Here is a 57,671-nt window from a genome sequence, read left to right on the forward strand (position 1 = left end):
AAATCACTCATTCGTTCTGATGCTAATACATGTTCTGTCTGGTCTGCTGCGTAAATCGCACCTTGCTTAACAAGTAAAGTTTGTGTGAAACAAGGCAAAATTTCTTCTATGTGATGAGTGACATATACTAATGTAGGTGCATTTTCAGTATTCACAATTGATGAAATCATATGTAGTAATTGTTCTCTAGCAAAAATATCTAACCCTGTACACGGTTCATCCAATATGAGCAATTTAGGATCATTCATCAATGCTCGTGCTATTAATACTCGTTGACGCTCCCCTTGCGAGAGTGTATCGTATGTACGCTGTTTCAGGTGACTACAACCTAATCTGTTCATCAAAGCATCAGCTTTATTCCAATCATTATCATCATAAGGATCATAAATACCAATCGTTGCATGTTTGCCACTAACAACTATTTCTAGAGCCTTATCACTTCCATGCAGCTTTTGCTGAAGAGAAGTGCTTACCCACCCAATGTTTTTACGAAGTAAACGTAAGTCATATTCGCCAAACTTATGTCCAAGAACATTAATTTGCCCAGCTGTTGGCCAAATATATCCATTGATTAAATTTAGTAAGGTTGTTTTGCCTGAACCATTAAGTCCTAATAAGCACCAATGCTCATGTTCTTTAACCGACCAATTAATGTCTTTCAGAATCGTATCGTCTCCGCGTTCCCAAGATACATGCGATAACTCAATAATCATCATTTTCCTCCCACCTGAATAATGAAGTGTCTACTTATCGATACTTAGCATTCTATTCTATCATATACAATAGCCATTGTAATCGAAAGCATCACATGAATAAGTTCCTCCCCTTGTTAGAGGAGGAACTTATTCAACGATTTACGTTAATGCATAGTATAACGGTACAATGATAACGTTAAGTGCAACAGCGATTAATCCAATTGTTATCGCCCATCCACCAAGTCCTTGTGATCCTTGACGATAAGCCAAATAACCAAGAACAGCCGCGGTAGCCCCCATTAATACTGGCCAAATAAACCATGAGGCGATAGCAAATATAAGTGATACATAACCTAAAGTACTGCTACTCGTATTTACATCGACATCTTCAACTACATCATAAGACCGGTTATCTACTCGAACTGAATTTGGTGATGGAACTGGTAGTCCGTGGGCAAAGTCAGCTCCCACTTCCTCGTTAACATTATCCAACTGATTCGGAAAACCGCTATTGGTAGCTGGAAACGTTTTTTCGTAATCCTTTTTGTGAGTGCGTTTTACTTGTTCATCGTTTCGATGATTAATCTCGTTCATTCGGACATCACTCCTTCGGTTTAAAGGTGTGGCAGCAAGTGGCAGCAGATTGCAAAGCTTGATCTTGGTGAAATAAACCAAGTTCATCACCTGCAAATTCTTCATGAAACGAATGGGATGAGTGCTGATCGATGTCGATAGTTATTTCATTTGCACCACAGTTGTTGCCTTCTTTCCAAAAAGTACAATTAGCGACACTACAAGATACGCCTTGTGGCATAAAAAAATCACCTCCGCTACTCAGTGTCCCTCGAGCGGAGGTGATTCATTCTGCCTTATTTTTGTCCTTGCATACGACGTGCAGTCATATAGTCGCTTTCATAATAGGAAAGATCATCACGTAGTTCTTCGTAAATTTTCGATATTCCAAGAATGACGTTACGTGCTTCACGAATCGGTTTGTATCTGAAACGTATAGCATCTTGTCCAGTGTAAGCATAACGGCCATCTTCAGAATAACATTCATTTTTAGGATAGAAAAAGGCATTTACTGAATGGTGATACACTTCATATAATACACGCTCGCCCTGTTCGATATCGAAATTAGGTCTTCTAAGTAGGACACCCAATTTTTCACCGGTAACTTCAGAATATACCAACAAATGCCGTAGATCAGACAACAAGCCTTTGTAGAAGAGCTCCGCACCTTCTCCTCCATCTTCTCCGGTCAGTTGGGGTAATGCAAAATTATTCAAAAATGGTTCAATCTGAGCAATAGCCCCTTTAAGCTTTTCTCTCGTCGATTCAGTTAGAGCTTTGACATTAGTAGATGGCATGGTGATGAATCCCCTTTCCTAATTCCAAACAAAAAACTATAAACACCAATATCGTACCACATTTTCCATAGAAACGGTACTGGCGTTTATTGATTTGTCCGCATAATTTCATCCCATCATTCGGAATCTATAGAGAAGAAGGTCCGATAAATCATTCCGTACTGGGGGAGAAGCCAAATGCGCAAATCATGGTTAACAGCTGGCGCCATTGTTGCCGCAGCAGCACTACTAATACCTGTCGCTTTAATGTTCACACCATCGCCAAAAAAGGAGCAACTCCAACCTTTATCTCACTCAGCAAGCAAAGAACAGAAACTTAAGCTTGCCACACTACAAAGCGATATGAATAACACCTCATTACTAATTACGTCTGAAACTAAAAAAGATTTCCGTAACATTATGCGAAGCAGTGCAAATTCATCCAAAAAAGCTTCTGATGTCATTCAAGCTTTAATGAACGAACATTCTCATCTAAGTTACGTTAGCTGGGTAGGAACTAATCAAAAAGCTCAACATGGACAACTACCAGCTTCCAAATCGAAAGTAGCTAAAAAGTATGTAACAGAAGCATCAGCAAAGGTAGTTAAAGGCTCTTCATACGAGTCTCCATCCTTTGAAGGTGCCGATGGAAGTCGATATGTTGTCATTGGTGAACCTGGCATTCAAACCAAGGGAACAGGTGTCATCGGAGTCATTAAACAAGACATACTAAAGGCCGTTGAGCTTCATCAAAAAAGAAATTTGCGATTAATTCCGTACCCTTCAGAAGGTAACTATAAAATTGAATCTGTTTTACCAAACTCAACAATTGATACAACCGTTCGTACAGGTGAGGACAACGGCAATGCAAGTCATTATCATAATCGCGATGCTGTTGTACATGTAAGAAAACAACTTAATAAACAAGACTTGGATAGAATACGAAAAGACATAAATATGGAGTCGGTTCAACAAATGGGCGACACCTATGTTTTCCGCTCAAAAACGTTAGAAGCGAAAGTATTGATGGAATATTTCAAGCAAAATTGGAATCCTGAATATGTAGAACCACACTATCTATACCTTACAAATGAAAATCATAATGAAGCAAATAAAGTTACTCCAAACGACGAGCTTTATTCTAAATATCAATGGAATTTACCTTCTATTAAAGCTGAAAGTGGCTGGACTGTTTCTACAGGCGACGAAGGAGTAGTAATCGCTGTCTTAGATACCGGAGTACAAAGTAATCATCCAGACTTGAAAGATCGACTTGTTAAAGGTATGAATATCGTGAGCAAGGATGCTGCTCCCAATGATGATGTTGGTCATGGTACTCACGTTGCTGGTATTATTGGCGCAGCAGTCAATAACGGAGAAGGAGTTGCAGGGGTTTCTTGGTATAACAAAATTATGCCCGTTAAGGTACTGGACAGCAGTGGAGCCGGTTCTACCTACTCTGTCGCACAAGGCATCATATGGGCAGTTGATCATGGCGCTAAAGTCATTAACATGAGTTTAGGCAACTATGCTCAAGCTGATTTCTTGCATGACGCGATCAAATATGCTTATGAACGAGACGTCGTATTAATCGCTGCCAGTGGTAACGATAATACAGAACGTCCTGGTTTTCCAGCTGCTTATCCAGAAGTATTCGCAGTAGCGGCAACCAATAGTAAGAAAGAAAAAGCTTCTTTTTCAAACTTTGGTAATTATATTGATGTAGCAGCACCTGGGGATAGTATTGCAAGCACTTATCCTGGTAGCCAATATGCGGCGCTGTCAGGTACATCTATGGCTAGCCCACATGTTGCTGCACTGGCTGGATTGATTCGATCAGTGAATCCCGATTTAACAAATGTAGAAGTTATGGAAATTATGCGTGTCTCCGCCAGAGATCTTGGGGCAAGTGGTAAAGATATTTATTTCGGCTATGGTGAAATAGATGTGGACAAGGCGCTTCATGCTGCATCGACTTATAGTGGTGCGTTGCAAACATTTCCGCAGCAAGTGAAACGTAAACTCGCACGTCTAACCAAATAATCAAGTTAATTAAGTTAACAACACAAAGGGCGCCATTTCATCTTATTGATGAAAGGCGCCCTCTATTTGTGTAATGATTAGTTATTTAGGTCGTGCGGAAAGTTTGCCGTAAGCCGGGTTCTGTACTTCTAGTGGTCATAACGGGAACGACCCTCCCACTGTAAAGCGACAATCATCTATCTAGGCCGTACATTGCTGCACGGCTCCAGCAACCAACCCGGACGCGCCTCGGGCTAAAGCTGCAGCTTAGGGGCTGCTGCGTCCTCTCGGTCTTGCTCCAGATGGGGTTTACCAGGAACGTAGTCACCTAAATTCCTCGTGGTCTCTTACACCACGGTTCCACCCTTGCCTGTGCCGCTTGCGCGGCCATCGGCGGTCCATTTCTGTGGCACTATCCTTCAACTCGCGCTGACTGGACGTTATCCAGCATCCTGCCCTGTGGAGCCCGGACTTTCCTCTCGCAGCAACAAGGCTGCCAGCGATTGTCTGTCAAACTTTCCGTAGAAAACTAAGTATACAAGGTTTGAACAGAAAGCTCAACCCCGATTCGTAATAAGATTTTTAGTTTTTTTACAACATCGCACCTTATTAACTAGATAAAGGTAAATGGTTCTGTGTTTAACTTAGAGAAAACGACGTTAGTGTCATATTTCCCTTCTACAAGCTTATCAGTTAACCATTCAGCAACTTTAACTTTCATTACTTTTTCAATGTTATGACCAGCATCGATAATGGAAATGCCTGCAGCCAATGCATCATGTGCCGTATGATAATCAATATCTCCTGTTATAAGGACATCAGCACCTGCAAATGTGGCATGCCTTACATATCTTGCACCAGAGCCGCCTAATACCGCAGCTTTACGCACAACTCGATCGAGTGGACCTACAACACGTAGCATTGGTACATCAAACGATTGTTTTAATAATTCAGCAAGTTCACCAAGTGTAGTGGATTGTTTAAGTTTTCCTGCTCTTCCTAAACCAAAAGTTCTACCCTTAAGATCTACAGGATACAAATCGTAAGCTACTTCCTCATACGGATGTGCTTTAAGCATCGCATTTACTGTTTTGCGATGTAAGCTATACGGAACAATTGTTTCAATTCGAACCTCGTCTACTTTTTCAAGCTCACCTTGCTTACCAATAAAAGGCTTTGTTCCATCACCCGGCTTAAAGGTTCCTGTCCCCTTGATGTTAAAGCTACAGCTATCGTAGTTGCCTATCTCACCTGCACCTGTTCGCCAGATTGACTCTAAGACAACTTCATGATGACTTTCAGGAACAAACACGACTAGCTTATAAAGCTTATCCGTATGAACCTCTTCCAAACATGACCTGCCTTTTTCTTCAATACCTGCTTGATCGGCTAACCAATCGTTGATGCCACCATCAGCCACATCTAAATTTGTATGTGAAATATAAACTGCGATATCATTTTTAATTAGCTTTTCATAAAGCTTACCGGCAGGAGTTGAAGTATCAAGCTTAGCTAACGGTCTAAAAATAATCGCATGATGCGCAATGATTAGATTTGCACCTTCAGCAATAGCTTCATTAACAACCTCATCAGTAACGTCCAATGCGATCATCACTTTAGAAATAGGCTTGCTGAGAGTTCCAAGTTGTAATCCAATTCGATCATTTTCTACAGCATAGTGTTTCGGAGCAAGCTGCTCCATGTATTGGATTACTGTTTGTCCATTTGCAAACAATTCAGCACCTCCTGGATGGATTTCATTTCTGCTTGGAATTGTTTCCGTTTCAATGCTGACTCTGGAAGATCTGAACTGCTAAGTTTATCGCATATCCACTCAATTTTATTTATTTCATTCTTCCACTTTTTAATCAGAGCAGGATGAGGATTTCGAAGTAAATAAGGACCCATACGAATCAAATACGATGTTAAAGTTGGTTTGTCCCAATCTATTTGCAGGAATGAACCATCATACATTTTCTCATTATGCTCAGCCGCATCAGTAGATTTACTTGCATGAAGTACTTCATAAATTTTACCATCCTCTTCAAGAATGGTTTCATCATTTAATTTCCAGCCTCTATTCAAAAGCCAAATACGAACGGCATCTTCGCCCACATTAGGCTGAAGTACCAATTCACTTACACCATCTAGCTTGCCAGCAATATAACCCGCTTCAAGAATTTCACTCATAAGACTTCCACCCATACCTGCGATCGTAACTGTATCCACCTCTCCGGCTTCCAAAACAGCCAAGCCGTTACCTTGACGAACGTTCAGGCGATTTGTTAAACCAGCATCAGCCGCTTGCTTCTTAGCCGCTAGCATAGGGCCATAGTTAAGTTCACCCGCTATTGCCGATGGGCATTTCCCGCTTTGCAATAAATAAACCGGCAATAAAGCATGATCCGATCCAATATCTGCAACCCGATTATTAATAGTAATATAATCTGCAATCCTTTGCAGTCTTTTTGATAATTTGATCATTATACAACCCACACCATCCATTGCTTCCGCAACGTGAAGAGAAGTCCTCCACCAATTGCGATTTTTATTAATAACTGCAGTTCCAACCATATTGATTGTTTCACTATAACTAACGTATACAATTCCGGCATAAACCATGCCAGCGCACAAGTAACGAATAAAATAGCGGACACCGGCTTAGTCCAACGATGTACAAACCAACTGCTCCATCCAAACAATATCGCAAGCGGGAGCCAATACAATTGAATTTCATAAAAGTTAGGTGTATTTGTAAACTTGGATAGCAGCCAACCGTAAACAAGTAACCCTGTTAACCAGCCACATAGATGTAAAACGGGTATACGTGTCATAATACCATATATAATCCAAAACAATGAACTTAAGACGAGAAGCCCTGTTGTCCATCCCCAATGATCAAGCTCATGCAGATCCTGTATATGTAAGCCGCCACCTAAAAATAACAACATGCCTATCCCGGTTAACGTAAGACCAACCGCTTCACTACGGCTTCGGAGCCGGTTACCGATCCATAAAAAACCGAATACAGCAGCCGCTAATACTGCTATTTGCAATGCGGGATGAAAACGGCTAAAATAAAGCACAACGAAGGAAATTAAGGTAAAAGTTCCAAAAGTAAGCAACCATTGTTTACCAGTCGCTCTTTGCACAGCAGCTATAGCTTTACCAACCGTATGTAAAGGTGGTCCTGGGTCTCTTTGCTCTTCTGGATCTGCATATAAATTAAGCAGAAAATCACAATATTGGTCTGGTAGCAACTTGCTTCTACGCCAATGATCAATCTCTCTAACAATAATTTGCCTACGTTCCTGATTCATATCGTCGGTGTCCTTTCAGATCGTTTCATTCCCTGATTGGAAAAAAGACCTCGCTGCAAGAGCAGAAAGGTCGTTGTCATATCTATTTAATTATTCAAGAAAGTCTTTCAATCGTTTACTGCGGCTCGGATGACGCAATTTCCGAAGTGCTTTAGCTTCAATCTGTCTAATCCGCTCACGAGTAACGCCGAATACTTTACCTACTTCTTCCAATGTTCTCGTACGACCATCATCAAGTCCGAAACGTAAACGCAATACGTTTTCTTCTCTTTCAGTCAATGTATCGAGTACATCTTCCAGCTGTTCTTTCAAAAGTTCGTACGCAGCTGCATCAGCTGGCGCAAGCGCTTCTTGGTCTTCAATAAAGTCACCTAGATGCGAATCATCTTCTTCACCTATTGGTGTCTCTAATGATACAGGTTCTTGAGCAATCTTCATTATTTCACGAACTTTTTCTGTGCTGAGTTCCATCTCAACTGCAATTTCTTCCGGTGTCGGTTCGCGCCCAAGTTCTTGTAGCAACTGACGAGAAACACGGATTAGTTTGTTGATCGTCTCAACCATATGAACAGGAATCCTAATCGTACGCGCCTGATCGGCAATCGCACGTGTAATGGCTTGACGGATCCACCAAGTTGCATAAGTACTGAATTTAAATCCCTTTTGGTGATCGAACTTTTCGACTGCTTTAATTAGACCCATGTTACCTTCTTGAATGAGATCTAGGAACAACATTCCTCTACCTACGTAACGTTTCGCAATACTTACGACTAGACGAAGGTTAGCCTCAGCTAGTCTACGTTTTGCTTCCTCATCACCATTTTCAATCCGGATAGCAAGTTCAATCTCATCATCAGCCGAAAGAAGTGGCACACGTCCAATTTCTTTCAAGTACATTCTGACAGGGTCATTGATTTTAATCCCCGGTGGCAAAGCCAGATCATCATCGAAGTTGAAGTCGTCCCCTTCACGTTCTTGCTCTTCTCCAGAAGCAGCCCGAAGTGGATTTTCTTCTTCATTTTCGTTTAGCACCTCAATACCTAAATCATCAAGTTGCTCGAAAAATTCATCAATCTGTTCTGGATCTTGGTCAAAAGGAGATAACTTCTCAATAATTTCTTTGTACGTTAAAGAGGATCTCTTTTTCCCGTGTTCAATTAAACTATCTTTAACCTGGTCTAACTTTTGTTCGGCATCTAATTCAGTATGTTGATCGTTCGCCATGTTCCGACTCCCTCCTCCCTAGAACATTCATGAAGTCAACTTTTCAGCTGTCTCTCTAGGGTTATAATCTCAAGTCCTAATTGTGCAGCCTTTAAGGCTTCACCAGCACGTTCAGCACGCACCAATTCTTCTCGCTTGTGTTCAATATCCCGAAGCAATGGTACCTTCTGGATCGTTCCTATATAAGCATCCATTACCGTCTCGTCAAACGGGAAATCGCCGTCCATCATTAAAATGGATGACGCCGTCTCTTCAAGACGATCATCTTGCAAGGATTCAATAAACCGAGCGGCATCCGGTTCATAACCACCTGCATAATAGGCGTATAAATAAGCAGCAAGCGCTACATGATCCTCTACATTAAACGAATCGCCAATCCGCTGATGAACAGCCTCAGCTACGTCGTGATCCCGCATCATTACATGCAGTAATCTCCGCTCCGCGTACGTATAAGCTGGTAGAAGCTTGGGCGCTCCAGACGTACGGCGCTTTTCATTCCTACCATTATTCCACGAATTGTCGTTATTATCCCTTTGCGGTCTTTTTTTTAGCAGTTCTGCACGGATACCATGGCAGTCCTGCTTGAGGGAATCAAGTGAAATGTCAAACTCACGAGATAAATCCTTCAAATAAACTTCACGCTCAGTAGAGGAATCAAGCTCTGCTACAATTTCTACCGCTTCCAAAAGATAGTTTTTTCGGCCTTCTTCTTTTAGCAGTATATGGTTTTTCCTAGAATATATAAGCTTAAATTTTGTAACTGACACGGGTTCATCAATAACATCTCGAAGAAATGAGTCCGGACCGTTTTCACTTATATAATCATCGGGGTCTTTCCCTTTAGGTAGCATTGCAATCATTACTTTGAGTCCTACAGCTTCAAGCATCGGAATAGACTTGAAAACTGCGGCTTGTCCAGCATCATCACCATCAAAACAGAGCAATACTTCTTCGGCATGCCGCTTCAAAATAGAGCAATGCTCATCCGTTAGCGCCGTCCCCATCGTAGCTACTCCATTTAATACACCAGCGCTCCATGATTTGATTACATCCATGTAGCCTTCGAACAATACTATCCCTTTGCTTTTCCTAACGGCTGATTTCGCGTTGTGCAGATTATATAATGTTCTGCTCTTCGTGAATAACATCGTCTCGGGAGAATTTAAATATTTCGGCTGTCCATCCGTAATGATTCTTCCTCCGAATGCAGACGCCTTGCCGCTACTATCCCATAATGGAAACATAATGCGACTTCGGAAACGATCTACATATCCGCTACCATCATTTTTGGCTGACAATAAACCGCCCTTCTCCAGCAAAACGGGATCGAACCCTCTACTTGTCAGAAATCGTGCCAATACATCCCACTCATCAGGAGCGTATCCAATCATAAAATGATCGATCAAACGATCGCTTAATCCCCGTTCACGCAAATAACGTTTGGCTCCATCTCCTTGCTTCGTATTGTTTAGCAAGTAATGATAAAACTTAAAAGCCAATTCATGAGCTTCAATGAGTTTTTGACGATTAGGATCCTGAACTGGAGCATTTCCGCCATCTTGCGACACCCAAGTAACCGGGATACCACTTTCCTCTGCCAAAACTTTTACAGCCTCAGGAAAAGAATAGCTCTCCATCTCCGCAACGAAACGAATAACATTGCCGCTTTTTCCACAACCGTAACAATGGAAGATCTGAAGCTCCGGTGTTACGGTAAACGAAGGGGTTTTTTCAGAATGAAATGGACATAACCCCTTCATATATTTTCCCTGCTTCGTAAGATGAACGTACTTCCCGACCGTTTCTACAATGTCATGACGTTTGCGAACAGCGTCAATGACGTCCTCCGGTATTTTACCGTATGTCATCGTACATCACCTTCATCCTAGTCACACATACGCTTACGGTTCTGAATAAGGGTTTCTACTTATTCAGACACGATTAACGATGAATCTAAGTCAAAGCAGGAGAGAGAACATAAAGTTATTTTGATTTTGTATATTATTCGCTAAACGTCATGTTTCTCCTGCTCGTTTTGCAAAACTTTTGTCAACTTTTGTTGAAAAGCTATCCGATCGCTCGTTGTCATTGCTTTCGGACCTCTTGTTCTGCCACCATTTCGCCTTATTCTAGCGCCTTCATGCCGACGTTCCATCAAATAGTCAATATTTTCATCGGTGTATTGTTCACCTCTTGGTGAAAGTACGATAGCACCTTTTGCTAACGAAATACAGGCTAGTCCAAAGTCCTGTGTCACTACGATATCTCTTTTGGAAATATGATTGACAATATAAAGATCGACGGATTGATCGCTTCGATCCACTTGCACGATCTGTACGCCATCTTGTGGGCTCATTCGATGATCATGTGAGGCGACCATACATACAGCAACACCAAATGTTCGTGCAGTCTCTGCGATCTCTGTTTTGACCGGACAAGCGTCCGCATCCACTACAATGGTTTGCTTAAGTGCAGTCATTCCTGATCACCGCTTATTATGAAATTTTGTTCCCTTATTATTATATACGGCAGTTCTACAAAAAAATCCTGCAAGTACATTACTGAAGTCGAACATATTCCATGATAAGACTTGCCGTTTCCTCAACAGCCTTATGTGAAACGTCAATAACGACGCAGTCAAGTTGCCTCATAATACCCTCTGCATAATGTAATTCCTTTTCGATTCGATCGGTAGTTGCATATGCAGCAGTATTTGGCAATCCTAACGCCTTAAGTCTTTCCTTGCGAATGACATTCAAATAAGAAGTATCAATTGTAAGTCCAATAATCTTCTTCTTTGGAAGTTTAAATAATTCTTCCGGTGGCTTTAGCTCAGGTACTAATGGCACATTGGCTACTTTGAACTTCTGATGAGCCAAATACATCGAAAGTGGTGTTTTCGATGTACGTGATACGCCTACAAGTACAATATCAGCTTTAAGTACACCCGATGTATCTCTTGCATCATCGTATTTAACCGCGAACTCGACTGCTTCTACTTTTCGGAAATAATCAGCGTCAAGAACATGGTTTAATCCAGGTTCTTGACGTGACTTTTTGCCTGTTTTCTGCTCTAGTGTTTCAACTAGCGGACCTAACAGATCGATTGCATTAATACCACAAGCTTCAGTCAACATCTTCATACTGTCACGGAGATGAGGCATAACAAGCGTATAAAGTACAATAGCTTGAGATATCTTAGCCTGCTCCACTACTCGCGCCAGCGTTCCTTCATCTGTAATAAAGGGTGTTCTAATTATTTCTGCTTGTATGGGGTGAAATTGTGCGATTGCCGCACGAACGACAAGTTCGCCTGTATCACCAGCTGCATCGGACACTACGTATACGATTACTTCTGGTTTACTATTTACGTTTGGCATGACACATCACCTCCTTTTGTTCGTGTTACTAAATTACCAGACAAGCTTAGAGAAATCTGCAACTTGTGCAATATCACTTGCAATGGCTGACAAAGTAGCTAAACGATTATTTTTAACATTTTCTTCTGGAGCCATTACCATTACACTGTCAAAATATGCGACGATTTCTGGCTTAAGACTAGCTAATGTTACAACTGCTGCGTTCATATCGCGACGTTCAATTGCTTCATTGAATACATCTCTTTGAGCAAGCCATGCTTCGTACAGTTTAGCTTCTGCAGGCTCAGCGAATAGGGACGTATCAACTGTTGTGCTCGTAGCTTTAGATGCCAAATTACTAACTCGGTTGAACGCTTCAACCGTAAGTTTGAATTCTGCTTTCGCATCATCAGATGTGTTTGCTTGCACTGCTGCAGCACGGCTTTCAATGAAAGCTGGACGATTAAAACCAACTGTCATAACCGCATCAATTACATCATAACGATACGATTTTTCAGACAGCCAATTTTTCACACGCAATGCAAAGAAATCATTTAGATCTTTACGCACGTCATCAGCAGAACGTTTCAAACCTCTTTGCTCATGAACAGTGATAGCAATATCATATAATTCGTCTAAACCAAGATCTAAGTCGAACGAAAGGAGAATTGAAACGATACCTGCTGCTTGTCTGCGAAGTGCATACGGATCTTGAGAGCCAGTCGGAACGATGCCGATAGAGAAACAGCCCACAATCGTATCGACTTTATCTGCAAGACTAACTACTGCTCCAGTTAACTCAGATGGTACGCTATCTCCCGAGAACCTAGGTTTATAATGTTCATTTACTGCCTTAGCAACTGAATCATTTTCACCAAGTTTGCGCGCATAGTCTTCACCCATAACACCTTGAAGCTCTGGAAATTCATTTACCATCAAGGAAACGAGATCGAATTTACAAATTGCTGCTGCACGTGAAATATTTTGCACTTCTACTTCTTTCACTTGAAGCTTATTAGCAATGGCTTCCGCGATCGTAGTTGTACGACGCACTTTATCAGCTACCGTTCCAAGAGCTTCGTGATAAACGATCGTTTCAAGTTTTGTAACTGCATGTTCAATCGTTAGCTTATGATCCTCTTGGAAGAAAAACTTCGCATCGGACAATCTTGCACGAAGTACTTTTTCATTTCCTTTTGCAACTACGTCAATGGAGCGAAGATCACCATTACGTACAGTTACGAAGAACGGCAGCAGCTTGCCAGCTTGATCAAGCACTGGGAAGTATCGTTGATGTTCTCTCATCGAAGTAATGAGAACTTCTTGTGGAATGTCCAGGAATGACGGATCAAATGAACCAAATAAAGCGTTAGGGTATTCAACTAAGAAGAGTACTTCTTCAATCAAATCTTCTTTAATCGCAATAACCCAGTTCTTTTCTTTCATAAGATCGTTAATTCCTTTAAGAATAAGCGCTTCACGCTCTGTAACGTCAACGATAACGTTTTGCTCACGAAGACGCTCCTTATAAAGTGAAGGTTCTGCAATTATTGCATCTTCACCTAGGAAACGATGGCCACGAGACACATTGCCCGTCGAAACACCCGTAATTTCAAATGGAATAACGTCTTGACCGAACAATGCCACCATCCAACGAATTGGACGAATATAACGAAGTTCATGACTACCCCAACGCATATTTTTCGGAAATGACATCGATGTAATTAGATGGCTAAGTCCATCTGCCAAAAGATCCGCTGTAGCAATACCAATGTTACTTTTTTTAGCGTAAACATATTCAACACCAGCTAACTCTTGAAAGTACAACTGCTCAGGATCTACACCTTGACTACGTGCGAAACCTAAAGCGGCTTTACTCCAGTTACCCGACTCGTCTTGAGCAATTTTGCGAGAAGGGCCCTTCGCTTCCTCGTTACTATCTGCTTGTTTCTCAGCAACACCGTTTACAAGGACAGCGAGACGTCTAGGAGTTGCAAAAGCTTCTACAGAACTAAATGTTATGCGAGACTCAGTCAACCATTTTTCTATTTTATCTTTTAATTGGTTCATTGCTGCACGTACGAATCTAGCTGGTACTTCCTCAAGACCAATTTCCAGCAATAAATCTTTAGTCATGCTGCTCAGCTCCTTTCTTAAGCAATGGGAATCCAAGACGTTCTCTCTCTTCCAAGAACGTAGCTGCAATTTGTCGTGCCAAGTTTCTTACTCTCGTAATGTATCCTGTTCTTTCCGTCACGCTAATTGCTCCACGAGCATCAAGCAAGTTAAATGTATGTGAACATTTCAAAACGTAATCGTAAGCTGGGAAAACTAGGTTATGTCCCATCGTTTTTTGCGCTTCCTCTTCATACATCGAGAACAACGTAAACAACATAGCTGTATCGGACGTTTCAAATGTATATTTGGAATGTTCATATTCAGGTTGCAAGAACACATCTCCGTACGTAATGCCTTCTACCCATTCAAGGTCAAACACATTTTCCTTTTGTTGGATATATGAAGCTAGACGCTCCAAACCATACGTTATTTCAACTGCAACTGGACTAGCGTCAATGCCTCCAACTTGTTGGAAGTACGTAAATTGCGTAATTTCCATACCATCAAGCCATACTTCCCAGCCAAGACCCCATGCGCCTAGTGTAGGAGCTTCCCAGTTATCTTCAACAAAGCGTATATCATGATCTTTAGCATCGATACCAAGACGCTTTAAGCTCTCTAAATATATTTCTTGAATATTATCTGGAGATGGCTTCAATATAACCTGGAATTGATGATGCTGATAAAGCCTGTTTGGATTTTCACCGTAACGACCATCTACAGGACGACGAGAAGGTTCCACATACGCTACGTTCCATGGCTCAGGTCCAATGGAACGAAGAAATGTCATCGGATTCATCGTTCCTGCACCCTTCTCAACATCGTAAGGCTGTACAAGAATACAATTTTGTTCTGCCCAAAATTGTTGAAGCGTCAAAATCATGTTTTGAAAATTCATTTAGCTCGACTCCTTTGTCTACATTAATTTGTCTATAAGAGACAATCGATCTGGAGCAAACATTGTTTCGGCACACAAAAAACTCTCGCCTCTACGTCTGCTCCCAGACGTAGGGACGAGAGTTATATTCCCGCGGTTCCACCCTACTTGGTCATCTTGTTCGCAAGATAACCCTCTTTTAATTTCAAGACTCCAGAGCGCCTTTCGTTATAATTGTCCCATCGGGCTTTCACCTTCCCCGATTCGCTAACGTTGTCGACAAGTCATAACTACTTTCTCCATCATTGTCCAATATACATAATTCCTTATTTTAAGCGGATCACGCACTAAAGTCAAACTAATTTATCTAGTTGATCAAGAAAATTTCTTGATTTGAGCACAATACCTAACTGTGTGTCCATCAAACTGCGCATACATCGTTTTAGCTCAACCTTTGTTTCATCCTTAAGTGTTATCGAGCCAAGCCTTCGCATATCCATCCCACGGAACAATCGAAGCAGTTTATGTACACCTTCACTTAATGGCAAAGAACTTGAATCTCGATGCGTACATCTTGAACACAATATGCCACCAGCATTCGCCGAAAGTCGGAATGGGCCTACTCTATTTCCACAAGCTACACATTCTTCAAGTTCAGGCGCATAACCAGACAAGTCAAGAATCCGCATCTCAAATAAGTGTGAAACAATTTGAGCGTCCTTACCTTCCTTCAAAGCAGTAAAGCAAGCTCTCAACTGTTCAAAATGGAAGCCAGTGGGCTCCTCATCTTGAATAGTTCGATCCGTAAGTTCTGCAGCATACGATGCATATGCAGAAAGATCAAGCTGGGAACGCAAATCATGGTGAGATTCAATAATCTCACCATGATTAAGTGTTCCGAGTCCAGTTCCTCGGAAATATTGAAACTCACCGTATGTGAATGGTTGAGCTAGTGACGCATGTCTGCTCTTTACTTTTTTGGCTCCTCGTATAAGAACGCCTGCTTTTCCATTCGTTTTCGTTAATAACGTAACGATTTTGTTATTTTCCCCGTAATCCATGCTTCGAATTACTATACCTTCCACACGATACAACATCCCGGTGTCTCCCCCATGAAACAACCCTTACACAATGTGCAAGTTCATACAACATCACTTACTCCAGATCGTCCAGCATAACATGCTCATCGTCCTGTTTATCTAACGCATCAGTAGAGGGTGTTAGCCCACTTTGATCCATTTCCTTGTAGAGCATGAAGGATTCGACATCCCCGGTCAACGTAAAATACTTCCACGAAAAATCTCGCATACGTATTCATCCCTTTCCGCCTCGGAAATGTTGCTCCAGACATTAATAGGATGCGATAAAAGATGCTCGGGTATGCTTAGTAAATTACGTCAGTCGTGACGGAAGCCAAGATCTTTTAGAACTCGCTCCTGATTACGCCAATCCTTCTTCACTTTGACCCATAACTCTAAGTAAGTTTTTGAGCCTAGAAGTGCCTCAATGTCTTTACGCGCTTGCTTTCCAACCTCTTTAAGAAGCTCGCCTCGTTTGCCAATAATAATTCCCTTCTGGGAATCCCGCTCTACGTATATAACAGCACCGATGTAAACAACGCCGTTTTCTTGTACACGCATATCTTCGATTGCAACCGCAATGGAATGGGGTATTTCTTCACGAGTCATATGCAAAATTTTCTCACGAACTAGCTCTGCACATACAAATTGCTCTGGGTGATCCGTAATTTGATCTGCAGGATAATATTGAGGTCCTTCAGGCAAATAACGAGTAATCTGCTCCAGCAATGTATTTACATTATTCCCTTGGAGCGCAGAGATCGGAATAATCTCAGCAAATTCGTGAAGCTGATTATACTGGGTAATCATTGGCAGAAGCTGCTCTGGCGTTACTTTGTCAATTTTGTTCATAACGAGAAACACAGGTGTTTTTACCTGTTTAAGTTGCTCGATAATAAACCGATCACCGCCACCTAATCCTTCGGATGCATCAATAAGGAAAAGTGCCGCTTCGACTTCCTTCAGTGCGCTTTGTGCTGTTTGCATCATATAATTGCCAAGCTTTGATAACGGTTTGTGTATGCCCGGCGTGTCCAAAAATACGATTTGGATATCGTCGTTCGTATAAACGCCATGGATTTTATTACGCGTCGTTTGAGGTTTATCCGACATAATGGCGATTTTTTGTCCAATTAAGTGATTCATAAGTGTGGATTTACCCACGTTTGGTCTTCCGATGATTGCAACAAATCCAGAACGGAACTTCTTTCCGCCTGATTTATTTGTAGGTGTTTGACTCATTATTATGCTTGCTCCTCCTTGTGTAAAGACGACGGCGTAAATGCGCCCGGTAGCAGATCACCTACCGTTGTAATTTCCCAATCTCCTTTAAGGTTACCCATAATAACTGGCATGTCCAGTTCACATAGTTCCACCAACACTTGTCTACAAACACCACAAGGTGTAATAGGACCATCTGTATCTCCCATAACAGCAATTGCTTTAAATGTTCTAGCTTCTTTGCCATCAGCTATTGCTCTAAACAATGCTGTCCGCTCCGCGCAGTTGGTTGGACCGTAAGCAGCATTCTCGACATTGCATCCATAATGGATGTTTCCATCTTTGTCTAAGAGCGCTGCGCCAACTTGAAAGTTTGAATAAGGTACGTACGCACGTTTCATAGCTTCTTTTGAAGCCTCTAATAAAGTGTTATATAACTCCGAAAGATTGTTGTTTTCCATAATAAATTCTCCTCACTGTTCATCCTGTTATGTTTAAAAGACTAGATGCCACAAGGGCGGCCCAATAATGAGCAGCCCGACAATAATTGAACCAAATACTGCTGCAAGAACTGCACCTGCTGCAACATCTTTGGCTATTTTTGCGATTGGATGACGTTCTGGACTCGCCAAATTAACTGCCTGCTCTATTGCAGTATTAACTAGCTCAGCACTAATTACAAGTGTAATTGCAAAACAAATGATCGCCCACTCCACTATATTAAGGGATACAAGTGTACCTAGTGAGATCACAATAACTGCAGCAACACAATGAAACTGCATATGTCGTTCCGTGCGAATAGCGAATACGATTCCAGACAATGCAAGCCAAGCACTGCGCACAAATCTTAGCATTAACGAGTCAATCCCGCTTTCTGTAAAACAGATTCTTGCTTCTCAGTCATGATTGCTTCCGACGCATCATCTTGATGATCATAACCGATCAAATGAAGGAAACCATGTACGAATAAAAAGGCAACTTCCCTCTCTAGCGAATGACCATATTCTTCACTTTGCGCTACTGCACGCTCTACTGAGATAATGATATCACCGAGCATACCAGAGATTGGGTCTACTTCATCTTCGCTTTCCACTTCAAAAATAATATTCAATTCATCAACGCCATCATCCTGCATAGCAAATGACAATACATCGGTTGGACGATCAATATTGCGATATTCAAGATTTAATGCATGAATTCCTGCATCATCGATAAAGGTAAGGGCAACATCACCGTCTTCCATACCTTCTGCTTCGCCTGCTAACTGTAACAACTCCGTCAATTTCTCTATCCAGCTGTCCGGTATTTCTACCTTGTTTTGTTCGTTGCTCCAATCCAATTGCAAGCTCATTCTAATTTATTCTCTCCTTCGTCTTTACATCTTCCGGGTATTCAATACGTGAATGGAAAATACCTATTATACTCTCCTTTAACGATTGAGCAATCTTATCTAGCTCTTTTAGCGTTAAATCACATTCATTGTATTGATTGTCATCGAGCCTGCTTTTAATAATTTTGTTAATCATCGCTTCGACTTGTTCAACTGTAGGATTACGCAAACTTCGAACTGCAGCTTCCACACAATCAGCAATTCCTACTACTGCCGCTTCCTTTGATTGCGCCTTAGGCCCAGGGTAACGGAAGTTATCCTCCGTGAAAGTATGCTGCACACCTTGCTCCTCAGCTTGCTTTATCGCTTTATGATAAAAAAACTTAAGCGAGGTTGTCCCATGATGTTGCTCTGCGATATCACGAATCGGCTTCGGAATGTTATGCGCTTTAAGCATGTCCACTCCATCTCTAGCATGTGCTACAATAATCGATTTACTAAGCTTCGGGTCAATCGAATCATGCGGGTTTTCGATATTCGATTGGTTTTCAATAAAATAATTGGGTCTCTTTGTCTTTCCAATATCATGATAGAACGAACCTACCCGACATAACAACCCATCTGCTCCAATAGACTCGGCGGCAGCTTCAGACAAGTTGCCAACCATTACACTGTGGTGATAAGTACCTGGTGTTTCTGTTAAAAGCTTACGCAAGAGCGGATGGTTAGGATTGGATAACTCAACTAACTTAAGCGCTGATAAAATACCGAATGTAATTTCGAAAAACGGCATTAAGCCGATAACAAGAACAGCCGTCAATAATCCACTCGCAAATGCAAATGCAACTGAATAAATAAATGGCATTCGCTCTAATTGCTCTGACATCATAAGCATAGCCATCACAGATAAGGAACCAAACAGGCTGACCATTATACCGGCTTTTAAAATCGTCGAGCGCTGACTTGCCTTATGGATTGAGAAGATAGCAGCCAGTGAAACAACAATAATAAAAAATCCGTATTTGAAATCGAATATTTGATTGGAGTTTGTATTTAGAATTATGCTTCCTAATATCGTAAAAACAAAAGAGCTGATTATAGCTAAATGCATATCTAGCAATAACGTAATAAGCATCACACCTAATGCTGCCGGAGCAAGATAGCCCGCATACGATGCTGTATCTGTTTGTGTTAGAGCGATAATCTCAATCGTAATAATATTAATTAGAAAGATAAGCCACAACATTAATAACTGTGCGTTGTTATACTTCGGTTTTAAGCCATTAATGCCACCAGACTGATGTAAGTACGCGTACAATACGATAATTAACATCAGCGACAATATGAGCAGTCCAGCGTGTGGCCAATAGCTTTTTTTATCATGAAGCAAATTAGAATCCGAAAGGATCTTGTATGTTTCTGGCGTTATGATTTCGCCACGTTTTACAAGTATATCTCCCTCTTTAATTATAACAGGCGGCGTGTTTTGCTTCGCTAGTACTCTCGCCTCATCAGTTAATTCCTTATCAAAAAACTTGTTCGGCATAATTGCGAATCTCGCAAGTTCCTGAACAATTTCTCTCTCCGTACGATTAGATAACGAACTAGCGTTTACAAGTTCTGCCACTTGCGTCCGTGCCGTTTCAGCTTCTCTTAATTGTTCGCCCATTAGCTTGCGGACGATTTTGATTGCAACAGTACGCATTTCAGATAATTGCTCAGATGTAAGCTGAGGCATTTTATAGAACGCTTCATCAGGAATTGTATATTGCTGTTCCTTAGCCACTGCCGACATTTCCGCGAGCAAGGAATCATTGTATGTACCATTTCCTAAATTGTTTTTGACGAAAGCATCAATATGTGTACTATATCTACCTGGAATATCTTTTAAATAAATATCAATCTTTTCTTGTTTGGTCACTTGGTCGTCTTCATTAAGTTGCTCAATGCGTTGCAGGATTGAATCAACTAACGATTCATTGCGAGTATAAACAATACTATAGGTATCGTCGATCCGATTCGCAGCTTCTTCCTCAGCCAGTCGGGTAGCTTTCTCATCCCTGATCTGAAATGGAGCTTTTATATCCTTATCAGATGGAGAGCCCTCCGAAATATTATACGTTTCTGGAATGACATGCGGCGATAAGCTGAAATAGAACAATAGCACGAACATAGCCATCAGCATCCAACTAACAGCGGGACTTTGTCTCCAGCCTTTCGCAATTACGGGCTTAACGCTCCCTTGTTTGCTCGTACCGTTTTGGCCCATGCGAAAATCATTCCTTTCTAGGCATTATTTTCGGAGTCCCAATTATAAGCCGTAATTATTTTTTGTACTAACGAGTGACGGACAACATCTTGTTCTGTAAAGTAAATCAAACCAATTTCTTCGATAGCTTTTAAAATACGCTGTGCCTCGATTAGACCTGACTTTTTACCCCGCGGCAAGTCAATCTGGGTAACGTCTCCTGTTATAACCATCTTTGAACCAAATCCAAGCCTAGTCAAAAACATTTTCATTTGTTCTGGCGTCGTATTTTGTGCTTCATCCAAAATAATAAAGGAGTCATCTAATGTACGACCCCTCATATAGGCTAGTGGTGCTATTTCTATTAATCCACGTTCCATCGCTTTTACGGTTTGATCTGGGCCTAACACATCGTGTAATGCATCATATAGCGGCCTTAAATAAGGATCTACCTTTTCTTGCAAATCACCTGGCAAAAATCCTAAGTTCTCTCCAGCTTCAACCGCAGGTCTCGTCAAGACGATCCGTTTCACAGAACCTTCTTTTAGTGCAGCTACTGCAAGAACAACTGCCAAATAAGTTTTACCTGTACCGGCAGGTCCAATTCCGAACACGATATCCCGTTTTTTAATGGTTTTTACATAATGTCTCTGGCCGATCGTTTTAACTAATATCTTCTTACCTCGGAAAGTAGTTGCTATCTCCTTTTTAAACAGGTCTAACAGCTCTTCTGCTTGCATATTACGTGCTAATTCAAGTGCATATGCAACATCCCGCTCAGAAGGCGTGTAGCCCCCGCGTACGAGCTGTAAGAGAACCGAATACAATTGTTCCAACGAATCAACTTCTTGAACGGGACCTGAAATGACAATTTCTGCTTCACGAGAAGAGATTGATGACTCTACTTGTTCTTCAACCATTCTCAAATACTTATCCTGAGGCCCGAATACTGCTAAGCCTTCTGCTCCGTTTTCGAGCGAAATCTTTATCATTTTCGTTTCAATTTGCAACAATTCTCAATCTCCTTGCATCTGGACTAATGGCAATTCCTCAATGATAGATTGTTCCACTTCAAAAAGAACTTTCATATAAACTTTACCATTGTCCGCCTTTTCATGCAAAACAATTTCATCTAAAACGACAGCATCCGTGCCTGCATTTTCTGTTAATTCAGCTTTTGCTTGCATTATTCCGATGCTCTTCGCATCATCCTGTGTCAACTCCCGTTCCTGCATCTCTGATTCCATAATTGTTTCCTTCATTCTGCCGATAGGGAGCGACCATTTTCTCCAAGATACCTTCTCCTCATGTTGGATCGTCTCAGAGTTAGAATATGAAGCACTGCCAAACCCACTAATTTGCAATGCACGTGAACCGATAACTGCATGCCATTTCGTTTTTTTCTCACCTGTGTACACTTTAATTTTCTGAATCATCGGAGCTTCAATATTAAATTCATACCAGACGAGACCACGCACCACGCCTTTAGCCACTACCGTTCGCGAATAATTTTCCGAACCAATGAGTCCAGATATAAGTGTTTGTCCCTTTTTTACTCGCGCATTTTTTCTTACAACTGGTTTACCTACTTCGGCAACAATTTGCGTTACCACTGCATCAGTTGATGCAATAAGATGTCTCGGATTTTGAAGGGCAACCTGATCAGGCGTCGTCATTTCTACGACCTGAATTTTCACCTTCGTCCCTTTCTTCTCAACACCAACCCATGTCGTACCCGGCAATATGCTTACAAGTTGTCTAGAGATCACGTCTGTATCCTTTAGACGAAAAGACCATTGCAAAGGATATATACCTTCTGACTTTGCCGCTTGTAAAATTTGATCTTCAGTTAATTTCACATTACCGTCAACTTCAACACGCCACACGAGGGAAGAGAGCATAAACACAATAGCAAAAAATAAAAAGATACCGCCTGCGAACCAAATCCTACTCTCTGCTCTTACAAGCCAAAATGGAAGCCCTCGCCGCTCTACCACATGAACACGACAGCCTGTCTCTTTTAAATACGGCCGAAGACGAAAAAAGTCACTAACCGATATTTCAAATCGCATAAGTCCGCTGCTTGTCCAGCGAATAGCAGACAGTGCTAAGCCGCCAGCAAGAGCCTTATTTACCAATTCTGCTGGCTCACCACCTCTTGCATGAACGACTACGATGCCCTTTATCCATAACACACTTTGTCCCCTCAATCCATTCCCCTCCTAAGCTCATTATGAGAGCAGTTGAATGCTGGTTATTACACCTTCAATAAAAACTTCTTCTGTCCAAATCGTTCGTATGACAAGTGAACTCCCATTCACTTCTAACTGCCCCTTGCTTAATGCAAGCCTTAGACACTCACTCGAGAAATGAACAACACCACGATGATTTTCGATATATAGTTGTCGATCCCCAATCATCGTAAGTCTAGGTAAATCAAATACAACATCTTGAGGCAAATCTAATAGCTCAGCCGTCATCTTATGAAATTTCCGTTTCAAATGTCGCATTGACGTTTCGTTGCCTCCTCGCTGTTTACATAACAAAACCAATTCTTGAATGTTAAACTCTGTTAGCAGAGTTATGGACTATAAACATGTGCTATACCAAATTATGCTAATGAACCTTTAAATATGAGATCGTTTATAAATATCACAAGCTATAGCTCAATTTACAAATTATTCTTCCTATAGACACAAAAAAAGCTCTCGCTCCACACAAGGTGGAACAAGAGCTTAATTTCTATTTACGATATGACCGCTTGGCTCTAGGTGAACCAAGCACTTCAGACCATACGAACGCTTGACGCAACTGTGCTTTAGTTAATCCCGATTTCGGATTTACTGATACTTCTAACTTTTCACGATTATTAGTAGGTGAGCCTCCACCTAAACTTGAGAAAGAAGGTCTCGATGGCTTTAGCGCGCCTGATGCCCCAATGCTATCGATTGAGTTTCTGTTGTATTCCGACCAACTCTGACTTGCTTCCGCCATTTCATGCGAAATACCTTCATCACTTCGCTCAGTCTGTAACTGAGATCGATATACGGACTGAGCATTTCTTTGATCATCCGATTGATGGTGATTTAAGACCGATGCTTGCTCTTCACGATCAAGAGAATGCGTATCGTTAGACATACGTTTCAAAGTTGAAGGTTCAGGATCTAATTGGCCTGGCATTTCACGATCAAAGGTAGGCATACCTGACGGCTTCCCTTTGTTGTCCGACTTGTTCAGCAACTTATAGAGAAAAAACACTATTCCGATTACTACATAAAAGTTTTGAAACAAAAATTCGATCAAATCCATCTTGCGTTCACCTCCAAGGAACAGCCGTTAATACCGGTTACCCAATCGGACTGTCGGCTGCTACAATTAGCGACCTTCCTTGTCATCGATCCCACCATCTTGCTGACCGATTGAGGATCTCATCTTTGTGTCAGCTTCAATGTTCTTTAAATTCATGTAGTCCATAACACCAAGTTTCCCGCTTCTTAATGCTTCTGCCATTGCAAGTGGAACTTGAGACTCAGATTCAACAACTCTTGCTTCCATTTCTACAACTTTAGCTTTATTTTCTTGTTCCTGTGCAACTGCCATTGCACGACGTTCTTCGGCTTTAGCTTGAGCAATTTTTTTGTCCGCTTCTGCTTGTTCTGTCTGCAAATGAGCACCGATGTTTTTACCTACATCTACATCCGCAATATCAATCGATAAGATTTCAAAAGCTGTTCCTGCATCTAGACCTTTCCCAAGGACAGTTCTTGATATCAAATCAGGATTTTCCAATACATCTTTATGTGAGTTCGAGGAACCTACTGTCGTTACAATACCTTCACCTACACGAGCTATTATCGTTTCTTCACCAGCACCACCGACTAAACGATCAATGTTAGCACGTACAGTTACACGCGCTTTAACTTTTACTTCGATTCCGTCTTTAGCAACTGCAGCTACAATTGGCGTTTCAATTACACGTGGGTTAACGCTCATTTGTACAGCAAGTAATACATCGCGACCTGCAAGATCGATCGCTGCTGCACGCTCAAACGGCAATGGAATATTTGCGCGTTGTGCTGCAATCAATGCGTTCACAACTCTGTCAACGTTACCGCCTGCTAGAAAGTGACTTTCTAGTTGGTTAATATTAAGACCTAATCCCGCTTTAGTCGCTTTAATCAACGGATTAACAATACGACTAGGTACAACTCTCCGCAATCTCATCGCAACTAGTGTAATAATACTTATACGAACACCTGACGCAAGAGCGGAAATCCATAGCATAATTGGGAAAAAGCTTAAAAATACGGATAGCACAATTATCGCCAGTACAACAATAATTACTAATGTAACACCTGGTTCTAAACCAAATAAAGTCATAGATAAACCCCTATCTTCTCTCACATCGGAGAGCCGTTGTATTTTTAAAAACTTACGTATACATCTCATTTACATCTACTTATTCAGTTCCTTTACAAACACCCATGTACCTTCAGCTTTCACAACTTGGACTGGTTTATTGACATCAATAAACTCGCCTTCAGTTACTACATCAACACGTTCTTCACCAATCAGCGCAATTCCTGACGGTCTTAGTGTCGTTAGAGAGACACCTTGTTGCCCGATTAATGAAGTTTTTAAATCTGCAGATAAAAAACCATTTTCAGTCGAGAGCTGCTCTCGCAATATAAATTTATTCCAAACACCACGACCCTTATTTGACTTTGCAAAAAGGATCACTGGAACAGTTGCAACAACTACCGCAACTAATAGTGATATTAAACCTGATGTCGGAGTTGGAGCAGCAATAACAACTCCTGTAACGAGTGATGCACTTCCTAGCAAACCCAATATACCAAAGCTTGGAATAAAGAACTCTAAGACGAGCAAAATGATACCAATGATGAAGAGAACGACTGACTCCATTCCTGCAAACCCTGCAATATAAGAACCGAAGAAATATAATCCGAATGACAACAGTCCTATAATGCCTGGTGCCCCATAACCTGGTACAAGCATCTCAATTGCAATTCCTGCGATACCAAGTATTAAAAGAATCGTTGCTACAATTGGATTAACTAGAAACCTTGCAACTTTTTCAGCAATGGAAGGTTCGATTTCGATTATGGTTCGATTTTCTAGTTGTAACCAAGTAACGACTTCTTCTACGGATTCGGCTGTATGCTCGGAATAGCCAACTTTCTCGGCGTCAGATGCAGATAAGGATAATATTTCTCCAGCTTTTTTATCCCTACCGATCAAATTACTGAGCTTGACAGTAACATTTGTGTCTACCATAGCTGCTGCAATAGCAGCATCTCTACCATTTAGTTTAGCCGCCGCACTCATCTTTCCTACCCAATACGATATCGTCTTTGGATCTTCTATCAACTTACCGTCCCCATTAACGACCGCTGCTGATCCGATTATACTTCCTGGCTGCATGACGATGTTATTGGCGTTCAATGCGATATAGGTTCCTGCTGATACAGCTTTCCCTTCTACAAATGCTGTAGTCGGAATTTTACTAGATCTAATGAGTTCGCCAATTTCACTTGCGCTGTCCACTCTTCCACCTAGTGTGTTCACAACTAAGATGATATGCTCAGCATTCGCTTCTTCCGCTTCCTTAAATGCTCTCTCCAAGAAAGATTGTAGACCTTGTTCAACCGTATGTTTAATCGGAATGACAATTACCGCTGTTCCAACCTCTTTAGACTTACTTGTGTCATCTCCGTTAGCATAGGCAGAAGGTACTACGACCATTCCAAGCGTAAAGCAAACGATTGCAAAGAGCATTAGTGGAAAGAATATCATCTTTCTCAACCAACTACTTTCACCCAAGTCAGGCCCTCCTCTTTTTTAATACTATTCCCTAATACGTCTAAAAGCCTACTTTGTTTCATTTTTCTCATAATTCATCTAGTTACATACGCAAGTGAACGAAAAAAACACCCCTTAAAAGGGGTGTTTTGCGAGCTTCTACGTTTGCTATTGCAGAAATTGCTGTACAGCTTGATTTACTAGTTTACCGTCAGCGCGACCCTTAGTTTTTGGCATAAGGGCGCTCATGACTTTCCCCATATCGGCTTTGGAAGAAGCACCGAGTTCATGGATGGTCTGCCTTACTATCTCTTGAATCTCTTCTTCAGTTAGCTGCTCGGGAAGGTAATGACTAATAATTTCGATTTCTGCTTCAAGACCCGTAACCAGATCCTCGCGGCCGGCTTTCTTAAAATCTTGGAGGGAATCTTTACGTTGTTTGATCTCACGACTTAATATATCAAGCACTTCATTATCGTCCAAAGGACGTTTGAGATCAATCTCCAAGTTTTTAACCGATGCACGCATCATTCGAATTGTGCTTAGCTTAAACTTTTCCTGACTCTTCATGGCTTGCTTCATATCGTCGGTCAATCGTTCGCTCAGGTTCATTATGCAAGGCTCCTCCTAGAACTTTCTCTTACGCGCAGCCTCAGACTTCTTCTTGCGCTTAACACTTGGCTTTTCATAATGCTTGCGTTTTTTCACCTCAGCCAAAACACCGTCTTTTGCGATGGAACGTTTAAAGCGGCGAAGCGCAGCATCAATAGTTTCGTTTTTGCGAACTTTAGTTTCAGACACCAGTTTTCCCTCCCTCCGAAACAGACCGTCCAGAGCTTTAACACGGTTTATCAAATTTCATTATAAGGTAAACTAAAAGCATGTGTCAACTTTCGTTAGTTTGCCAATAATGTGCTAAGCTTCTGGCCGCCCAGCAGATGGATATGCAAGTGGTAGACTACCTGTCCTCCATCGCTGTTTACGTTGTTGATAAGCCGGTACCCAGCGTCCGCAATCCCTTGTTCCTTCGCAATTTCTCGAGCTGCGGCAAACAGCTCAGCGATCAGATCAGCATCCTCATTCGTGACATCGTTCATCGTAGGTATATGTTTCTTAGGGATGATCAATATGTGAACAGGAGCGGCTGGCTGAATGTCTTTGAAGGCTAAAACTCGTTCATTCTCAAAAACTTTTGTTGATGGAATCGAGCCTTCGATGATTTTGCAAAAAATGCAGTCCATTGTATTTCTACCTCCTTACGAATCCTTAATTACTATAATAACGAAAATATCGACGCTCGTCCAATAAATAAGCGTCGGAGAGCAGGCAAAGCCTGATTTCCGACGCAAAAGAACTAATTAATAGTAATAATATGGTAGTAATGATAAAGCTAGGAGTGATGCAAGAGGGAATGATCTCCGATAAAAACGTCTTGGGAAAAATCCTCCTCCAAAACCCCCACCGAATCCTCCTCCAAAACCATGACCAAAACCATGACCAAAACCATGACCACCATGAAATGGTCTGCTGCCATAATCAAATCTACCATATTCATTAGGACAATAAGGCACAGCTATACAAACCATCTCATCGTCTACATGCTCAACGATTCCGTCACAGCATACTCCATCAATCGTCTGTACCATAACATAACGATGCATATGCTGTTCACAATGTTTCTTTTTATTCGTTGATTCCAGTGCTTTATTTTCCAAAACAATCATCCTCCTATTGCAACATCTTATGTGGCAATAGGCATTTGGCTACAACTAAAGTATTTAAAAAGTTATTACCATGCCCTTTGTGTAGCTCAAAATCGTTTTGTGCAGTGCATCTGCAATATCTAGCCAATCATGTCCACCAGAAAGTCGAATGAGTGCATTTTTGTTACCTTCAATTGCAAAATGAAACTTTGAAATACTGTTAGACAAATCCGTAATTACGGACTTTATCTCTTCTATGCTTTGCAACTCTTCTTGCTTGAGTGCTCCGCTTCCTTCACCGATGCTTAGTAGTTTTTGATGCATTTGATTACGGAGAAAAGCATAACCTCCAGGAGCTTGTGCAAAGTTCTCGCTGGATAACTCCTTTGCTTTTCTCATCAAGTCATCAATGCCTTTTCCACTTTGAAGTACCATTTCACTCATATGAGAAGCAGTCAATCGTGCCGCTTCAGCATCTTTGCTCGACAGCTCCTCAATTTGAGTAATAGATCTACTCCAATATTCCAAATCCGCCTTCCCTTGAACAAATCCTTCAAAAATGGCTTGTCCCTCTTCGACTATCTCTCTTTGCGAATGCTCGATATTTTTAGTAGAAAAAAGTACGTTCCCCATAACACTCATAACTAACAACACTAATGTAATTGGCAGCGCTATCGGGCGTCTGCCGGTTTTGTTCTTGTCCAATATTCTCCCTCCATATTATAAAAATTGAAATATGTACTACAGCTTTACATTTTGAGCACCATCAAAGAAAAATAAAATCCGTTCATTTACTTTCTGTCCCAGTACCATTTCAATAGCTTCCGCATACAAATCGAGTTGGAAACGATGGCGTTCAGCCGCTTGATCCCATTCCCCTCTTGATACTCGATCAGTCTTATAATCAAGAAGAACTACACCTTGCTCATCCCGAAAGAGACAATCTATGACACCTTGTATCAAAATAGGCTCGTCTTCTAACAGCTCATCCTGTGCTCCATAAACCCGGCTCGCTGGAAACATACAACTGAATGGTACCTCTCTACGAACCCAACTTGCGCCCAGAAGTCTGCGGCCCACATCACTATTAAAAAATGCAGCAACTGCGTTAAGGTCGATAGCTTCAGATTGATGCTTAGTTAATAATCGTTTATCAATCATGCCCGCAAGTGTCTCTTCCAACGTATCCTTATCAGGGCTACCGCTTAAAGGCACATGTTGCATAAGTAAATGATTAACAGAGCCCTTCTCAGCAGCAGTTAACGACTTCTCCTCCATAAAAGCAGGTCGGCGTAATCGCAGAGTATAGTTTTGTGTTGACTCCTTGTCCTTTATTTCTGTTGTGAACAAAGGTGTTTCCACAGTCTCTTCTTCTAAAACTGAGTGAAGCCGTTTCATTTCGGTTACCGAAGTTTTTGCTGCAATAAGTTGGGCTGATTTATGAGGATATTGCCAACTTAACCGTTTACGCATTTCAACATCTTCTTCAACATCATTAAGCAGAGCAAGAGTCGTTACAGCCGCTAACCGTTCTGTAAATGCTGTGGTCAAGCTTTCATCCATTTCTTCTTCTGTAGCTGCAGCTTCATTCGCAAACAATGTTGCAGGCAAAATCTGAGCTGTCCACGTGGATGGCGATTCACTAACAACATTATTTTTTACTGCGAGAGGCCCTATCCAGTCCATAAATGATCTTGCAGTTGCAACACGGAAATCTGTTACGTTCCCATATCCATCTATAGACTGTTCCCAGCGCTTCATCTTTTTCGCAACATCAGCTACTGTACCAACTAGGAACATTTTTTCTTTAGGTCTCGTCAGCGCAACATAAAGAATGCGCATTTCCTCCGCAAGCAATTCCATTCTAAGCTTCTTTCTTATCGCTAGAAACGGTAACGTCGGAAAGCTAATTCTTAATTCAGGATCAACAAAACGAGGGCCAAAACCAAGTGATTTATGTTTTAAGAATGAGCTTCTTAAATCCTGCTGATTAAACAGTTTGCCTAATCCTGCTACAAAAACGACAGGGAACTCCAATCCTTTACTCTTGTGGATAGACATAATTCGCACTACATTTTCTTGTTCACCTAGTGCACGCGCCGTTCCAAGATCTCCGCCACTTTCTCGCATACGCTCGATAAATCGTAGAAATCGGAAAAGACCACGAAATGAAGTTGCCTCATATTGTCTAGAACGATCATGAAGTGCTCTAAGATTTGCTTGCCTTTGAGCACCTCCTGGCAGACCACCAACAAAAACATAATAGCCCGTTTCACGATAGATACGCCATAACAAGTCTGCTAATGACCCTTGACGCGCTTCTGCTCTCCACTCATCAAGACTATTTAGAAACCTTGCAATCTTCATTCTAGATTCATCCGCAAGCTTACTATCACCCGCCGCATGAAGAACGGCATCGTAATAAGTGCTGTTAGTAGAATGTATCCGTATTAGCGCCAGCTCTTCCGCAGTCAAAGCGAAGAGTGGTGAACGAAGAGCAGCTGCAAGTGGAATATCTTGATAAGGATTGTCAATAACGCGTAGCAAAGACAGGATCGTTTCTACTTCCGTTGCTTCAAAATAACCACTACTGAGCTCAGCGTATGCTGGTATTCCTTTCAATTGTAGCTCTTCAATAATAATTGGCGCCCATTGCGAAGTGGCACGAAGTAGAATAACGACATCTCGCCACTCTAGAGGTCGGTAGACACGTTTCTTCCCATCATAGACTTGGAATCCATTGTCCATCATCTCTTGTAGTTTCAAGCCAATCCAGCGCGCTTCAAGTTGAACCACTTTTAGATCAGCCACATCTTCAGCTGAAGAATGCCCCTCTAAAACTTCATCAGGGTCATCAATGTTATCGTCAGAGTAGTTGTCTTCCTCGGATTCTTCGCTATTAGCTCTATCTAAAAGTGTGATTTCAACCGTGCAACTATTTTCGGGTATCGGCTGTGGATAGGTTGCTCCGCACACAAGTTCAGCTCGGCTATCATAATCCATCTCCGCAACATTCTCACGCATGATTGATTTGAAAACTTCATTAACCCCATCGACAACTTCATGACGGCTGCGGAAATTTCTAGCAAGATCAATTCGTTGGCCAATTTTGGAATTATTTAATTCTTTTGAACGTGTGGTTGTATGATTACGATCTAATTCTTGCTCCGAACGTGTGCGATAGGATTTATATTTGTTTAGAAATAAGTTTGGCTCTGCTAATCGGAAACGATATATGCTCTGCTTAACATCACCAACCATAAATCGATTACCATTGTCTCTACGTTCAATTAAGGAAACTATCGCTTCCTGAACCATGTTCGTATCTTGATATTCATCAAGCAATATTTCGTCAAATAATCGTTGATAATCGAGTGCTGCAACTGAAGGTAACAGGTTGTCCGGTGTGGAGTCTTTATCCCGCAAAATGCGAAGACAATAATGTTCCAAATCTCCAAAGTCGAGCAGACCTTTTGCACGTTTAGCTGCTTCATAGCTTTCACCAAATGAAATAACAAGCTCAGCAAGAGTACGCATAAGTGGAGCAAGCTCCCTAAGCTCATCTAGAAATTGTTCTGCCGTTCTTCCGAATAACTCATCTGATAAGCCACTAACAAGCTTCTTCGCACCATCTCGAAGTTCTTTCACTTGCTCCTGCAATGATTTGTCGTATTCATCGCCTCGCATAGCTTTAAGTTTGCCAAATGCTGCACGTTGGAAGGCATCCGCCCATTCACTCCAAGAAGTTGATTCGACTGAGTGTAGCAAGCTCTGAATAAGGCTTAAATCTTCTTCTAGTGTGACCGCATATGGTGCTGGGCCCGCAGGAGATTTCGTTAGCTCAAGAGCTTGTGCAATTAGAGAAAACGCTCCCTCGAGCGACAGTAGAATATCGCTACGTAAACTAATTACCCATTCGCTGCACTCTAACTCCACAATCGAATTTATTTGAAATGTACCTGCTGTTTCTCTTAACCAATAATCGGGCCATGGGTGACTCTGAGCAAAATCATAAAGTTGCTGTACAAGATGATATAGCGGCTCGTCACCACGTTCTCCACCATAACGGTCTGCTAGTGATAGAAAAGCACCATTATCTTCAGTACCTCCGCTATATTTGTGCTCGAACAATTCATCCAGCACATCTAGCCTCATCAGTTCACTCTCTGTCTCGTTAGCGATTCTAAAACCTGGATCAAGACCAATAAGCGGGTAATACCGTCTAATGACATCCAAACAGAAGGAGTGAAGTGTCGTAATGGATGACCTTCCCATCAGAGCAAGCTGCTTGCGAAGATGCTCTGATTCAGGTTGCTTATCGAGCTCCTTCTCAAGCGCAAGCCTGATACGATCTTTCATCTCAGCAGCAGCCGCTTTCGTAAAGGTCGCGACCAACAGCCGATCTACATCAGTGTTGGACGATATTTTCCGAATAATGCGCTCGACGAGAACAGCCGTTTTCCCTGAGCCAGCAGCAGCAGCCACTAACACATTCGTGCCGCCTGTTACGATCGCTTCCCATTGATCATCCGTCCAAGTACTATTTTCAGGCTTCGGTACCCGAATCACTTCTGGCATCATTCCTCACTCCTTTCTAGCTGGCGCCATATGTCATCCTTAACAGGTTTATTCAGCTTCTTGTATTCGTTGCCTTCGAACAGTGGATCGAATTGGCATACCGCTTTGTAATCACAAAATTGACACGGTGTCTTGCCACCTAAACGATATGGCTCGATAGACACATTACCAGCTTGAATAGAGCTTCCGATACGACCCATCATCCCTCTTACATTACGTCTAAGTATCGACCACTGATCATTGGTAACTACGGAAGAACTGCTATAGAAACCACCATCACGTTTAAGTGCAACTGGTAATAGCTCGGAGTATCCTGTGTCCAATTCATCGTCCATTAATCGAATAATATTAGCATCCGCAGTAAGTAGCCCTCGCATCTTGAATCTTTTCAATAGCTTATCCGAAACATCCTTTGGCGAAAGTCTATTGGTGAGTGCTAACATCGGATTATGAACATGGAAATACAATACTCCTGCAGGCGAAGCTGGTTTACCAAGCCATCCTTGCGAATAAGAAACGAGCACATCCAAATAGGTTAACATTTGTAGTGACAAGCCATGAACCACTTCATCAAGCTTCAAAGATGTCGCACTAGACTTATAATCCAGCACACGTAGCAACAGCCCTTCTTCTGTCTCTGCAGCATCGACGCGATCGATTCGGCCAATGATCTCCATTTCAGCTCCATTATCAAGCTGTAGGACAAGTGCTGGCAGAGTACCTCCTGGGCCAAAGTCAACTTCAGTAGCAACTGGCTTAAAGTCAGCACGTCTTGCATGTTCACCTAATATAAGTGCAGCTTGAGCAACGATTTCTTTTAGCTTACGAGCAATAAATTGAAATCTACTACTACTGAGCAAAATTTGAGATTGCAGCTTTGGTGCTATCTCGTCAACAGTCTTCGAAGCAGCTGCTTTTATATCAACTTGCGACATTTTACCCCAGTTACTTCCTAAGTTGCTTGCAAGTTTACTGAGAGCAGCATGGAATAACTGACCGACATCAGGTGCCTCTAATTTGTAAAGTTTACGCTCTCGCAGCTTTAAACCATGTATGGCGAAATGCTGAAAGGGACAAGAAACAAACCGTTCCATGCGAGACACACTTACTTGCATTCGGTCGCCATAAAGCTCCTTAGCTATTGCTACGGGCAAATTCAGCTCCTGATTGTCGTAAGTTAAAGATCGTGTAAGCAATAGTAATTTAGGCTGCCATTCTGGACGTGCAGCGAGCCAATTGTACAAATCCCACCAGAGAGAATCTAATGTTACACCTTGTTGCCAGTTTCTGAGTGCCGTTATGAGATACGTCATCGCGCGTTCAGGATGTGCAATATAAGTACGTTGCACATCTATCGGCATAGCAAACGAAGGTTCAGGAGCTACTTCGCTGACATGAATACCTGGGAAGAGAGAACGAAGACCTCTTATTATTTCAGAAGGAAGTAAGCTTTTGCCCTCTTCATCGGCTTGAGCCCAACTTATCCATAAACCCGAACTTGGTCTCGTCAATGCGTTATATATCATAAACCGCTCATCAAGCAACCGTCTGCGTACGCTAGGCGCCATAGACATGCCATCTTCCGTAAGTTCGTCTCGTTCAGACTCTGTTAATATCCCGTCTTCCTTGACCCTCATAGGCATTACACCATCGTTAGCTCCAAGTACGTAACAAACGCCAATGTTCCCTGAACGTGTGCGGTCCATACTACCTACTAGTACTTGATCGAGTGCTGGGGGTACTGAAGCTAGCTTTAAGCTATCAAGTCCTGCTTCCACCATACCAGCGAACAACTCTGGCGTTACTGACTCTTCTCCAGCAAGCTCAACGAGCTGATCCAGTAACCCCATCACATTGTCCCAAAGTTGGCGATGTGTACGGGCACGCTGCGTCTTTCCATTTTCCATATCTTCATGGCTCCAACGTTCCAGACGATCTGCTGCGAAAGCACGATCAAGAAGCACATAAAGCGCTTCACACATCTTGCTCACATTCGTTGCTTTACGAAGAGATTCACCAAATTGTTGAAGTAGTGGCACAATGGAACCTCTAGCCGCCATTACAATTTCAAATTCTCGCTGCGACTTCTCTGAAACAATAGTCTCCATTTCAGTATCTTCTTCTAAAGATATTGAAACAAGCGGCTTCCAGCTCCTTTGATCGAGCCACTTCCAACCATCAATGCCGGCTGCGAGCGAATAATTTTCCAACCTGTCGAACCAATCACGCGGAATGCTGTCGTCTATTGGGAAAAGCATCTCTGTTTTGATGCAACGAAATACAGCGTCATACCGCCAGCCAAAAAGAACCGTTTCCAAAGAGGAACGAATAAACTCCACCAATGGATGATGGAGCGCTTTTTCCTTTTGATCGACAAAAAAAGGAATATTATAATCGTCAAATACAAGTGTCAAATAATCGGAGTAATCTTCTGCATTCCGCACTAGAATAGCGATATCTCTCCATCTGACTCCTTCGTCTTGCGCTCTTCGAATAATGTCACGTGCAACTGCCTCAACCTCGGTCCTGCGATTAGATGCCGCTTGAAGAGTAACATCTCGCATTCCTCGTCCTTCTACGAATGTAGAAGCTTCCGGCATCATCATAGGAACACGTTTATCGAAGTGTTTCTCTAAATGACAAAGCATAATACTACCCTTAAAGCGCGGACGTTCATGCTGATTTAGGTCAAGTGGCGGCAATACGTCTACTCCATTAGCTTCAGCTAAAGCTAACAATTTTCCAAATGTCTCAGCAGTCGGATGAAAGAGATCAAGCTCATGCGGCGTTTCACCGAAATCATAAGCTCGATCAAGTGTTAGCGTTACTGTTACATGAGCAGCACTTGCAAACAAAGTGCCAAGCGCTTCATATTCAGTAGGAGTAAATCCGTAAAAACCATCTACCCAAATCATCGCACCCTTCATAGAGGCGGCATCATCGTAGTTTTCTTTTAGGTAATGTAAATAGTCTTCAGCATCAATATATTTTCCAGCCAGTTCGGTCTCCATATTGCCCCAAATAAGAGCTAAATCATGCAACTTCCGCTCAAGCAGACGGGATCTTGAATCATCAGATTGCGCCATTTGCTCCTTTAAAAGGTCTGCGCTCATCCCGTAACGTTTCCATTCAGTAAGCACTTCCGCAAGTCTATCGATAAATCCTGGTTGTTCCGCTCCATTCTGAAATAACTGCATCTGAGAGGACAACCGATGTACGATCTTATAAAGCAACATATGTTTTCCAGTGTCACCAATTGGGACTAACGCGGTGCCGCCTGTTTCTTGCATCACACGAAAAGCTAACCTTCGGAAGCTCATCGCTTGCGCCCGGAGTGTTCCACGTATGTCGGCATCTTGCAAAAGTGTATATTCCGTTTGAAATGTCGCTTGCTCTGGTACTAGCATAACTAGCGGAGGACCATCAGGTTCACGTTTCAAGCGTTCTCTCACTTCATTGTGACAGAAGCTTGTTTTCCCCGCTCCCGAACGTCCGATGACTATTTGCAGCGGCATAAGAAGTTCTCCTTTTCCAAGCAGTAATGATCATGCAAAGGAATCTAATTACTTGCTCCGCACTTCAAATATTGCAAATTTCAAATAATGGCCTTCCTTCACACCCAACCGCTGAGGATGATCTTTACCGGCTGCTCTCCACTCAACTAGTCGAAGCAATTTTCCTGCATCTACAGCTGCTTCTTGAATGGTTTCCAAAAATAATTCTGGACTCATATGATAAGAGCAGCTTGCTGTCACAAGATAACCGCCTTCGTTCACCAGTTTCATCCCTTGAAGATTAATATCTTTATAACCTCTCACTGCTCCTGCTATTGCATTTTTTGTTTTTGTAAAAGCAGGAGGATCTAATATAACGACATCCCAAGTGCGGCCAGCATTTTCAAGTTTTTTGGCTGTATCTGCTCCACCAGCAGCACGTTGCTTTCTCTCATCCAAACCTTTAACTTGTGTTCGCAAATATTCAAATGCATCTGCTACAACAAACTCAACACGATCAGTAAAACCATTTCGTTCAACATTTCGTTTAGCTGTATTAATCGCATGTTCGGATACATCTAAGCAAGTAACCTTTTTTGCACCGTACTTACAAGCGTGAAGAGTGAAACTTCCAGTATGTGCAAAACATTCTAGTACTGAGGCACCATCCCAATATGGGTAAGTAACGACCTTACCGTTTGCATTAACGGGTACAAGCTCCTCAGATTCATTCTCTGGATGCTTTTGAAGTTGTATGCCACTACGGCTGCCCCAACCTCTCATGAGTGGTTCTGTCGCTGCTCTGTTTTCGCGTTGATCGAAGAAATAGCCCGTCTTCTGACCTTCCACGATATCTACTTCGAGCTTAAGCCCATTTTCTTCAATTTCTATAATTGCTGGACATTCGCCATATAGGACACCCGTACGTTCTTCTAACCCTTCAAGTTTACGAACGCTAACATCACTACGCTCATAAATACCATGTGGCTCGAAAACTGCAACTAATGCAGCAACAAGATCATCACGAACAATGTCCATACCAAGTGTCAATATTTGTACAACTAATACATCCCCGAAGCGGTCAACAATGAGTCCCGGCAAGAAGTCTGCTTCCCCATAGACAAGTCTGCAGTCACCATCTGCTACAAATCGACCTCTGTGTTCCTTACACTGCCGTAGCTTACCTTCTAGAAATGCCTTATCCATACTCGGAGTTGGCGAATAAGATACGATTCGTACTGTAATCTGGGATTGTGGATTCCAATAGCCAGATGCTACATATTTGCCTTGATGTGTTACGACATCTACTAATTGACCAGGAACAGCATCCCCCTCGATCCTGTCAATCTCTGTTGCAAATACCCATGGATGACCTTGCTCTATTCTTTTTTTGCGCGCTTTAACGAGTACTACTTTTGGTTGTTGATTCAATGTGTTACTTCCTCTCTATGTATCGCTTGTCATGCTTGTCTCTTCGTTAGCATAAATATAATGATGACCTTATGTTGCACCAAAACTGCTATTAATCTGTTAGCGAAGGGGACGAAATCAATGTTTCAATCCATCTTACTGCCAATGATATTTGGTTTTACTGTATTCATGTGTGGTATGAAACTGATGGAGCTAGCTCTTCACCGTCTGGCAGGTCCACATTTGACAAATGTCCTCCAGAGATCCACAGCCACCCCTATTCATGGATTAGCTATAGGCACTGCCACTACTGCGTTTTTACAAAGCAGTACAGCTGTGACTCTCATTTCAATTGGTCTTGTTAATGCACGTCTGCTCACTTTTCCACGTACATTAGGAATTATTCTTGGTACAAATATTGGAACTTGTATAACAACTGAGCTTATTGGACTAAATATCCACCAAATAGCCCCGTCATTATTAACAGCCTCCATAATTGTATGGCTAGTAACGACCCTGCTTGGCGAAGTAAAAATCATACCACGTCTAGCTGAATTACGCTGGCTTGATACGGTACGTTCTATTTCCGTCGCTGTATGTGGATTCGGCTTACTGTTGTCAGGTTTATCGATCATGCAATCAATCGGTCCATCCGTACAGGAAAGTGGTATGTTTGCATGGTTTCTTGAAAAGGCTGCAACAAATTTATGGTGGGGACTCGCTGCAGGTGCTATTTTGACAGCGGCCATTCATAGTAGCGCTGCTGTTATTGGATTAGTAATGGGATTTGTTATGATAGGAGCCATGCCAATTGAGCTTGGCGTTGCACTAGTGCTTGGCGCCAACATCGGTACATGTGTAACTGCGCTTCTTGCATCTATCGGTGGTTCAAAAGCAGGCAGATATGTTGCTTATTCACACATTTTACTCAATACAGGAGGAGCTTTATTATTTCTTCCATTTATTGAGCAACTAACTGCCATGTCTGCATTGATTTCTCAGACACCTGCATCACAAATTGCTCACGCACAAACGATTTTTAACATCGCTAGTTCTTTGCTTGCTTTGCCATTCTGTTACTTGAAATCAATACGAAAGCTAGAACCTGTCTAAGTTTAATTAGCTTATAGGCAATCCCAGCATCTGGAGCGCTCCTGCAACAATGCGGAGATTATTATCATACCCAGATTGCTTCTGCCGTCTCCATGCTTCCATTGGTTCAAACCAATCTACCCCACGTATTTCTTCTACTTGAGCTTGATGAGTTCCACCGATAGCTTCGACCAAATAATAATGAACCTCTTTATTGACCGTTCCGAGGCTTGCATGTTCGTATTGGTATTTAATTTGATCAATAGGTGCAATAATAACCCCTTCAAGTCCGGTTTCCTCGGCAATTTCTCGCAATGCTGTCTGCTCTACGGTTTCTCCTGCCTCCATCTTTCCTTTTGGAAGCGATACTTTTCCATAACGATCCTGAATAAGCTGAATCTGCAGTTGCCCTTGCTCATTATGGCGGAATACGACTCCACCCGCTGAAATTTCCAACATGTCCCTTCCCCCTTGCAACATTTACACTTTAGTATATGCAGCAAAGGATTCCTTCATCTTTTCTAATGGGATAGAAAAGGAAAGGAATCCTGCATTCGTTTCTTGGTTAAGCTTTTATAGCTTCGGGACGCTCAAATACGAAAGAATGAACTTCCGTCTCTTCTGGCGTCATAGCTGGATCTAGTACCCGTAAAAGTTGACCACGGCATTCATTAACACCCGCGTCCGTTATCTTCACACGGCACAACTGACCAATAAGCGCTTCGGTACCGTCAAAGACGACCTGAATGTAGTTGTCCGTGTAACCGCTGACTAAGCCTTGGCCAGGCGCTCCTTTGTAGTCTCGTTCTGGAATTACATCAAGAACTTTACCTACATACTGCTCTGCATATTGTAGCTGCATCTTCTCAGAGAGATCAATCAATTTATGAACACGTTCATTTTTGATTTCATCGTCCACCTGCTCGTCCATACGAGCTGCTGGTGTGCCAGTACGTTTGGAGTAAGGGAATACATGCATTTCAGCAAATTTTAGATCTTCCATGAATCGGAAGCCATTTTCGAACATTTCTTCTGTCTCTCCAGGGAATCCAACGATAACATCTGTAGTAATCGCAACACCTGGCATCGCTTCATGTAGACGTTTAATTTTGGCTGCGAATTCTTCTGTCGTATATTTTCTCCGCATACGTTTCAGAACGGAGTTTTCTCCTGCTTGCAGCGGAATGTGAAGATGACGGCACATTTTGCTGGAACGATTAAGTACATCTATCATTGCGTCATCTATTTGGCTTGCTTCAATCGAGCTAATACGAATTCGTTCAAGCCCTTCAACTTTATCGAGGTCCCATAGAAGACTCGTTAAATTGTAGTTTTCCATGTCGTCGCCGTAGCCGCCAGTGTGAATGCCCGTTAATACGATTTCTTTATAACCCGCTGCTACTAGTGCTTTCGCTTGCTCTAGTACGCTTTGCGGCTCACGACTTCTTGATAATCCACGGGACCACGGGATAATGCAGAATGTACAGAAGTTGTTGCAGCCCTCTTGAATTTTCAAAAATGCACGAGTACGTTCAGCAAAATCTGGTACGTCAAGCTCTTCAAAAGTACGTGTCTTCATAATGTTGCGTACAGCGTTGACTGGCGTACGATCCGCTTGAATTTGTCCAACAAAAGACATGATCTTTTCTCGATCTTGTGTTCCAATAACTAAATCTACACCTTCAATTGCCATTATTTCAGCCGGAGAAGTCTGAGCATAACAGCCTGTTACTGCAATAATTGCATCTGGATTACGTCTTACCGCGCGACGAATAATTTGGCGACTTTTTTTGTCACCTGTATTCGTAACTGTACATGTATTTACTAAATAAACATCCGCAGTCGACTCGAAATCGACCTGTTCGTATCCTTCATTTTTGAAAAGCTGCCATATCGCTTCTGTATCATAGAAGTTAACTTTGCAGCCTAATGTATAAAATGCGACCGTTGGCATTGTGGTCATGCTCCTTCCATTTCACCGGATTCATATAAAAGACAAGTCAAACCGACAAGCCCTGCTGTTTCTGTACGTAATATCCGTTTACCTAATCCTACAAGAACCGCTCCCGCAGCTTCCACTTCCACCGCTTCACGTTCTGAGAAACCACCCTCTGGGCCTACCATAAGCAAAATACGAGGACTTACATCGTCTTGTACAAATTCATTGTTAATGTTTCTGCTAGCTTTCCATTCACGAACAGCCTTTGCAATCCCTCTGCCATGGGCATCTGCACCTTCACGTTCGTAGCAAAATAAAGCTAGGTCGTACTGTTCAATAGTCGCAAGCATTTGGCGCCAGCTCTTTACCGACTCTATAGTTGGTATAGTATGTCGGTGCGCTTGTTCAGCAGCCTCTTTAGCAATTTTGCCCCAGCGTTCAATGCGCTTCGCTTCCTTCTTGCCGTCGTATTGTACAATGACGCGCTCTGATTCAAACGGTACAAAAGAACTAGCCCCGATCTCTGTACCTTTCTGAATGACGAGCTCCATCTTGTCCCCTTTTGGCAATCCCTGAGCAATCGTAATCTGCCAAGCTGGTTCACTATCCTGTGCTAGCACTTCGATAGCTTTGGCACGTATTTCTAGAGGCGAAACTTCAATAACTACGGCTTTAACTGATCGACCAGCACCGTCACAAACTATGATTTCTTCATCTGGCTTCATACGCATCACACGAGCTGCATGATGGGCATCTTCACCCGTTATCGTAATTGCGCCGTCACGAAATTGTTCCGGCGCTACAAAGTAACGTTGCATAGTAATTACTAACCACCCTTATCCATATTCCATCCTTCATAATAGCATTTATTCGTTAGTAAAATCTATTTGAATCTACGACCATTTAATCGGTGTGAAAATAGAATTATAAAATTGTGCTAGCGAGTCAAATATAATATCTGTCAAACCTAGAATTGGATCGAGAGTGACTGCGCGAAGGGGCGGTATAAATACAATCAACAGAAAAATGATCATACCCCAATGCAAATTTTGATCCAACTTGTATCTGATGCGTAGCGGTAACAAATCTGAAATAATACGGAAACCATCAAGTGGAGGCAATGGAATCAAGTTAAATACAAATAACAGTATGTTAATTGTTATCAAATAATAGAAAAAGGTTAAAAGTGCCATAAAAACACCCTCTGAGCTAGAGCTCAGCACACCAAATTCATTAAGGATGTAAAATATAAACATCCCAAATGCACCGAGCACTAAATTGCTGACAGGTCCCGCAGCAGATACGATGATGCTCATCGTTCTGCGATGCTTAAACCTGCTGGGATTAACAGGAACCGGCTTAGCCCATCCGAATCCTACAATTAATAACAAGATCGAACCCAACAAGTCTAAATGTACCATCGGATTCAACGTGACTCTCCCTGCTTTGTGTGCCGTATCATCGCCAAATTTAAAGGCGAAATACGCATGGGCGAACTCATGTATCGTAAATACCATCATTAGTACAAGAACTATAAATGGCAGGTGCTCTATGGGATACCACAGAAAATTCTCCATCTAGTCTACCTGCGGTTTTCTAGCTACAAATGCGATCCAATCCTCATCGCGGCGTTTATCGATAATTTGGAATCCAGCGGCAATTAAACCTTCTTCAACGATCGTTTCTTTATTTTTAAATATACCAGAGGCAATATATGTTCCCCCCGGTTTAAGCGCTTGGTAAACATCATCTAAGAATAATAGGATGATCTCCGCTAATATGTTAGCGACTACAAGATCAACAGGTACTGTAACTTGAAGGGCAGATGTTCCTTCTGCTGTAGATTGATCTTCACGAAGTACACCAAGCAAATCACTTAGTCTAACCTCAATCTTCTCTGACAAGCTGTTCAGATGAGCATTTTCTTTTGCACTAGAAACAGCGACCGGATCAAGATCAAGAGCAAGTACACTTTTTGCCCCAAGTAGACAAGCACCGATTGCTAGTATTCCAGAACCAGTACCTACATCAATTACTTCTTCTCCACCGCGTACTACGGACTCTAACGTCTGCAAACAAAGTGCTGTAGTTGGGTGAGTTCCTGTACCAAATGCCATTCCAGGATCAAGTTCGATAATACGTTCGCCTTCACTTGCCTCATACTCTTCCCATGTAGGCTTTATCGTTAATGTATCTGATACACGAATTGGTTTAAAATAAGCTTTCCAAGCATTTGCCCAGTCTTCATCATCTACTTGAGCGACTGCATAAACAACTTCTCCAGTATCAATATCAAACTCTTTTAGCTGCTCAACACGAGGTTTAAGTGATTCCATTAACTCCTCAGTATCGACATCTTCAGAGAAATATCCCTTAATGACTGCTTGGCCTTCAGGTATATCGTTAAACGGCAGTTCGTACCACTGTCCGAATGAAGTATCACGTTTTTTGTTTAGCGTCCCTGATTCCTCAATAGAGACTCCCCCTGCACCAAGCTCATGCAAGAAATTTGAGATCATTTCGATTGATTCTTCCGTTGTTGATATTGTAATTTCATTCCATTTCATATGTGTTGCCTCCTAGAGTAAAAAATACCTATCCTCTATTGTACACCAGAGAGTGTACTCAGCACAAAAAAATGGCGTAAAACCGATTTCGGTTATACGCCACTTCCTTTGGGTTATTGCTCTTCATTCCTCTGATCTGCTTCATTCGCACGTTGCTGAGCTTTGCGATCAGCCTCATCAGCTAGCTCTTCTGAAAATTCCACATCTTCATTTTTTCCGATAGGAAGTTCAGCAAAATTTTGTTTCTCCAAATCATTGTTTTCAGTCGACATCGATGAACCTCCTTCATTTTTCTGAGAATCTTTCCCTCACTACACTATCATGTACATTCGACTGGAAAACTATGCAAAAAAAAGACGTTCCGCGTTATTCACCGCGGAACGCCTTTTTCATACGTTCAAAAATAGATTCATGATGTTCGCCTTGTTCATTCGTAGATTGACCACTAATACCTCCGAATTGACGCAATAATTCTTTTTGTTCATCAGATAGTTTCGTAGGCGTTACGATCGTCACTTTAACATGCTGATCTCCAGTTCCATGACCTCTAAGCTTAGGGACACCTTTACCTTTTAGTCTGAAATAGGTTCCTGTTTGTGTACCTGCTGGAACTTTAAGCTTCACTTTCTCCGTAAGCGTAGGGATTTCAACTTCATCACCTAATGCAGCTTGAACGAAAGTAAGAGGTACTTCACAATATATATCGTCGCCATCACGTTCGAAGAACTCATGCGATTTCACTCGGATAACGATATACAAGTCTCCAGCTGGGCCACCGCGCAGACCGCCTTCACCTTCACCCGACATACGAATTTGTGCGCCTTCATCAACACCAGCAGGAATATTAATTTTGATACGACGCTGCTTTTTCACTTTTCCTGCGCCGTGACATGAGCCACATTTCTCACGAATAATTTGACCTGTACCGCTACATGTCGTACATGCTCTGCGGTTAACCATACGACCAAATGGTGTATTTTGAACGACCTCTTGTTGTCCAGCTCCACGACAAGTCGAACAAGTCTCAGGTTTTGTACCTGGCTTAGCACCCGTTCCGAAACAAGTATCACACGATTCCGTTCTTGGAATTGTAATTTCAGTTTCTTTACCAAATACAGCTTCCTTAAACTCTACAGTCATCGTGTATTGAAGGTCACTACCGCGTTGCGGAGCATTCGGATCACGTCTGCCACCACCACCGCCACCGAAAAACATATCGAAAATATCGCCGAAACCGCCACCAAAGTCGCCAGCTCCGCCACCCATACCTTGATTAGGATCAACATGTCCGAAACGGTCATAAGTGGAACGTTTCCCATCATCACTTAGAACATCATAGGCTTCTTTCACTTCTTTAAACTTTGTTTCGGCATCTGCCGCTTTGTTTACGTCTGGATGATATTCCCTAGCAAGCTTACGATATGACTTTTTAATATCATCAGCAGAAGCGTCTTTTCCTACTCCTAACACTTCATAAAAATCACGTTTGTTAGCCACTTGATCTCACCCCCGTTATAAAAAATAATGATGCCATAACGCACGAAAGGAGGTCAAAGACAGGAAACGCCTGTCCTTGACCTCTCGCCCGCTTTTCTTACTTCTTATCGTCTACAACTTCATAGTCGGCGTCAACTACGTTGTCTTTTCCTCTTGCATTAGAAGCGTCGCCTTCAGCTCCACCTTGAGCAGCACCAGCATCTTGCGAAGCTTGCTCGTAAAGTTTAACGGACAATTGTTGTACAATTTCCGTTAGCTCTTCCGTAGCAGCAGTAATTTGCTCTAGTTCATTCGTTGCGACTGCAGCTACAACTTTTTCTTTAGCAGCATTCGCTTTTTCGATTTCGGAAGGATCAACTTTGTCTCCCAAATCTTTAATCGTCTTGTCAACTGAATAAATTAGCTGATCAGCAGCGTTTTTCGCTTCAACCAATTCACGGTTTTTGCGATCTTCTTCTGCATTAAGTTCAGCATCCTTCATCATTTGCTCGATTTCTGCATCGCTTAAACCGCTTGAAGAAGTGATCGTAATTTTTTGGCTCTTGCCTGTACCTTTATCAAGAGCAGACACGTTAACGATACCGTTCGCATCAATATCGAAAGTAACTTCGATTTGCGGTACACCGCGTGGTGCTAGTGGAATATCGTTTAGTGTAAAGCGACCAAGCGTCTTATTACCATTTGCCATGGAACGCTCACCTTGAAGGACATGGATTTCAACGCCAGGCTGATTGTCAGCGTATGTTGAATATACTTGCGATTTACTTGTAGGAATCGTCGTGTTACGGTCGATCATCTTCGTAAATACGCCGCCAGCTGTTTCGATACCAAGGGACAAAGGAGTAACGTCTAGCAATACAACGCCAGTCACATCACCTGTTAGTACGCCCGCTTGTACTGCTGCACCTAATGCAACAACTTCATCCGGGTTAACGCCTTTATGTGGATCTTTACCAATAAGCTTCTTAACTGCATCCTGAACGGCAGGAATACGAGTGGATCCACCTACTAGAACGACTTTATCGATATCGTTAGGAGTCATACCTGCATCGCTAAGTGCTTGGCGAGTAGGACCTAGTGTACGCTCAACCAATGTAGCTGAAAGCTCATCGAATTTCGCACGAGTCAAGTTCATCTCAAGATGCTGAGGAACGCCATCTACCATTGTAATAAATGGCAAAGAGATTGTTGAAGTCATAACGCCAGACAATTCTTTTTTCGCTTTTTCAGCAGCATCTTTCAAACGTTGAACTGCGCCTTTATCTTTAGAAAGATCAATTCCTTGATCCTTCTTGAACTCAGCAACTAGGTGATCGATTACAACTTGGTCAAAGTCATCTCCACCAAGTTTGTTGTCGCCGCTTGTCGCTTTTACTTCAAAGAAACCATCGCCAAGCTCAAGGATGGAAACGTCGAATGTACCGCCGCCAAGGTCATAAACTAAAATCGTTTGATCTTCTGTTTTCTCAAGGCCGTATGCTAGTGCTGCAGCAGTTGGCTCGTTGACAATACGAAGAACTTCTAGACCAGCAATTTTGCCTGCATCTTTAGTAGCTTGACGCTGGCTATCGTTGAAATATGCTGGAACTGTAATTACCGCTTGTGTTACAGATTGACCCAAGTATGCTTCTGCATCGGATTTAAGCTTTTGCAAGATGATTGCAGAAATTTCTTGTGGTGTATATTCTTTATCATCGATTTTTTCTTTGTGGCTTGTGCCAATATGACGCTTAATCGAACTAATTGTGCGATCAGGGTTTGTAATAGCTTGACGCTTAGCCGTTTCACCAACTACACGTTCGCCATCTTTTTTGAAACCTACAACAGATGGTGTTGTGCGATTGCCTTCTGGATTCGGGATAACTACAGCTTCGCCGCCTTCCATTACTGCAACGCAAGAGTTTGTTGTTCCTAAGTCTATACCAATAACTTTACTCATCGTTTAAGTTCCTCCTTGTGAATTGTAATCATATATAAGCGCATATGGTTCGTTTGAAAAAACTGTGTCCATATATTGCGCAATCATGTCATCCTTAGTAATTCTAGCTGCTAACTTTAACCATTGCAGGACGTAACACTTTATCTTTCAAAATGTAGCCCTTCTGAACTTCCTCGACAACGATACCTTCTTCATGCTCATCAGATTCGACTTGCATAATCGCTTGATGGAACTCAGGATTAAACGGCTCACCAACTACTTCCATTGGCTTAAGACCTTCCTGCTCGAGCGTTTGGGACAATTGACGGAAGATCATATCTACGCCTTTTGCAAGCGATTCGAAGTCGTTATTTGCAGAGGAAGCTGCAATTGCACGCTCGAAATTATCGACAATTGGTAGCAATTGACCAATCAACTTCATTGAAGCGTATTGACCTAGCTCTTCCTTCTCCTTAAGCGTACGGCGACGGAAATTATCGAAGTCTGCTTGTGCTCTTAAGTATCGTTGCTGTTGCTCCTCTACTTGTTTCACAAGCTCCTCATAACGGCTATCAATGCCCTCTTCGGAAACCTCTTGTTCAACTGTAGTTTGCTCATTAGTTGTTTCATCCACTACTGTATCTACTGCTTCATTATGTTGTTCCTTCGTACTCACCATATCACCTCCTTCAAAAATTTACGAAGTAATTATTACCTCGAAAGCATTGACTTTAAAATTTACGAAGTAATTATTACTTCGAAAGCATCATCTTACTTATACCATCGACTGAGCAACGTACCCATATCTTTGGACATTAAATCAAGCAAGCTAATTACTTTTCCATATTCCATTCGAGTTGGGCCAAGAATACCAATAGTACCAAGAGCTTCACCATCTATAGAGTATGTTGCAGTAATCAAGCTGCAATCGCTAATCGCCTTGTGGTCATTTTCTGTCCCGATACGAACTTGTATACCCGACGGGAGCGTAGAGAACATTTTCATAATTGTGGGTGTTTCATCCAGCAGGTCAAGAATCGTTTTTACTTTATCAACGTCCTTAAATTCTGGTTGAGATAACATATTTGTTGTTCCGCCTAAGAAGACCCTTTGCTCTTCATCGTTTGAAAGTGCACTGTCGAGTACGCTGAGCAGTTGCTCAAAATGATCAACATGTCGATCGAGTTCCTGACCAACCTCACTATACAACTTCGCTTTCAATCTAATAAGCGGTACACCAACAAGTTTCGTATTTAAGATGTTAACAATCTTCTGCATATCGTCCAAATTCAGATCCGGTGGAATCGAAATCGTTCGATTCTCTACATGTCCCGTATTCGTGACGATAATGGCAACAGCAGAAGTATCATTAAGCGGCACAAGACCAAAATGTTTAAGTGAAGTGTTATAAAGCTCCGGCCCGAGCAAAATGGACGTATAGTTCGTCATATTTGAAAGAATCATTGCCGTCTGTTGTATAACCTGCTCCATTTGGTTCATCTTGTCTGTTACGAATGAACGAACAACCCCCACGTCTTCATCGTTAACTTGTTTCAATTGAATCAAATTATCGACATAGTAGCGGTATCCCTTCGTGGATGGTACGCGTCCAGCAGATGTGTGCGGCTGTTCCAGAAAACCAAGCTCTTCAAGGTCAGCCATCTCATTCCGAATCGTTGCCGGACTGAAACCAACATCCCCGCGCTTTGAAATGCTGCGTGAACCTACTGGCTCAGCAAAGCGGATATAGTCATCTACGATAGCATTTAATATCATACGTTGTCGATCCGTCAGCATCTCTATCCCTCCACGATTTTTGATTGGGTCTTCGTCATTTTGCATCCTCTTCGTTAGCACTCAACTCCAATGAGTGCTAATCACTAATACAAAAATACCAAACCATCTTGATCATTGTCAAGTCAGTTCGGTATTTTTGGGTCATTATTTTCATGGAAATTTATAATAAAATTAATTATTAGTCCAATATGCGAAGTACGGCTATTTCATCACAAGCTAGTTGTTTAGGGCAATTGACACAATCTTTCCAAACTTTCTCTGGAAAAATGTCCTTATCTACGACACTGAACCCGTTCCGTTCAAAAAAAGATACAGCATAAGTTAAAGCCATTACTTTTGTAACTCCTTGCAGTCTAGCTTGTTCCAGAAGAATGTCTACCAACTTGTTGCCTATTCCGAGACCTTTGTAACCATCCGTTATTCCAAGTGATCTAATTTCAATTAGATTATCACCTAGCTTCAATAAAGATCCGCAACCGACAACTTCAGAACCTATCTCGGCTACTACAAAAGTGTCGATCATATAAACGAGAGCTTCACGTGTGCGAGGCAACATGACGCCTTGCTCAGCATAACCTTTGATCAATTGAAATAATGTCTCTACGTCATCTGACGTAGCTTTCCTACACATTACCTGTACTGCCTGCATATTTGCCTGCACCTCCACGTGACCTCGTTCAAGATGAATATGAATAAATATACATCAAAACGAATAAACACTCAAGAGGAATTTATCTCTCTAATCCGATAAAGGCACCAAATACTTCATTGCCAAGCAGTACTCCTTGATTTGTCAGTCGATAGATTGTATCAGCGTGTACTTCTACACGTTCAAGTAACCCATTTGCAAACAATTTTTCAATGACTGAACCGAAGAAAACATCAAGCTCATGTCCAGGAAATTGCTTCGCAAAATTCGAGGCTTTAACTCCTTCTCGCAATCGCAAGCCAACCATCATAAAGTCTTCCATTGCCTCTTGCTCTGGTACTTCAAATGTTTCAAGGCGAGGAAGCTTCTCTTTACTTGCTTCAATGTAAGGATTAATACCTTTTAAATTGATATGACGTGTGCGATTTGAATAACCATGAGCCCCAGCTCCTAGTCCATAATACGATTCGTTACGCCAGTAAGTGGAGTTATGTCGACCTTCAAAACCCGGCTTAGCAAAGTTGCTTATTTCATAATGTGCATAACCGTTTTTTTCGAGCTTCTCCATTAATAGAAGAAACATATTAAATTCTTCTTCTTCTGGCGGCAGCGGCAGTTCATTTCGCTCGTACAGCTTATGGAACAACGTGTTTTCTTCCACTTTTAAGCTATAGATCGAATAATGGGGAAGACCAAGCTCCATCGCACGATCTACACTATCAGACAAGTGGGTTAACGTCTGTCCAGGCAAACCGAACATCAAATCTATGGAAAGATTATCGAATCCAACTTTTCGAGCATTTTCGATACTCCGATATACGTCATCTACATTATGAATTCTCCCAATCTTCTCAAGCAGACCATTATCGAACGATTGAACACCAAAGCTAATTCGATTGACACCGCCGTCTCGCATCGCTTGAAGTTTATCTATATCAGTCGTACCAGGATTAGCTTCCATTGTAAATTCTGCATCTGTAGCAATTGGGAAGTGATCGCGGACCGACTTAAGGAACCGCTCCATTTGTGGAGGAGTCAGTACAGTAGGCGTGCCTCCACCAACAAACACGGTCTCTATTATGGTCGGCGGCAATATCTCAACCGTTCGTATCATTTCTTGCTCTAGCGCATCCAAATATTGATCTACAGGCTGTCCCTTTAATACGTAGGAAGTAAAATCACAATAGTGGCATTTGTTCGTACAAAAAGGGATGTGTATATATAACGCCTTAGGCGCTTGATTTTCATTCATAGGAATTCTCCTCCCACTACAAAAAATGAAGGAGAGCTGCGCTCTCCCTCATCGAAAGTTCGGTTTAATCTTCGTCGATTTTCAGAACGGCCATAAAGGCTTCCTGAGGTACTTCCACGCTACCGACTTGCTTCATCCGTTTCTTACCTTCTTTTTGCTTTTCAAGAAGCTTACGTTTACGGCTAATGTCGCCACCGTAACATTTGGCAAGAACGTTTTTACGCATCGCTTTAACAGTTTCCCGTGCGATAACTTTTGTTCCGATAGATGCTTGTACAGGAACTTCAAACATTTGACGAGGAATAAGTTCCTTCAACTTCTCACAGATCAAACGACCACGGTGGTATGCACGGTCACGATGGACGATTACAGACAATGCATCCACTTGCTCACTGTTAAGCATAATATCCATCTTCACAAGATTCGATCTACGGTATCCTGAAATCTCGTAGTCGAATGAAGCATAACCTTTTGTGCTTGATTTCAGTTGATCGAAGAAATCATATACGATTTCAGACAATGGCAATTGATACGTAATCGTTACACGGTTCGTATCCAAATACTCCATGTTGACGAACTCACCACGTTTATTTTGGCAAAGTTCCATAATAGCACCTACGTAGTCATTCGGAACGATAATGCCCGCTTTAACGTAAGGCTCCTCAACAAAGTCAAGCTTTGCTGAATCTGGATAGTTAGACGGGTTATCGATATCATATGACTCACCATTTGTTAGTGTAACTTTATAAATTACGCTTGGTGCTGTCGTAATAAGCGGGATGTTAAACTCCCTCTCAATACGTTCCTGGATAATCTCCATATGAAGCAATCCAAGGAATCCACAGCGGAAGCCGAAACCAAGTGCAGTTGATGATTCAGGTTCGTAACGAAGTGAAGCATCATTTAGCTCAAGCTTCTCAAGAGCATCACGAAGATCGTTATAATCTTGGTTTTCAATCGGGTACAATCCGCAATAAACCATTGGATTAATACGACGGTAACCTGGTAGCGGCTCAGGTGCAGGACGTTTCGCATCTGTCACTGTATCGCCGACACGTGTGTCCTTCACATTTTTGATACCGGCAACTACAAAGCCTACATCTCCGATAGACAACTCATCTACAATTGTCATACGCGGCTTAAATGCGCCGACCTCGATAACTTCAAACTCAGCTTCTGTAGCCATGAAGCGAATCTTCTTACCTGCGCGAATATGACCATCAATGACACGTACGTATACGATTACACCTTTGTATGGATCATAATGCGAATCAAATATTAGCGCTTTTAGTGGTGCATCTGGATCACCAGTTGGTGCTGGTACTTTCGCGACAACCTGCTCTAATATTTCTTTAATACCGATACCCGCCTTTGCGGATGCATGAACGGCTTCGCTTGCATCAAGTCCGATAACGTCCTCGATTTCTTGCTTCACTCGTTCTGGCTCTGCACTTGGCAAATCGATCTTGTTAATAACAGGAAGAATTTCAAGACTATTGTCTAGTGCAAGGTACACGTTGGCAAGTGTTTGAGCTTCAATACCTTGAGCAGCATCTACTACGAGAAGAGCACCTTCACAAGCTGCCATGCTTCGTGAAACCTCGTATGTAAAGTCGACATGTCCTGGTGTATCAATTAAATTGAGTAAATATTCTTCGCCATCATCTGCACGATACGATAAACGAACAGCTTGAAGCTTAATCGTAATACCGCGTTCACGCTCCAAATCCATTTGGTCGAGAACCTGTGCTTGCATCTCTCTTGAGCTTAACGCACCCGTATACTCCAGTATTCGGTCTGCAAGCGTCGACTTACCATGATCAATATGAGCGATAATGGAAAAATTCCTAATTTTCTTTTGTCGGTCACGAACGTCTGTCATGCCTAACCCCCACACATTCCAATAATTCTAATCATTCTTCCTATTATATCAGTTTGTAGGAATGACAGCAATGAAGGTTTAATGGAACAGTCCATCGAAGAGCGATCCAACGAATCGTATTCCACCACTGGAGGCAGATTGAAGCAGTCCTGCAGTAGAATCTGCAATCTTATTTACCGTTGCATCGTTCTCCTCATAAGGCATGCCTGGTAGACGAGGATGGTCATTTCCGGCAATAGTCCCTTCCTCATATGCCAAATGTCGAATTTGCTCAAGTTCTCGTTCGAGTTCCGCTATTCTTTTTTCTGTTTTTGATTCGTAAGTAAAATCATTCCGCTTCGTTTCAACGATCTCTCCGCCTTCTATCGGTCCATAAATACGTTCAATGCCTGTGTTCGACATTTCGAGACCAAATAAAACGATAATGGTTAATACGCCGCCTAATGCCAGCCACTTCCAAGGATTCCGATTCATTCAAAAATCATTCCTTTCCAGAAACTTTCTCTGCGTCATAATAGATTTCCGATATTACCTCTGCTAGCGCGTCTGCCGTTCGATATGATTCTTTTAACGTATTTTCCACACCGCCGACTTCAATTAATACACTTTCAGAAGCTAATGATTGGTTGTATTCAGCATTGCCTGTAGCAGCAGTTTTCCCCCATATACCTCTAGAAATACCCGGGTATTTCTTTTCTAAAGCGTCGTGAATTTTTGTTGCGAACGCTTCGTTCTTTTTCCAATTTGGATTTCGGTGTCCGATTACAAAATAAACCTGCGCATAACTTTTTCCATCTATATCAATCGTCGTATACTTTCTTTTTTGAGAATCACGATGAATATCGAATACAAATTTCAAATCATCGCTACTCGCAAGCGCTTCTTTAACTGTTTTCATCGAATATTTGTAGCTAAGTTCCCAACGATACCCTTTAATTGCTGTCGGATAGTCAGTATTGGAGTGCATCGCGCCTACTCCTTCTTGCTCCAGCTTTTCTGCTAGACGTTTACCGACGAGTGTTATATTTTTTGTATTGGAATTTGCATCTTTATTTTTCTCATCTACTTCTGGATACCAAGATTCTCTATTGTGCGAATGATAGATAAACACAATCTTCGACTTACTTTTTGTAGGCTTGTCCTTCGGATCTTTCTGAACACTTCCTCCTCCGTCCCCATCTACCTCTCCATCAGAACCTGATTCACTTTCAATCGGCTCTACAGGAAGTTCTGTTCCCTCATCAACTATTCCATCAAGTGGATTATAAGGTGAATGATCTTGGGGTCCTACTTCTGTATCTGTACCTAATCCTTTACGAATAAGAAAAGCATCATTGCCGTTCATGCCTGGGAGCTCCCCTGCAAGTATGCTGCTAGGATCATTCGGGTTAATATTAGTTAAGGTTCGCATTAAAAAAGTGCTAATCTCTCTTCCAGTAAGCGACTCCGATTCAAGACTACTTTCAAATGAAGGCATCTCCATTTCTAGCATATCTCCAAATAATCCGCTGGAAACGGATGCTGCAAATCCCTTCATCGAATGAATCGGCGATTGAGCGGATTGCTGATGTACCATCCCTGCAACACCGAGAAGAACAAAAAATAACATTGAGCTGAATGACAATAGAGAAAATGCTCGACCAGTAACGAGAAGCTGTCTTACATTTCTTCCGTCCTTTATAATATTCAACCATATTGACAGTCGTCTCATCTCTTCATTACCCTCCCGTTATGCACTATGTAATAGTAGCGCCCATAATCTACTATCAATCTATGAGAGTTGAGAGGTTGATAGAACCACTAGAATGAAAGACTCTTTAATAGAGCACACACCACGTATTTACAGACAGCAAAGAAGTTCGAATGCCGAATTGGCACCGAACTTCTTGAAGTAATCATTTACATATCAATGTGTGTATGCAGCAACATTATCGGTATCAACTGCTTCATGCAGGGAGGCATTTAACCCACTTGCAATAATATTTGCAATATCTTCGATAAACTGATCCACTTCCTTCGGCGTAACAAGTAAGTCGTGTCCGATTGGATTAAGTACTTCTTTCACTAATAGAAGCCGCTCATGTTCCTCCATTTGGTTCATTAACCCAAATATTTTATTGTTATCGCCTTTCTGTGCTTGCATATGACTCATCATCAGATCAAACGTATTATTTACTATCGTGGAAGCATATACAACAGTCGGTACACCGATCGCAATAACAGGCACTCCTAAAATTTCTCGAGTTAAACCCTTCCGCTTATTGCCGATACCAGAACCAGGATGAATACCAATGTCGGCGATTTGAATCGTTGTATTTACTCTTTCTAACGATCTTGATGCTAACGCATCAATAGCAATAACTAAATCCGGCTTAGAACGATCCACAATCCCTTGTACAATCTCGCTAGACTCAATACCCGTTATACCAAGAACTCCAGGTGCAACTGCACTAACTGGTCGATAACCGGGTGCAACTTGATCTGGCATCAATTCAAAAAAATGTCTAGTCACCATCACATTTTCAACGACCAGCGGTCCAAGTGCATCTGGTGTCACGTTCCAGTTTCCTAGTCCAACGATAAGAACACGTGCTGACTTATTGATGGACAATCGTTCGAGGAAGGCTTCAAAGTGTTTAGCAAACTCTGTAGCTACCCGATCCTGCAACATCGTATCTCCATTTCGTAACCCAGGAACTTCGATGGTCACATATTGTCCAATCATTTTTCCAATTGCATTTGAGCCTTGCTCATTTTGAATATGCAGGACAGTAGTTGTAATCCCTTCAACTGTTGTCGTTTCCGAATGTACACCTGGGATAACTCCTCCACTTGCAGTTTCAGCCTGTTCTTTAGCCTCAAGTGCTAGATCTGTTCTCACATTATATTTTTGCAAATCAAGATCTTCCATATCACTTTTAACTCCCTTCGAACCGTTGTACTTCTGTTAGTGTTTGCAACAGTTGCATTTTCATACTGCATTTAGCTAATCAACAAATGATTTTGAGATGCCAAGTCATATTGGTTACTATTGCTTTTTGGGAAGTCACATGATAATATATTTTAAGTTGTGTTGTTTAGGTTTATTGCCATAAACCACTTTGAACAGTAAGCTCTAATGCTTGCGATGAGAAGTTTTGCTGCACAAAACTTTTTAGGAGGTGAATTCCATGCCAAACATTAAATCTGCGATTAAACGCGTTAAAACAAACGAGAAGCGCCGTGCTTTGAACGCATCCCAAAAATCTGCACTTCGTTCGGCCGTTAAATCTGCTGACCAAGCAATCGCTGGAACTGATGTAGATGCTGCTAAAGCTGCTCTAGTCGTTGCAACGAAAAAGTTGGATAAAGCAGTAACGAAAGGCCTGATTCATAAAAATGCGGCTGCCCGCAAAAAATCACGTCTTGCTAAGCGTCTTAACTCTTTGTCCGCGCAAGCGTAAGTTTTCTAGTACATGAAAAAAGGCTACACCCTCCAATTGGAAGGTGTAGCCTTTTCTAGTTCAACTTATGAATGGAAAATATCGAACGAAAAATTAATTAAGCACCCTTCCCTATACCAAGCGAAAGAAGATAAAGTTCCAATCCTAACGTCTTCTCAATTACACCTGTTTTCATCTTATAATCCAATTCCGCAAGTGACGCAAGCAGTACACCTAATCTTGCAGGAGTGAATTTACGACTCTTCTCTGCTGACAGTTTAACTGCATATGGATGTAATCCAAGTTGACCAGCCATCTGTTGCGGCGAATAGTGATGACCTTCAAGCTCCTTAATTTGCAACATAATGCGTAGTTGTCTTGCAATCAATGCAACAATCTTAATCGGCTCTTCTCGACGAGTAAGAAGCTGATGATATAGTTTAAGCGCTCGATCAATCTGTAGTTCAGCAATAGAATCTACAAGTGCGAACACATCTTCTTCCACTGTAGCTTCCGTTAATAGCGTTGCCTGCTCAGCGTTTATAATGCCACCCGCTCCAGCATGAAGACACAGCTTGTCCACCTCTTGTGAAAGTTGACCCATATTGACCCCAACCCTTACGAGCAATAAATCCGCTGCATCGTCTGTCATTTGCCGGTTTTGATCCGCAGCTCGCTTAATCATCCATCGTTTTAGTGCTGGGCCGTCTAGCTCAGGAAAAGCTACGATAGAATTACGATCTTTTAATGTTTTCACTAATTTTCTACGTTCATCAAGCTTATCTGCATGTACAGCAAACACAATAACCGACGTATCTAGTGGACTATTAATATAGTTCATTAAAGTTTCCGGACGATGCTCAATTTTTGCATTTTCCTTGCCGCCAGCAGCCATTACTGATGTGTCTCGTATTAAAATCAGTTTTCTATTTAGGAAGAAGGATGGTGTTTCTGCCTCCAGTACAGCTTCATCAATGGATGTTTCCGATGTATCGAACTTCGTAACGCCCATCTCTTTTTCCTCGGGCGTAAACATTTCATTCGTTAGAGCTTCAATAAATTGGCTCATACGATAGCGGTCTTTACCGTAAAGTACATATATCGGTCTATATTTGCCGCTTTTGATTTCCTTTAGCGCTTCCTTGATATCCATACAATGGGCTCCCTTAGCTGAGGATTTTGCCTATGAGCAACTCCATAATTAATAAAATCAACGGCAACAAAGGGATGAGCCATCATTAGGCTTCATCCCTTTGTCTTTATATTAACATTCGCAAGCAGCTCCATGGTACTGCTTGATGAATGGTCATACGACGTCATTTATACGTCGCAGACTTTTCTTTTGTTACATCATACTCATGAATGTGCCAACATGTGCAGGCTACTTATTCATTAGCGAGTCGCTTTTTTCTCTTTCCAATCGGAAGTTGTGATCGTGTACTTTTCGATAGCACCTCTGTCCAAATGAACCTCATAGGTAAGCTCAGATCCATCCTCAGACCAAACTAATTGTTGATGTTGACCATTTTTTCTCGACGTTTCCATAGCTACTTCACCGTTGCTTGCAATAACTACTGCAATTGTATGACCGTTCACGGTTGCTACAAATTGTCCATCTGGAGACGTGAGCCCCTCGGCGCTAGCAATACCGAAATCAGTAGGAGGTTTATTTTGCGGCTCGCTAGACCCCTCGACGGAATTATCTTTACTCGTTACCGAGATTCTAGCCTCTTGTTCAACCTTCACCGACTCATCGCCAGATTGATCTTCAACACTTAGAGGTTCAAGATTTTTCGATTGGTCTTG

The 57,671-nt window shown here is 42.0% G+C and carries 55 protein-coding genes and 1 other RNA gene (2 of these 56 running past the window's edge); 3 read left to right on the forward strand and 53 right to left on the reverse strand.

Annotated elements, in window-relative coordinates; translation table 11 throughout:
- The 4 genes from I6N90_RS09840 to I6N90_RS09855 all read right to left on the reverse strand — a co-directional run.
- On the reverse strand, positions 1–713 hold the 5' portion of the coding sequence (locus I6N90_RS09840; protein ID WP_197935338.1) for an ABC transporter ATP-binding protein. 79 nt of this gene lie to the left of the window's left edge; only the first 713 of its 792 coding nucleotides appear in the window; its start codon is at positions 711–713; its stop codon lies off the left edge, out of view.
- A gap of 141 nt (positions 714–854) precedes the next feature.
- On the reverse strand, positions 855–1,289 hold the full coding sequence (locus I6N90_RS09845; RefSeq protein ID WP_197935339.1) for a hypothetical protein: 435 nt from the start codon (positions 1,287–1,289) through the stop codon (positions 855–857).
- A 7-nt stretch (positions 1,290–1,296) separates the two neighbouring features.
- Positions 1,297–1,509: a DUF1540 domain-containing protein gene (locus I6N90_RS09850; RefSeq protein WP_197935340.1), complete on the reverse strand. Its 213-nt coding sequence runs from the start codon at positions 1,507–1,509 to the stop codon at positions 1,297–1,299.
- Positions 1,510–1,564: 55 nt separating this feature from the next.
- A complete protein-coding gene (locus tag I6N90_RS09855) occupies positions 1,565–2,065 on the reverse strand; it encodes a YpuI family protein (protein ID WP_197935341.1) in 501 nt (166 codons plus the stop codon).
- Between the two features lie 177 nt (positions 2,066–2,242).
- Between I6N90_RS09855 and I6N90_RS09860 the strand changes: the two genes are divergently transcribed.
- On the forward strand, positions 2,243–4,087 hold the full coding sequence (locus I6N90_RS09860; protein ID WP_197935342.1) for a S8 family peptidase: 1,845 nt from the start codon (positions 2,243–2,245) through the stop codon (positions 4,085–4,087).
- A gap of 94 nt (positions 4,088–4,181) precedes the next feature.
- On the opposite strand, the gene rnpB is transcribed toward I6N90_RS09860, so the two are convergent.
- The 31 genes from rnpB to I6N90_RS10015 form a co-directional block, all read right to left on the reverse strand.
- An RNA gene (gene rnpB / locus I6N90_RS09865) (RNase P RNA component class A) lies at positions 4,182–4,585 on the reverse strand.
- A gap of 94 nt (positions 4,586–4,679) precedes the next feature.
- Entirely contained in the window at positions 4,680–5,801 is a 1,122-nt protein-coding gene (locus I6N90_RS09870; protein WP_197935343.1) for a Nif3-like dinuclear metal center hexameric protein, read from the reverse strand.
- Positions 5,777–6,550: a tRNA (adenine(22)-N(1))-methyltransferase gene (locus I6N90_RS09875; RefSeq protein WP_197935344.1), complete on the reverse strand. Its 774-nt coding sequence runs from the start codon at positions 6,548–6,550 to the stop codon at positions 5,777–5,779. Before I6N90_RS09875 ends, I6N90_RS09870 begins: the two co-directional genes overlap by 25 nt.
- The gene (locus I6N90_RS09880) at positions 6,550–7,386 is read right to left on the reverse strand and encodes a hypothetical protein (protein WP_197935345.1); all 837 of its coding nucleotides are present in this window, start codon (positions 7,384–7,386) and stop codon (positions 6,550–6,552) included. The genes I6N90_RS09875 and I6N90_RS09880 overlap by 1 nt, the downstream gene beginning before the upstream one ends.
- 90 nt (positions 7,387–7,476) lie before the next feature.
- Positions 7,477–8,610 (reverse strand): RNA polymerase sigma factor RpoD, encoded by a 1,134-nt coding sequence (gene rpoD / locus I6N90_RS09885; RefSeq protein WP_197935346.1) that lies wholly within the window; start codon positions 8,608–8,610, stop codon positions 7,477–7,479.
- Between the two features lie 35 nt (positions 8,611–8,645).
- Entirely contained in the window at positions 8,646–10,478 is a 1,833-nt protein-coding gene (dnaG, locus tag I6N90_RS09890) for a DNA primase (protein ID WP_197935347.1), read from the reverse strand.
- A 140-nt stretch (positions 10,479–10,618) separates the two neighbouring features.
- The gene (locus I6N90_RS09895) at positions 10,619–11,089 is read right to left on the reverse strand and encodes a YaiI/YqxD family protein (protein WP_197935348.1); all 471 of its coding nucleotides are present in this window, start codon (positions 11,087–11,089) and stop codon (positions 10,619–10,621) included.
- A 79-nt stretch (positions 11,090–11,168) separates the two neighbouring features.
- Positions 11,169–11,990, reverse strand: coding sequence for a pyruvate, water dikinase regulatory protein (locus tag I6N90_RS09900; RefSeq protein ID WP_197935349.1), 822 nt, complete (start codon positions 11,988–11,990; stop codon positions 11,169–11,171).
- A gap of 33 nt (positions 11,991–12,023) precedes the next feature.
- Positions 12,024–14,105 carry a glycine--tRNA ligase subunit beta gene (gene glyS / locus I6N90_RS09905; protein ID WP_197935350.1) on the reverse strand — a complete coding sequence of 694 codons (2,082 nt, stop codon included), beginning with the start codon at positions 14,103–14,105 and terminating at the stop codon, positions 12,024–12,026.
- Complete coding sequence (gene glyQ, locus I6N90_RS09910; protein WP_197935351.1) at positions 14,098–14,985, reverse strand: glycine--tRNA ligase subunit alpha; 888 nt, start codon at positions 14,983–14,985, stop codon at positions 14,098–14,100. Before glyQ ends, glyS begins: the two co-directional genes overlap by 8 nt.
- A 332-nt stretch (positions 14,986–15,317) precedes the next feature.
- On the reverse strand, positions 15,318–16,061 hold the full coding sequence (gene recO, locus I6N90_RS09915; protein WP_197935352.1) for a DNA repair protein RecO: 744 nt from the start codon (positions 16,059–16,061) through the stop codon (positions 15,318–15,320).
- A 58-nt stretch (positions 16,062–16,119) separates the two neighbouring features.
- Positions 16,120–16,272: a YqzL family protein gene (locus I6N90_RS09920; protein ID WP_197935353.1), complete on the reverse strand. Its 153-nt coding sequence runs from the start codon at positions 16,270–16,272 to the stop codon at positions 16,120–16,122.
- 89 nt (positions 16,273–16,361) lie between these two features.
- Positions 16,362–17,285 carry a GTPase Era gene (era, locus tag I6N90_RS09925; RefSeq protein ID WP_197935354.1) on the reverse strand — a complete coding sequence of 308 codons (924 nt, stop codon included), beginning with the start codon at positions 17,283–17,285 and terminating at the stop codon, positions 16,362–16,364.
- Between the two features lie 2 nt (positions 17,286–17,287).
- A complete protein-coding gene (gene cdd, locus I6N90_RS09930) occupies positions 17,288–17,725 on the reverse strand; it encodes a cytidine deaminase (protein WP_197935355.1) in 438 nt (145 codons plus the stop codon).
- 33 nt (positions 17,726–17,758) lie between these two features.
- Entirely contained in the window at positions 17,759–18,118 is a 360-nt protein-coding gene (locus I6N90_RS09935) for a diacylglycerol kinase family protein (RefSeq protein ID WP_197935356.1), read from the reverse strand.
- Complete coding sequence (ybeY, locus tag I6N90_RS09940) at positions 18,118–18,615, reverse strand: rRNA maturation RNase YbeY (protein ID WP_197935357.1); 498 nt, start codon at positions 18,613–18,615, stop codon at positions 18,118–18,120. Before ybeY ends, I6N90_RS09935 begins: the two co-directional genes overlap by 1 nt.
- 1 nt (position 18,616) lies before the next feature.
- The gene (locus I6N90_RS09945; RefSeq protein ID WP_197935358.1) at positions 18,617–20,863 is read right to left on the reverse strand and encodes an HD family phosphohydrolase; all 2,247 of its coding nucleotides are present in this window, start codon (positions 20,861–20,863) and stop codon (positions 18,617–18,619) included.
- Positions 20,864–20,880: 17 nt separating this feature from the next.
- Positions 20,881–21,852: a PhoH family protein gene (locus I6N90_RS09950; RefSeq protein ID WP_197935847.1), complete on the reverse strand. Its 972-nt coding sequence runs from the start codon at positions 21,850–21,852 to the stop codon at positions 20,881–20,883.
- A 6-nt stretch (positions 21,853–21,858) separates the two neighbouring features.
- Positions 21,859–23,052, reverse strand: coding sequence for a sporulation protein YqfD (gene yqfD / locus I6N90_RS09955; RefSeq protein ID WP_197935359.1), 1,194 nt, complete (start codon positions 23,050–23,052; stop codon positions 21,859–21,861).
- 21 nt (positions 23,053–23,073) lie between these two features.
- On the reverse strand, positions 23,074–23,352 hold the full coding sequence (gene yqfC / locus I6N90_RS09960; RefSeq protein ID WP_197935360.1) for a sporulation protein YqfC: 279 nt from the start codon (positions 23,350–23,352) through the stop codon (positions 23,074–23,076).
- Between the two features lie 232 nt (positions 23,353–23,584).
- Positions 23,585–24,151, reverse strand: a complete 567-nt coding sequence (locus tag I6N90_RS09965) for a hypothetical protein (protein WP_197935361.1) — start codon at positions 24,149–24,151, stop codon at positions 23,585–23,587.
- A gap of 66 nt (positions 24,152–24,217) precedes the next feature.
- Positions 24,218–25,222 (reverse strand): flotillin-like protein FloA, encoded by a 1,005-nt coding sequence (floA, locus tag I6N90_RS09970; protein WP_197935362.1) that lies wholly within the window; start codon positions 25,220–25,222, stop codon positions 24,218–24,220.
- A gap of 75 nt (positions 25,223–25,297) precedes the next feature.
- On the reverse strand, positions 25,298–26,686 hold the full coding sequence (locus I6N90_RS09975) for an NfeD family protein (RefSeq protein WP_232242836.1): 1,389 nt from the start codon (positions 26,684–26,686) through the stop codon (positions 25,298–25,300).
- 147 nt (positions 26,687–26,833) lie between these two features.
- The gene (locus I6N90_RS09980) at positions 26,834–27,277 is read right to left on the reverse strand and encodes a GatB/YqeY domain-containing protein (RefSeq protein ID WP_197935363.1); all 444 of its coding nucleotides are present in this window, start codon (positions 27,275–27,277) and stop codon (positions 26,834–26,836) included.
- A gap of 15 nt (positions 27,278–27,292) precedes the next feature.
- Entirely contained in the window at positions 27,293–27,466 is a 174-nt protein-coding gene (gene rpsU / locus I6N90_RS09985; protein WP_005547957.1) for a 30S ribosomal protein S21, read from the reverse strand.
- A gap of 95 nt (positions 27,467–27,561) precedes the next feature.
- Positions 27,562–27,906 carry a histidine triad nucleotide-binding protein gene (locus I6N90_RS09990; protein ID WP_197935364.1) on the reverse strand — a complete coding sequence of 115 codons (345 nt, stop codon included), beginning with the start codon at positions 27,904–27,906 and terminating at the stop codon, positions 27,562–27,564.
- A 117-nt stretch (positions 27,907–28,023) separates the two neighbouring features.
- Positions 28,024–28,380 (reverse strand): hypothetical protein, encoded by a 357-nt coding sequence (locus I6N90_RS09995; protein WP_232242837.1) that lies wholly within the window; start codon positions 28,378–28,380, stop codon positions 28,024–28,026.
- A gap of 63 nt (positions 28,381–28,443) precedes the next feature.
- Positions 28,444–29,073: a hypothetical protein gene (locus I6N90_RS10000; protein ID WP_197935366.1), complete on the reverse strand. Its 630-nt coding sequence runs from the start codon at positions 29,071–29,073 to the stop codon at positions 28,444–28,446.
- 36 nt (positions 29,074–29,109) lie between these two features.
- The gene (gene addA / locus I6N90_RS10005; protein ID WP_232242838.1) at positions 29,110–32,949 is read right to left on the reverse strand and encodes a helicase-exonuclease AddAB subunit AddA; all 3,840 of its coding nucleotides are present in this window, start codon (positions 32,947–32,949) and stop codon (positions 29,110–29,112) included.
- Positions 32,946–36,461, reverse strand: coding sequence for a helicase-exonuclease AddAB subunit AddB (gene addB, locus I6N90_RS10010; RefSeq protein WP_197935368.1), 3,516 nt, complete (start codon positions 36,459–36,461; stop codon positions 32,946–32,948). The genes addA and addB overlap by 4 nt, the downstream gene beginning before the upstream one ends.
- 48 nt (positions 36,462–36,509) lie before the next feature.
- On the reverse strand, positions 36,510–37,871 hold the full coding sequence (locus I6N90_RS10015; protein WP_197935369.1) for a class I SAM-dependent rRNA methyltransferase: 1,362 nt from the start codon (positions 37,869–37,871) through the stop codon (positions 36,510–36,512).
- Between the two features lie 120 nt (positions 37,872–37,991).
- Between I6N90_RS10015 and I6N90_RS10020 the strand changes: the two genes are divergently transcribed.
- Positions 37,992–38,963, forward strand: coding sequence for a Na/Pi cotransporter family protein (locus I6N90_RS10020; RefSeq protein ID WP_197935370.1), 972 nt, complete (start codon positions 37,992–37,994; stop codon positions 38,961–38,963).
- Positions 38,964–38,969: 6 nt separating this feature from the next.
- On the opposite strand, the gene I6N90_RS10025 is transcribed toward I6N90_RS10020, so the two are convergent.
- The 16 genes from I6N90_RS10025 to gpr all read right to left on the reverse strand — a co-directional run bounded on the left by I6N90_RS10025 (position 38,970) and on the right by gpr (position 55,354).
- Positions 38,970–39,401, reverse strand: a complete 432-nt coding sequence (locus I6N90_RS10025) for an NUDIX hydrolase (RefSeq protein ID WP_197935371.1) — start codon at positions 39,399–39,401, stop codon at positions 38,970–38,972.
- Positions 39,402–39,507: 106 nt separating this feature from the next.
- Positions 39,508–40,896, reverse strand: coding sequence for a tRNA (N(6)-L-threonylcarbamoyladenosine(37)-C(2))-methylthiotransferase MtaB (mtaB, locus tag I6N90_RS10030; protein ID WP_197935372.1), 1,389 nt, complete (start codon positions 40,894–40,896; stop codon positions 39,508–39,510).
- Between the two features lie 5 nt (positions 40,897–40,901).
- Positions 40,902–41,699, reverse strand: coding sequence for an RsmE family RNA methyltransferase (locus I6N90_RS10035; protein WP_197935373.1), 798 nt, complete (start codon positions 41,697–41,699; stop codon positions 40,902–40,904).
- Positions 41,700–41,774: 75 nt separating this feature from the next.
- On the reverse strand, positions 41,775–42,458 hold the full coding sequence (locus I6N90_RS10040) for a site-2 protease family protein (RefSeq protein ID WP_197935374.1): 684 nt from the start codon (positions 42,456–42,458) through the stop codon (positions 41,775–41,777).
- Complete coding sequence (gene prmA, locus I6N90_RS10045) at positions 42,459–43,448, reverse strand: 50S ribosomal protein L11 methyltransferase (protein WP_197935375.1); 990 nt, start codon at positions 43,446–43,448, stop codon at positions 42,459–42,461.
- Between the two features lie 113 nt (positions 43,449–43,561).
- Entirely contained in the window at positions 43,562–43,720 is a 159-nt protein-coding gene (locus tag I6N90_RS10050) for a YfhD family protein (protein ID WP_197935376.1), read from the reverse strand.
- Between the two features lie 94 nt (positions 43,721–43,814).
- A complete protein-coding gene (dnaJ, locus tag I6N90_RS10055) occupies positions 43,815–44,945 on the reverse strand; it encodes a molecular chaperone DnaJ (RefSeq protein ID WP_197935377.1) in 1,131 nt (376 codons plus the stop codon).
- Between the two features lie 97 nt (positions 44,946–45,042).
- Positions 45,043–46,884, reverse strand: coding sequence for a molecular chaperone DnaK (gene dnaK / locus I6N90_RS10060; RefSeq protein WP_197935378.1), 1,842 nt, complete (start codon positions 46,882–46,884; stop codon positions 45,043–45,045).
- Between the two features lie 103 nt (positions 46,885–46,987).
- Complete coding sequence (gene grpE / locus I6N90_RS10065) at positions 46,988–47,542, reverse strand: nucleotide exchange factor GrpE (protein WP_197935379.1); 555 nt, start codon at positions 47,540–47,542, stop codon at positions 46,988–46,990.
- Positions 47,543–47,634: 92 nt separating this feature from the next.
- On the reverse strand, positions 47,635–48,660 hold the full coding sequence (gene hrcA / locus I6N90_RS10070; protein WP_197935380.1) for a heat-inducible transcriptional repressor HrcA: 1,026 nt from the start codon (positions 48,658–48,660) through the stop codon (positions 47,635–47,637).
- 178 nt (positions 48,661–48,838) lie between these two features.
- Complete coding sequence (locus I6N90_RS10075; protein WP_197935381.1) at positions 48,839–49,309, reverse strand: N-acetyltransferase; 471 nt, start codon at positions 49,307–49,309, stop codon at positions 48,839–48,841.
- Between the two features lie 82 nt (positions 49,310–49,391).
- Entirely contained in the window at positions 49,392–50,561 is a 1,170-nt protein-coding gene (gene hemW, locus I6N90_RS10080; RefSeq protein ID WP_197935382.1) for a radical SAM family heme chaperone HemW, read from the reverse strand.
- A gap of 64 nt (positions 50,562–50,625) precedes the next feature.
- Positions 50,626–52,443 (reverse strand): translation elongation factor 4, encoded by a 1,818-nt coding sequence (gene lepA / locus I6N90_RS10085; RefSeq protein ID WP_197935383.1) that lies wholly within the window; start codon positions 52,441–52,443, stop codon positions 50,626–50,628.
- Between the two features lie 78 nt (positions 52,444–52,521).
- A complete protein-coding gene (locus I6N90_RS10090; protein ID WP_197935384.1) occupies positions 52,522–52,917 on the reverse strand; it encodes a hypothetical protein in 396 nt (131 codons plus the stop codon).
- A gap of 7 nt (positions 52,918–52,924) precedes the next feature.
- Positions 52,925–54,154, reverse strand: coding sequence for a stage II sporulation protein P (gene spoIIP / locus I6N90_RS10095; protein WP_197935385.1), 1,230 nt, complete (start codon positions 54,152–54,154; stop codon positions 52,925–52,927).
- Positions 54,155–54,349: 195 nt separating this feature from the next.
- Positions 54,350–55,354 (reverse strand): GPR endopeptidase, encoded by a 1,005-nt coding sequence (gene gpr, locus I6N90_RS10100; RefSeq protein ID WP_197935386.1) that lies wholly within the window; start codon positions 55,352–55,354, stop codon positions 54,350–54,352.
- Between the two features lie 259 nt (positions 55,355–55,613).
- Between gpr and rpsT the strand changes: the two genes are divergently transcribed.
- Positions 55,614–55,886, forward strand: coding sequence for a 30S ribosomal protein S20 (gene rpsT / locus I6N90_RS10105; protein WP_197935387.1), 273 nt, complete (start codon positions 55,614–55,616; stop codon positions 55,884–55,886).
- Between the two features lie 97 nt (positions 55,887–55,983).
- Here rpsT and holA read toward each other — a convergent pair whose 3' ends face one another.
- Both holA and I6N90_RS10115 read right to left on the reverse strand, forming a co-directional pair.
- Complete coding sequence (gene holA, locus I6N90_RS10110) at positions 55,984–57,018, reverse strand: DNA polymerase III subunit delta (RefSeq protein WP_197935388.1); 1,035 nt, start codon at positions 57,016–57,018, stop codon at positions 55,984–55,986.
- 239 nt (positions 57,019–57,257) lie between these two features.
- On the reverse strand, positions 57,258–57,671 hold the 3' portion of the coding sequence (locus tag I6N90_RS10115) for an anti-sigma factor (protein ID WP_197935389.1). 567 nt of this gene lie beyond the right edge of the window; only the last 414 of its 981 coding nucleotides appear in the window; its start codon lies off the right edge, out of view; it ends in the stop codon at positions 57,258–57,260.

Origin of the sequence: Paenibacillus sp. GSMTC-2017 (assembly GCF_016019935.1) — a bacterium.
Classification (GTDB): domain Bacteria; phylum Bacillota; class Bacilli; order Paenibacillales; family Paenibacillaceae; genus Pristimantibacillus.

Bases quoted from the DNA above. Each gene is read 5' to 3' on its own strand.
- I6N90_RS09855 (WP_197935341.1), bottom strand. From the start codon at position 2,065: ATGCCATCTACTAATGTCAAAGCTCTAACTGAATCGACGAGAGAAAAG.
- hemW (WP_197935382.1), bottom strand. From the start codon at position 50,561: ATGAATGAAAATCAAGCGCCTAAGGCGTTATATATACACATCCCTTTT.
- spoIIP (WP_197935385.1), bottom strand. From the start codon at position 54,154: ATGAGACGACTGTCAATATGGTTGAATATTATAAAGGACGGAAGAAAT.
- lepA (WP_197935383.1), bottom strand. From the start codon at position 52,443: ATGACAGACGTTCGTGACCGACAAAAGAAAATTAGGAATTTTTCCATT.
- dnaK (WP_197935378.1), bottom strand. From the start codon at position 46,884: ATGAGTAAAGTTATTGGTATAGACTTAGGAACAACAAACTCTTGCGTT.
- I6N90_RS10020 (WP_197935370.1), top strand. From the start codon at position 37,992: ATGTTTCAATCCATCTTACTGCCAATGATATTTGGTTTTACTGTATTC.
- I6N90_RS10040 (WP_197935374.1), bottom strand. From the start codon at position 42,458: ATGGAGAATTTTCTGTGGTATCCCATAGAGCACCTGCCATTTATAGTT.
- mtaB (WP_197935372.1), bottom strand. From the start codon at position 40,896: ATGCCAACGGTCGCATTTTATACATTAGGCTGCAAAGTTAACTTCTAT.
- I6N90_RS09900 (WP_197935349.1), bottom strand. From the start codon at position 11,990: ATGCCAAACGTAAATAGTAAACCAGAAGTAATCGTATACGTAGTGTCC.
- I6N90_RS10050 (WP_197935376.1), bottom strand. From the start codon at position 43,720: ATGTCGACTGAAAACAATGATTTGGAGAAACAAAATTTTGCTGAACTT.
- recO (WP_197935352.1), bottom strand. From the start codon at position 16,061: ATGTTGTATCGTGTGGAAGGTATAGTAATTCGAAGCATGGATTACGGG.
- I6N90_RS10075 (WP_197935381.1), bottom strand. From the start codon at position 49,309: ATGCAGGCAGTACAGGTAATGTGTAGGAAAGCTACGTCAGATGACGTA.
- grpE (WP_197935379.1), bottom strand. From the start codon at position 47,542: ATGGTGAGTACGAAGGAACAACATAATGAAGCAGTAGATACAGTAGTG.
- I6N90_RS10025 (WP_197935371.1), bottom strand. From the start codon at position 39,401: ATGTTGGAAATTTCAGCGGGTGGAGTCGTATTCCGCCATAATGAGCAA.
- I6N90_RS09895 (WP_197935348.1), bottom strand. From the start codon at position 11,089: ATGACTGCACTTAAGCAAACCATTGTAGTGGATGCGGACGCTTGTCCG.
- I6N90_RS09990 (WP_197935364.1), bottom strand. From the start codon at position 27,906: ATGGACTGCATTTTTTGCAAAATCATCGAAGGCTCGATTCCATCAACA.
- yqfC (WP_197935360.1), bottom strand. From the start codon at position 23,352: ATGCGACATTTGAAACGGAAATTTCATAAGATGACGGCTGAGCTATTA.
- I6N90_RS09920 (WP_197935353.1), bottom strand. From the start codon at position 16,272: ATGCGAGATTTTTCGTGGAAGTATTTTACGTTGACCGGGGATGTCGAA.
- I6N90_RS09850 (WP_197935340.1), bottom strand. From the start codon at position 1,509: ATGCCACAAGGCGTATCTTGTAGTGTCGCTAATTGTACTTTTTGGAAA.
- I6N90_RS09845 (WP_197935339.1), bottom strand. From the start codon at position 1,289: ATGAACGAGATTAATCATCGAAACGATGAACAAGTAAAACGCACTCAC.
- dnaG (WP_197935347.1), bottom strand. From the start codon at position 10,478: ATGACATACGGTAAAATACCGGAGGACGTCATTGACGCTGTTCGCAAA.
- I6N90_RS09860 (WP_197935342.1), top strand. From the start codon at position 2,243: ATGCGCAAATCATGGTTAACAGCTGGCGCCATTGTTGCCGCAGCAGCA.
- I6N90_RS09875 (WP_197935344.1), bottom strand. From the start codon at position 6,550: ATGATCAAATTATCAAAAAGACTGCAAAGGATTGCAGATTATATTACT.
- cdd (WP_197935355.1), bottom strand. From the start codon at position 17,725: ATGGAAAACAACAATCTTTCGGAGTTATATAACACTTTATTAGAGGCT.
- gpr (WP_197935386.1), bottom strand. From the start codon at position 55,354: ATGGAAGATCTTGATTTGCAAAAATATAATGTGAGAACAGATCTAGCA.
- floA (WP_197935362.1), bottom strand. From the start codon at position 25,222: ATGACTTTATTTGGTTTAGAACCAGGTGTTACATTAGTAATTATTGTT.
- addB (WP_197935368.1), bottom strand. From the start codon at position 36,461: ATGCCGCTGCAAATAGTCATCGGACGTTCGGGAGCGGGGAAAACAAGC.
- I6N90_RS09965 (WP_197935361.1), bottom strand. From the start codon at position 24,151: ATGGATTTGATCGAATTTTTGTTTCAAAACTTTTATGTAGTAATCGGA.
- addA (WP_232242838.1), bottom strand. From the start codon at position 32,949: ATGATGCCAGAAGTGATTCGGGTACCGAAGCCTGAAAATAGTACTTGG.
- I6N90_RS09980 (WP_197935363.1), bottom strand. From the start codon at position 27,277: ATGAACCTGAGCGAACGATTGACCGACGATATGAAGCAAGCCATGAAG.
- holA (WP_197935388.1), bottom strand. From the start codon at position 57,018: ATGGATATCAAGGAAGCGCTAAAGGAAATCAAAAGCGGCAAATATAGA.
- glyQ (WP_197935351.1), bottom strand. From the start codon at position 14,985: ATGAATTTTCAAAACATGATTTTGACGCTTCAACAATTTTGGGCAGAA.
- I6N90_RS09880 (WP_197935345.1), bottom strand. From the start codon at position 7,386: ATGAATCAGGAACGTAGGCAAATTATTGTTAGAGAGATTGATCATTGG.
- rpoD (WP_197935346.1), bottom strand. From the start codon at position 8,610: ATGGCGAACGATCAACATACTGAATTAGATGCCGAACAAAAGTTAGAC.
- prmA (WP_197935375.1), bottom strand. From the start codon at position 43,448: ATGAAATGGAATGAAATTACAATATCAACAACGGAAGAATCAATCGAA.
- I6N90_RS09945 (WP_197935358.1), bottom strand. From the start codon at position 20,863: ATGGGCCAAAACGGTACGAGCAAACAAGGGAGCGTTAAGCCCGTAATT.
- ybeY (WP_197935357.1), bottom strand. From the start codon at position 18,615: ATGAGCTTGCAATTGGATTGGAGCAACGAACAAAACAAGGTAGAAATA.
- I6N90_RS09935 (WP_197935356.1), bottom strand. From the start codon at position 18,118: ATGCTAAGATTTGTGCGCAGTGCTTGGCTTGCATTGTCTGGAATCGTA.
- rpsT (WP_197935387.1), top strand. From the start codon at position 55,614: ATGCCAAACATTAAATCTGCGATTAAACGCGTTAAAACAAACGAGAAG.
- hrcA (WP_197935380.1), bottom strand. From the start codon at position 48,660: ATGCTGACGGATCGACAACGTATGATATTAAATGCTATCGTAGATGAC.
- era (WP_197935354.1), bottom strand. From the start codon at position 17,285: ATGAGTCAAACACCTACAAATAAATCAGGCGGAAAGAAGTTCCGTTCT.
- I6N90_RS10035 (WP_197935373.1), bottom strand. From the start codon at position 41,699: ATGCAACGTTACTTTGTAGCGCCGGAACAATTTCGTGACGGCGCAATT.
- I6N90_RS10090 (WP_197935384.1), bottom strand. From the start codon at position 52,917: ATGAATCGGAATCCTTGGAAGTGGCTGGCATTAGGCGGCGTATTAACC.
- glyS (WP_197935350.1), bottom strand. From the start codon at position 14,105: ATGACTAAAGATTTATTGCTGGAAATTGGTCTTGAGGAAGTACCAGCT.